Origin of the sequence: Streptomyces sp. NBC_00872 (assembly GCF_045161915.1) — a bacterium.
GTDB lineage: Bacteria > Actinomycetota > Actinomycetes > Streptomycetales > Streptomycetaceae > Streptomyces.
On record NZ_CP108807.1, the window covers coordinates 1 to 54,923 of the forward strand.

Below are 54,923 nucleotides of genomic sequence, written 5' to 3' on the forward strand. Positions count from 1 at the left end.
GACGGCGACGGCCGCCAGGCCGACGTCGACAACAGCGGCGACCCGGGCCCGGATCGCGGCGGCCGCGGCGCGGGCGCGCTCGAGGAGGGAGTCGATGAGGTCGGCGCCGGCGGCGAGGAAAGTCTGCGCGCTGGCCCGCCAGTCCTCGCGCAGCTGCGTCAGGGAGCGGGGCCGCAGGTTCGAGGGGCGGGTCTTGCGGGCGGCGATCCTGTTGAGCTTCGCCCGGGTCCGCTCGGAGACCTCGGGCGCGAACTTGAGGTTGCCGTCGTCGTCGGTGGCGGTGACGTACTCGTGCTCCAGGTCGGTGAGGCAGGCGGCGATCTGCGCGCTGCGGCGGGAGGTCCAGCGGATCAGCTCGTGCGGGACTCCGGCGACTTCCATGACCGGTCGGCGGCCGGGCGTGACGGTGCGGGGCTCGGAGGCGAGTCCCAGCGCCTCGCACGCCTCAGCCATGACGACTTCGTTGTAGAGCGCGGACGCGGCGACGGTCGACTCCAGCAGGGCCGTGGAGTGCACCGCACCCCAGACACCATCCTCCGGGCGCAGGCCCTTGAGGGACAGAAGGACGTGATCGTGGAGCAGCGGCATGCCCGACCTGGCCTCGTAGTGGCGGAAGCGGGCTGCGACCAGGCCGTGCGCGGGGCGGGTGCGGTGGATGCCCTGCGCGCCGTACCGGATGACGGCGACGTCGTCCTCGATCCACGCGAGCACGATGGCGATGGCCTGCTCGTGCGCGGCCTCGATCGCCTTCCGTGTCTCCTCATCCCGAGCGCCCACATCAGTTGCAGGGTCGGCTGCGGCCGGAAGACGAGATCGGCTCCGGTGACCTTCACCTTGCGTCCGAGCGCCCCGGCCCGGCGCGCGGCCGCGGGCTTCTTCCCCGCCGCCAGCTGATCGGCTACGAGCCGGTCGGCGTCCGGGTGCCGGCCCTCGCCGAACAGAGAGCGCAGCTGCGCCTCGGTCATCTCCAGACCGAGCGCGAGACCGAGGGCGGGCAGACCCCGCCCCATCCATCTGCCGACCGGAACTCCGGCGTCCCGCTGCGCCTTCTTCAGCGGCTTGCGGCCCTGTCGGCGGCCGTCGCCGACGAGGACCTGGCGCAGGAAGTAGCGGTACATCTGCCCGGCCGTGATCAGCGCGATATCCATCATGGAGACCACGCCACACGGCCCTGAACTGCAATAAAAGACCGATCGGCTTCACGTCCCGCCACGCGGGAGCAGCGGCCGAACTTTCTTCCCCGGCGCTCGCCAGCCGGGACGCCGCTCCGGCCGGCGAGCCAGTGTCATCGCTCTCCGGCAGCCCCGACAACCACCCGAACAACACCAGCAAGCACCACGCACTGCCCTACAGGGACGACCACCCATCAGCCCCTGGCAGCCGCCGGGGGCTTCGTCGTGCTGCCCGGAGGACACCGTGCCCACGTACGAGACACTCCCCCGCTTCACCACCGACCTCCAGCACCTCACCCCCGCCCAGCGTCGGCGCTTCCGCCGCGTCGTCACGCGGGCCTTCGTTCCTGACCTTCGCACCGGCCAGTTCCGCCCCGGCCTACGCATCAAACGCGTGCGTATCGCCCCCGGCGTCTACGAACTCACCTGGGCACCGGACGGACGCGCGACGTGGTCGTACGGCAGGGAGAAGCGCTGCGGAGCCCACATCGTGTGGCGCCGCATCGGCACCCACACCATCCTCACCGGCCCCTGACCCACCACATAACGAACTGCGGTCACCATGGCGACCCGGGGCAGCAAACCAGCTGGGTCCCCAGGGGCGACAGCTCACCAACCGGCCAGGCCGGGTCCCCGACGCCGCAGGACACCAGCACCCGATCGGTCATCGATCATGACGGTGTGACAGTCAACAGGCGGAAGATCGCCGTCCCCGCAACACCCCCACCGACGGCCGACAGCCCGGCCGTGCGCCTGCCGGACCGGGCCCCGCCCGGATTCGAGTCCCTCGCCGCCGACATCGCGGACGCCTCCTGTGCGCTTGCCGATACCGCCGGCCCCGGCTCGTGGAGTCTCACTGCTGCCGAAGACGCGGTCGACGCCATCGGCGCGCTCGTGACCGCGCTGTCCGTGATCGACCCGAACGCGGCGCGGATCCTCGCCGCGATCCCTGCCGCCACCACCGCCCTCCTACGCCACATCGGCGACCAGGCCCCGGACGACGAACCCGCCACCGGACCAGATACCGCCCCGCTGCCCATCCCCTGGGCGACACGGACCCGGCGCCGCGGGCTCGGACATGGATACCAAGGCATCCACATCCCCGAATAGCCGCTCGACCAACGGGGCCATCAGCCCGCCGACAGGGTCTCCCCGCTCTCCCACCAAAATCGAACAGACGTACCATCTGAAGGTGACCGCCGATGCCTTCCCCCAGGACCTCTACGACGCCCAGACAGAGCTGCACCGCATCCGCGCCGCGTATGAGGCGCTGTGCCGTGGCCTGCCCTGGTCCGTGGACCCGGCCTCCGGCTGGAGCGGGGAGAAGGCCCTGCACAGCGAGTACCGTCGGGACGTCCCGGACAGTCCCGGCTACACGCCGGAGCAGACAGCACAGGAGAGCCGGCTGCGGGCCCGTCTGCTGGAGCTGTCCATCGTGGTGTCGGAGCATCCGTACTGGGCAACGCTCGAACGCGGCGCCGTGGTGGACGCACGTATGGAGCTGAAGCGGGTCACCCGCGGTGGGCATAGGGCATGAGCGCTTCCGGCCCCGAGCGGCCGGAGGCACAGGATGGGCCACGACGAGGCCGGGCCGTCGGCCACAGAACCAAGCGCTCACCGGCTTGGTGCGTCCCGGCTCTCACTGCGGCTCGGCTGGCTCTGTGTCCTCGGCTTCGCTGTACTGCAGAAGCAGCGCGATCAACCGCCTCCGGCTGCGGCGGTCCATTTGCCGGTTGATGACTGCTGCCAACCGTTCGGGGTCCAGGTAGGGAAGCTGTTGGCCGTCGGTCACAGGCTTCGGCGGCTGTTCATTTCGGCGGTTCGGTGAGACGCCGTCCCGGTTGCCTTCTTCGGAGGTCGGAGGGTCCGTCGGCTGAGTGGTCCGGGGGGTGGTCGGCTCGGTGTCCACTCTCCCCTTTTCGGCTTTGCCGGGCTTCAGCCGTCGTTGTGCTGCCCGTTCTGCGGCGCGTGCTTTCCTGTCCTCGTCCTCCTGCGCTTTCTGCTCCTTGAGGCGTTGAAGGTGTGCTTCCTGTTCCTCGGGCTCCTTGTTTCCCACACGCCGGAGAAGTTCGGCCGACTCCTCGCCGGATTCGAGACGCTGCTGCAGTTCGGGAGTCAGGCCAAGCAGTGCAAGTCGCTGGGACACCCATCCCTGGGACCGGTGCAACCGGGCGGCGAGAGCTTCCTGGGTGCCATGCACCTTCAGCAACTGGTCGAGAGCTCGCGCCTCGTCCAGGTGGTCGAGGTCCTGGCGGTGAATGTTGGCGACAAGCGCGGATTCCAGTATTTCGTCCGGATTGCTGCCCAGTTCGTCGTCGAGCATTACCTTGACGGTGGTGAGACCGGCTTCGCGGGCCGCGGCGAGACGGGAGTTGCCGTCGATGGCGACATAGCGGCTCTCGGGTTCGAGTTTGTCTTCGTTCCCGGGGTTGGCCTCCAGGTAGGCGAATCTGCCCATGATGCTGATGGCTGTCTTCTGGCCGTGGTCGCGCATGCTGCCCACGAGGTCGGTCAAGTCCCCCAGTGATGAGCGGGGGTTGTCCGGGTTGAGGCTGATTGCCGTGACCGGCAGTTCAACGGGGGGCAGGGCGCCCTCGGTGGGCGCCTTGGTCGCCGCGTTGATGGCGGCTCGCCGCGAGCTGATGCGCTGGGTCTGCTGGAATGAGGACCCGGTCCCCAGAGAGGCTGCCTTGCTCATGAGATCTCCCGGGCCAGCGCGCGCATACCGACCGACTGGTCACACTTGGGCGCGTATGCCAGCAGGGGCTGTTTCATGCGAACGGCCTCTTTCTGTTCCTTCAGGTCACCGATGACGCCGACCACTCGTGGATCCTTTATGTCCATCCAGTTCTTGAGGGACGAGGTGGCGATGAAGCCGCGGCGGGCGTCGTAGTGGTTGACCACGATGCCGAGGTAGTCGAGTTCGAGGCCCATGTCGCTGCGGAGGTCTTCGATCTGGGAGGTGAGGAGTCCGTACGCGTCGGCGGAACTGTCCTCCGCCTGGACGACGATGAGTACGCCCGAGTTCCCGGGGGCTTCGCCGTCGCGTCGTCGGCCGTAGTGGGCGGCTGCGTCCATGCTGAGGCCGAGGCTGGGCGGGCAGTCCACAAGGATCGCGTCGTAGTCGTCTTCGATGGAGGCCAGGGCGCGTTCCAGTGCGGCTTCTCGGGCGCGCACTCCGGAGAGCTTGACGTCCAGGAGGAAGGCGTCGGTGCATGCGGGCAGCAGGTGCAGTCTGCCACCGAATCGTTCGTCTTCCACCGTGACGATGAGATCGCGGAGTTCGCCTTGGGCTTCGCCCGCCATGTGCTTGGTCAGGCTGTCGCCCTCTATGGGGAGGGGTTCCTGGCCGAGTTGCTTGGTCAGGTGGTGCTGGGGGTCGAAGTCGACGAGGAGGACTCTGAGTCCGAGGCCGGGCAGATCTTCGTAGTCGAGAGGGGAGTCGTCCTCGCCCTCGGTGAGGGCGGCGGCGAAGTGCTTGGAAATTCGGACGGGGTGGAGCTGGTCGGGGTCTTCGGCGAGTGCTTCGCCGGCGCCTGCGGTGATGGCTGTCTTGCCGACGCCGCCCTTCTGGTTGCAGACGATGATGCGCTTGACGTTGACCGGCCGCTGGACGCCGGGGGACGGGTTTTTCTCCAGCCACAGCTGAACGGACTGTGAGAGACCTTGGACGATGGGCACACCGCGGGCGGCGCAGTCGGCGCGGAAGCCCTCCCACTGGCCCGGAGGCAGCCAGGTGGAGAAGGACTTGGCGCCCGAAGTGTCGATGGTGGCCAGGTTGGCACCGAGTCCGCGCCAGGCGGTGATGCCCGCTTCGACAGCGCGCTGGATGTCGATGCCGTGCTGGGCCGTGCGGATCCTCAGGACCTGTTGCAGCGCGGGGGAGATCTTGGAGACGACCTTTTCCCGGTCGCCGGAAGTGGGCGAAGTCATGGAGACACCTTACTAACGTCCAAGATCGATGGAAGCCCCGACACGTTAGCTCTTGCCCGCCAAGCGGTCCGAGAGACCCAACTCCCTGAGGTATTACGCCGTAATACCGCCTGAGAGCCACCGGCCGTGCCCCGCCCGAACAAGATCGACTATTACGCCGCAATGAAGAGACAGCCTCTCCACCGCTGCACAGCGCGAGAGTGACTGAGTATTACGGCGTAATACCGTCCCGGGCATGCCTCAGCCTCAACCGGATCGAGCGGGTCCAGACTGTGAACTCACGGCCTGTCCTCTGCACGCTGACACGGAGCACACGGGTGGGCAGCGACGACTTCGGACCGGAACGCAAAGAGGCCCTGCTCCCGGTGCATCGCACCGGGAGCAGGGCCTCTTTGCGTGGAGGGAGCGGTCAGTGGGCGGCGAGGTAGGCGGCGGCTGTGTCGATGAATGTGTCGTAGGCGCGTACGGCCGTCTCGCGGGCCTGGGTGAGGGTGTCGAGGCTGGTGTGTGCCTGCCTCATGGCATACGTCGCGCTGACCATTGCGTCAGCCGCCGACCGGACCGCAGGGTCGGTTACAAGGACACGGAGCACGTTCAGCGGGCGGTCGATCGCGCTGCGGGTGACACGGCTTTGAGCCTTCAGTTCCTGAATGCGGGTGTCGGGCTCGCGTTTGGCGACGGCCTCGCCTCTGTTCCACATGGCGCGGCGGTGCTCCGATACGGCGGCGGCGAGCGTGGTCACGGCGTCCAGACGGGTGTCCCACAGGGTCTGCTGGCGGGCGGCCCGAGCGGTGCGGCCAGCGCTGAGGTACTGAATCGCCCCGGTGACAACGGCACCGAGCAGGGTGCCAGCGACGGCAAGGATCGTGGCAAGCATGGATGCCTCCGGGAACGGACGAAGCGCCCCCGCACGGCGGGGGCGCTTCGTTACGTGGTTGCTGGGTCGGGACCAGTGGGTGGCGGTCAGGTTGTGTTGCGGGGGTCAGGCCCAGACGGCGGCGCCAGCCTCCTCCATCCGGTGACCGACGGCGTCGGCGATGGCGGGTGCGCTTTTCCGGAGTAAGCGATCTTGGCTGTCGCCAGGTCTGGTTACCTCTGGTGCGTGGGGCCTTGATCAGCGACTCTGTGCGCATGATGCTTCCGCCCGTTCACGAGAAGGCCGAGTTGATCGAGGTCGTCCGGATCACCGACCCGATGAGGCATCTCAGCGCGCCGAACCTGGTGGGCGACGATGTTGCGATCTGGGAGGCGACTCAGGTCAGGGACGCCCTGACGTTGATCAGCTCTGCGCCGGACAGTGAGCTGTACCGCTGTTTCACCCCGGGCTGGGGTATCCGTGCTCATAGCGCCACCGACCTGCTCTTCCAGATCGCCTTCTGCTTCCAGTGCCATGGGGCCCGCCTGTGGGGGCCGGGCGTGCGCGCCGAGTTGAATGGGATCCACGGCTTTGATCCGGACAGTCCTCCGGCCCTTGAACTGCTTCAACGATTCCGTGGCTCCAGGCCGGGCCAGCTCAAAAGGGTCTTCCGACGCAGTTGAGGGGCGTCATGCCTTCCCGGGCGAAGTACCGAATCATGAGGCGGCCGTCTGTAACGCCCGGGGAGGTGCACGCGGAGGTGCTCGACCTCATCGTCGCGGCCCCGGTCGATGTGAGGTCACCCGCTGCCGGGACTGCGAAGCGGGCCTGGCGATCTCGGCAGAGAATGCAGTTGTCGTCCCCGTGGTTTCCATGAACGATCCGGGTGTGACCACGTTGTTTCTGGCAGTCGGCCCTGCCGGGGGCCGGAAAGACCACAAGGGCTCGGCAGCTGGCCAAGGAGCACAACGCGCTTCAGTTGACGCCTGATGAGTGGATGATTCCGCTATTCGGTGAGCCGGAGGCGGACGGGAAACGCGGTGTCCTGGAAGGACGGCTGCTCGCGCTTGCCCTGGAGGCGCTGAAGCTTGGAACCAACGTGGTCCTGGATTTCGGATGTTGGTCTCGTACGAGAGGTCCGCGATCCGCTGGTCGGTGGAGTCTGTAGGCGCGTCCTGCCACCTCGTGTACGTGCCGGTGGACCTGGAGACCCGACGCGCTCGGATCGCCCATCGCCAAGCGACGACTCCAGATCAGACCTTCCCGATGAGCGAGGCGGACCTCTTGCACTGGCGAGTACGCCGCCGACCTCAGTCGCAGGTAGGCACTCGTTCCGCAGCCCACCAGCCGTTGGGAAGACAGAGAGCCGCTTCGGGCAGGATGGGGTCACATGACGGGTGGGAAAGACAAGCTCATAGAGCTGTTGCAGCGTGCGGGGCTGGAAGTCGTGGGGGACTGGCGGATCGAGGAGGTACTGCCGCCCCGAGCAGCTTGGCGACCGGTCGTCTCGGGCGGCGCCAAGCCGACCGTGGCCGTGCGGGATGACCTGCCCGACCTGATCGCCGAGCTCAACGCACAGTGGCACCGGCTCGCGGCCGACAACGGGATCATTGGCGAGGACGGCGTATTCCTCATCGATGTCGCTGGCCACTGGACGGGCTGGGCGCCCAGGCGCTGGACGCGGGTGCGGCTCACTGGCCGGTGGGACCTCGCCGGAGTCCTCGGCGAGCGGCCCGGGCAGCCGGAGTTCGTCACCTTCGCGACAGACGGCAGCACGCTGGTCGGGGTAACCACCGAGGAGGACGAGGTCTGGTTCACCCTGCTGGACCACATCGCAGAGCGGCAAGAGGCAGCCGCGCGGGCTGCGGCCCAGGAAACCCCTCGGGAGCGGGAAGCTGCTTGGGCGGCACTGCTTCAGGGACCGGGGCCTTCGACGAGAGTGCGCGAGATGTGGGCGCACGGGCTGGCCCTCAACCCGGCCACACCCGATGACCTCCGAGCCCGCCTCCTGGGCCTGTCGCACTTCCTCCTGTGGCACCCCCTGCCGACGGCGGTCGTTGAGGCGGCCATGGTTCACCCGGACTGGAAGCTGCGGCAGTTGCTGGCCGAGGCCCAGCCGGACATCACCGCTGAACAGTGGGCCCGCCTGATCCTGGGCGAAAAGGAATCCCGGCACCGGTGGATCCTCACCATGCTCGCGACGGACCGGCGTGCCGAACTCACCGACGCCGCGTACGAGCAGCTCGCTGCGGACCCGTCCGCACGGGTCCGCGAAGAGGCCGCTCGCCTTCCCGGCCTGCCCGTACGGATACTCGCCGCCCTGGCCGTCGACGTCGACCCGTCCGTACGGGCCTCGGCCTGCCGGCGAGCCTGGCCTCATCTGGACACTCCGACCCGGCGCGCGTTGCTGGGCGATCCCTATGGCAAGGTCCGCATCGAGGCACTGCTCCAGTACCACCAGGAGCACCCGATGCCCCGGTCGGTCTTTGACACCGCGGAACTCACAGACCGCGCGGTGGGCACGTGCCGTCTGGAGCGCGGCCTCGCCGAACACCTGGCTCACCACGGCAGCCCTGCCCAGCGTTGCTCCCTCGCGGGCAACCCGCACCTGGACCCGGACCTGGTGATCCTCCTTGCCCAGGATTCCGACGAGAGCGTCCGCTCCGTGGTGGCCATACGCTCCGACATCACCGAGGGACAGCGGGCGGACATCCCCATCGACTTCGACCCGCGTGGCCATCACTACCCGCTCGACTGGGTCATGGCGCTGCACCCGGATCCCGGCGCCATGCGCCGCTTGGCCGTCTCCACCCACCCCCTCGTACGCAGAAGCGTGGCCCGGGCCCGGCGCCTTCCGCCGGACGTCGTCGAACGCCTCGCCCGCGACGAAGACCGTGTCGTCCAGCTCTTTCTCGCGGAATCCTGCGACGACGCACCAGCGGACATGCTGCTGAGGGTGTGGCAGTGGTGGACCGGCAGCCTCAGCACCCCTGATCGCCCCCATGGTCATCCGAACTTCCCCCGTTGCGACCTGCTCCGTTACGCCGACGACCCGAACCCACGAATGCGCCAACTGGCCTTGGATGACCCGGAGTCGACGGCCGAGCTGGTCGAGCGGTTCAGCCGGGACAGCGACGAGGAAGTCCGGCACCGGGCCACGACCGATCCCCGGCTGACACCTGCGTCGGCCGTGCGGCTGCTTGACGACCCGCACGAACGCGTGCGCCACGCGGCTGCCCGGCACCCCGCCCTGCCCGCGCGGGTGCTGATCCGGCTGCTGAGGGACACCGATACCGCGCAAGTCGCGGCCCGGCACCCGGCGCTGCCCGTCTCCGTCATGGAACAGATGGTCCAGCGGATCCAGCCTCCGGCCGGCGCCACACCGGGGCCATGAGCTGGTAGACCGACGGGTATTCCGCAGCTTCTGATTGCCCCGGTTACCAATATCCCGTACGTCTTCGGGGTGTGGTTGAGGTGGGCGGTGGTGAGGCCGACCACGGGGCCGGTAGCGGCCGCCCGGGTGCGTCAGGCCGCAGTGGCCTGTGCACTCGCAGCGGCCGCCTGCCCGCTCGAACCGGATCCGCGCGCTGATCTGGGGCCAGTCGCGCGGGTAGCGGTGGAGGTTCTCGGGACGGATAGGCACGGCGGCTCCGCTACTCGCCGCCGGCGGCATGCCGCTGCTCGAACGCTTCGAGCAGGGCGTCCAGGTCGGTCGGCTCGGGTGCGGTGCCGACCCAGTCGCCAGTCTCGGTGAACACTTCCACTTCGGTGGTGTCGGCGTCGACCCAGCAGACGTACGGCCCGGACCGCTCGATGCCCGCAGTGGTGGCGGCGGCCGGGTCGGACATCAGCGGCGCGGTCTCCAGCACCGTCAGCGCGGTGACGGCCAGCCACATCGGTTCGTCCGGTGTTCCGGGGATCCGGAGGTAGCCGGTGACGCGCAGCTGGTCGCCGAGGGTCAGCTCGTGCAGTACGTGGTGCGCCATCACCGGGTCGGTGACGCTGCACGGCAGGATCATCTCGTCCGCGCGCTCGTCCGTCGGGGAGATGGTGAGCCGGAACCGCGCCGACGCCCCGTGCTGGTCGCCGGGCACGGTCTCTTCGTCCAGGAAGCCGTCAAGGACTATCGCATCGTCGGCGGCCATGGGTCAGCCGGCCTTCCGGACCGGCGCCTGGTGGGCGGCGTCGTACGCCTCGAGCACCGACTTGCGCACAACGCCCACTTTGGCGACGTGATAGCCAGTCTCGCGCGCCCACGTCCTGATGGCGGCGAGTTCCTCCCGGGTGCGGCCGCTGCCCAGGCCCGTACGGATCGGGGTGGGCGCGGCAGCGGCCGTGGTGGTGGGGTGGGTGCCGGCCTTCACGGCGCGCAGCTCCTCCTGCGCCCGCTCCAGGTCGGCCTTGGCCTTGGCGACCTTCTCTTCGGCCTCGCGCTGCGCGGCCTCCGTCTCATGGCGCTCGGACAGGGCGGACAGGGCGGCGGTGATGCGGGCGGCACGGCTGCGGACCGAGGCGGCCGGGTGCGCGGCCGCCCAGTCGAGCAGCTTCTGAACCTCGGTGGAGACGGGGAGCGGGATGACCGGGACGTCGATGGCCGCCGGGGAGCCGTCGGCCGCGCGAGGGAGCCCGAGGACCTGGCTGGCGATGAGGTCGCTGAGCTCGGTCGCGCTCAGGCCGGTGGCCGTGAGGATGGCCTGTTCGCTGTCGCCGTTGTTGTGCATCGAGATCGCCATGGCCTCGTGTGCGGACAGGGCCGGGGCGGCAGGGGAGTTCGTCATGGTGGGGGCGTCTCCGGTTTCCGGGAGGAGGGGGAGCAGGGCGGTGAGGGTGTCGGTGGGCAGTCCGAGGGCGTCCAGGAGCAGCCCGAGGTCGTCCTTGTCGCGGGCGTGTCGCGCGGCCACCACGGACGCGGCCCCGCTCTGGTCGTCATCGAGCGGGCTGAGGTCGAGGAGGGTCTCTCTCAACTCGGTGAACACGAGCGGCCCCCCTTCTGCCTGGTGGTGGCGCGGGGCTTGCGCAAGCCCCGCACCAGGAGCTCGCAGTTGCGCTTCTTCTGGGCGTCGGTGAGCGGCCGGGGCTTCCGGTGCCAGAGCGGGGACGCGGGCGGCTCGGGGTAGGCCAGGAAGTGGTCGGTGTCGTGCAATGAGGTGCTCATGGGGCCTCCAGGCGGAGGAGTTCAGGCGTGGTCGTCATCGCGCCGGCCCTTGGGCCGGACGTCGGAGGCGAACCGGCCGAGGCGTGCCTCGGTCGGATTCGCGGTGATCCAGGACTCGGCGCAGGCCTCGTGGACGGGCTCGCCGTAGTGGGAGCGCATCGGCGTGGGCCGCTCGCACAGCACGCAGGGGCGGTCCTGCCAGCGGTCGAAATGCCGGGCGTCGCGCCAGTCCAGGAGGCCGCCGGGGGCCGGGATCAGGCCCGGCTCCCACAGCGGCGTCTTGCTGCGGCTGCGGGTCACGGCCGCAGGTCGGGCAACTGGAGGAGGACCTGGTCCAGGACGTTCCGCGGCGGCCGCCAGGGTCCGAGGGCACCGATGCAGGGCAGGGCCATGGGCAGCGCCTGAACCTCGCTCAAAACGAGGTGGTGGACTTCGCGCTGCGCCCATGGACTGCACGGTCCGTCGGCGCTGTCGTGGCAGTCGGGGTGGCAGTCGGTCAGCCGGGCGACGGCGATGACCGCGCCGGTCTCCAGGTCGTGTCCGCGGATCGCGGTGGCGACCAGCGGATCACGCAGCGCGGGCCGGTCGAGCTGCTTGGCCGTGTGGATCAGCAGGAGGCCGCGCTTATCTAGAGCTGCCGAGCGTTTGCGCAGGCCGTGGCGTTTCAGGGGGTGAGGGACGTTGGGCACGTTCCCGTTGAGAGAGGTGGGAACGGAGGCTGCCCCTGCGCGCGTCGGAGTGCAAGCGCAGGGGCGGCCAGTTCCAGGAGATCAGTGCGTTCTAGTGCCGCATCAGGCAACGTTTGCCCTGTTTACGACCTCGCGTAGGCGTTCGTCGGTGGCGTGCTTGTTCCGCCGGATGATGTATCGGCGGATCATGCTGCCCTGCTCCCTGTGGCTGGCATGGTCGGTGCCGTCGAGGGTGAAGTAGCGCAGGGCGGTGAACTGGGCTTCGATGCGGTTGAGCCAAGAGGAGTTCGTCGGGGTGTAGGCGATCTCGACGTTGTTCGCGTCAGCCCAGGTGGCAACCCGCTGGCAGCGTTTCGTGGTCAGGTGCGGGGAGTAGTTGTCGCAGACGATGGCGATCCTTACCGTCGCGGGATGGAGGCTGCGCAGGTAGCGGCAGAATTCCAGGAACTTGGAACGGTTCTTGGTCTTCTTGATGTGGCCGTAGAGCTGGTCTTTGCCCAGGTCGTAGGCCGCGAACAGGTGGCGGACGCCGTGCGGGCGGGTGTAGGTGGCCCGCCGTCTGGGCCTGGGGTCCCGGTCGGGGTCCTTGTGCCGGCCGCTGCGTTCGGCCCACTGGCGTCCGGGGTGCGGCTGGAGGTTGAGCGGGCCGAACTCGTCCATGCAGTAGATGACCTCGGGCTCGCCCGGCTCGGGTACGACCTCACGGTCGGCGATGGCGTAGAGGTGCTCGACGCGGGCCTTCTTCGCGGTGTAGTCGGGGTCGTTGGAGGTTTTCCAGGTCTTCACGCTTTGAAAGGTGACGCCTTCCTCGCGGAGCAGGATGCGCAGGCCCTCGTGGCTGATGTCGTCGACCACCCCCTCGGCGACCAGGAAGTCGGCCAGCTTGACCAGGCTCCAGGTCGAAAACGGCAGGCTGTGCTCGGTCGGCCTGGACTTGGCGATCTTCTTGATCTCCCTGCGCTCGGGCAGGGTGAAAGTCTTCGGCCGTCCGCCCTTGTACTTCGGGTAGAGCGATGCGAAGCCGTCGGTGTTGAAGTTGTGGATGACATCCCGGACTCGGTCCGCACTGGTGAACGTGACCTCGGCGATCTTCGCCACGGCCATGCCCTGCGCGGACAGCAGCACCATCTGGGCCCGGCGCCAGGTCACAACCGACCCGGTGCCGCGGCGGATGATCCGCAGCAACCGCCGGCCCTCGTCATCATCAATCTCACGAATTCGTACCCGCTCGGCCATGCGCACAGCCTGCCAGCGTCCTGGACCCTGGCTGCTGGTATCCCGGCCGTGTCACACCATTCGGCGTTTCCTCAGCCCAGCGAGCCAACCCCGTACTTGCTCGTCGTCGTGCAGGTAGCCGCCGCCCTCATCCGCGGGCAGGTCAATTCCACACAGGAGGTTCAGCGCCCACCACGAGAGGTCGTCCCAAGCAAGCCGGTCGTCGGCCACCCACCGCGCAGCCCAGCGGTCAGCCTCATCCCTCGTCAGCCGACCCTCGATGAGCGACGCGAAGCAATCCTCAACCTCATCAAGCGTCGGCTGGTGCCCTGCATCCATGTCCTGACCGTACAGGCAGGGCAAACGTTGCCTGATGCGGCACTAGTTGCGGTTGATCAGGGCCCGGGTCACGGTGCGGGTCATCTCGCAGTGCCCGAGGACGTCTGTGCTGTCGATGAATTGATCGGCCGCGCCAATGACCGGCAGGGCCCTGATCGCCGGTCGGTGATGTGGGCGGTCAGCGCGGCGGTGAAGCGCTCGGCGTGCAGGACCTGGAATGGCCGACTGATCACCGGCGGCCGCACCCGTCTCCGACCCCACCCCAGACCTCCCCCGACCTCGCCTACGGCTCCGACATCGCCAGCATCGGCCTGACCATCCCGGCGGTGGCCATCGCAGCGATCTGGCACGAGGGTCGGCTCTTGCTGGGCCTCGGCCCGACCCACCAGGTATCGCTCTTCATCTCGGTCGTGGTGGGCACTCTGACGGTCATCACCGACCGCGCGACGCTCTGGCAGGCTGCCTCCATCTGGTGCTGTTCGCGGCGGACTTGGTGCTGGCGGTCACCCCCTAGCAGCACCGGCTCCCGCCCCGGGGGATCTGCCGCCCAGCCCCGGGACCAGCACCGCCGCCACCGCCAGGTGCATCAGAGCGAGGGAGACCCGGGTGCCGCCGTCCATGCCGTCGCCGATGAAGGGCAGGAAGGAAACGGCCAGTACGGCGCCGACCACCCCGGTCCAGATGGCGCGGGCGCGCCGCGCCCCGAACCGCTCCAGGGCGGCCAGCAGTCCCCAGCCGGAGAGCGACGCGAGCAGTGCGACGACCGCCACGGGCACGGCGCCGATGTCGAGCGTCTGCTCGCCGTCGGCGATCCGCAGCCGGTGCCCCAGCAGTGGGTCCGCGACCAGCCACACCAGGACGGGGGCCAGGACGGCCAGGGCCGTAACCCCCAGGCGCCTTCTCCGCGCGCTCACTTGGCGCCCCCCGAGAGCGCCCCGTGCAGGAAGACCTCCACCAGCTCCTGCGGGGTCAGGTCGGGCTCGTCCTCCGTACGCGGCTGGGTGAAGAGCAGCCCGAAGAAGAGGGCCGCGACCTGCTCCGGCGGCCGGCGCAGGGCGGCCTTGTCGGGCTCCAGCAGCTCCGCGAGGGCCGCGCGGATACGGGTCGTCGACTCGTCACGGCCCGCGCCGCGCACCGTGCCGGGGTGCTTGCCGCCGCGATGCCCCAGCGAGCCGACGATCGCGCCCATCCTGGACATGTGCGCTTGCAGCGCCTCGGCCGCCTCCGCGAGCCGGTCGGGCAGCGGCTGGGATACGTCGATCGCGTCGAGCTCGCGGACCGCGTGCTCGGGGGAGAGCGCCTCGGCAATGCAGGCCTGCAACAGCTCGTCCTTGTCGGCGAAGACCCGGAAGATCGTGCCCTCGCCGATGCCTGCGGCGCGGGCGATCTTCGCGGTCGTCACCGCCGCGCCGTACTCGGCGATCAGCGGGATCGCGGTCTGGATGATCATCGCGCGCCGCTCCTCCGGTGACATGCCGGGGGCACGGCGGCGTGTGGTCTGGTTCTCCTTAGGTGCTGTCATGGCCGCGAGACTACGGAGTGAGGACTCACTCCGTCAATGAGTGAGTCCTCACTCCGCCCACTTTTCCCGTACTCGGCTGCTTGTCGATGGCAGCCCACCAAGATCCACAACTACGGCTGGAGTACGAGGAGGTGGGCGAGACGTGTGTTCGTCGCCAGCGAAGACGGTCGTGGGCCGCGACTGCTCCTGCCAGGGTGTGCTCATGAATACGACACCGGATGGACGGCCTGTCCCGCCCGCGCATGCCGACGAGCGCGCCATGCTGGAGGCATGGCTGGACTTTCACCGTGCGACTCTGGTCTTGAAGTGTTCGGACCTCAAAAATGATCAATTACGGCTCGCTGCGGCGTCGCCCTCGTCGATGACGCTTCTCGGTCTCGTTCAACACATGGCTGAGGTGGAGCGCAACTGGTTCCAGCGTGTATTCGCAGGTCAGGATGTGCCGCCGGTCTTCGAGGAGAGTAACCTCGATGGCTTTGCTCTTCAGTCGGAACGAGGACTCGACGAGGCGACGGCTGCCTGGCAAGCGGAGGTCGCCCGAGGCCGTGAGCTGATCGCTGACGCCTCGCTGGACGACTCCGGCCGCCTGTCCGAACAGGAAGCGGGTCACGTAGGCGATCAGGGAGTCTCCCTGCGCTGGATCATGGTGCACATGATCGAGGAGTACGCACGTCACAACGGTCATGCCGACCTCATCCGCGAGCAGATCGACGGAGTTACCGGCGCATGAGACGTGCTTGCGCGGTCGCAAGGACCGCGCAAGCATCCGGCTCCCGCTCTCAGCCGGCGGCGGCCTCCTGCGGACCAGAGGGCCGGTGACGGCTGCCGGGTAGTCATGTGGACGACGCGACTCCTTTGCTCTGGTTTTTGATCATCTGACGGAGGCTGGTGCGGGCGGCGGTGAGCTCGTCTTCGAGATCGGTCACGCGGCGTGCGAGGCCGTCGGCCTCGGCGTTCTTGGCGCCGAGGAGTGCTTCCAACTCGGCTTTGGACTGGTTGAGTTCATGGACCCGGGTGGTGAGATCGGCGGCGCCGATCTGGTCGAGCTGCTGGCCGAGGTGGAGGCGCGCGTTGCGCTGGAGCTGGTCGCGTTCGGCGCGGAGTTTGCGGATCTCGTCGCGGGCCAGTTCGAGATCGACGCGGAGGCTGGTCGTGCTGGCCTGGCTGTCTCGCTTGGAGGGTCGAGGTGCGACCTGTCCGCTGATGGCGGCCTCAACGTGTTCGCGTACGCCGTCGGCATAGGTGAGCCACGAAGAGACGCCGGCGGTGCGAGCGACGGCAGCGTGTGTGATCTTCTCGCCGCTCTGCTGAAGCGACCGGATCGCTTCAAGGGCGCGGGCTCGCTTGGCCCGGCTGTCCCGGCGCCGGGCTTCCGTCAGGACCTGCGCGGGAGTCCGGCTCTGCGCCCTGGTGTTCGTCGCCGGTGACTGGGTCACGAGGACCTCCGGTTGATCACCGTCAACGGGAGGGTGGTGCGTCCGCGGCTGGCTCGCGCCTTTCGCAGCACGGCGCTGGCCTCTTCGACCTCCTGGCGTTCCTCGGAGCCCATCGCGTCCAACTGCTTGCGCATCGCGGTCAGGACCTGCTGGAACGCGTCGATCTGGTCGCTGAGATTGCGGGTGACGAAGGGGTCGGCGTCCATCACCTCGGCGGTGAACCGGTCGGCCCGCAGCGAGTTGATGTGCTCTTCGATGGCCGGGAGGTAGGAAGGGTCGGGCCGGTAGAAACCGCAGCCTGCGCACTGGAAGCGGATGGGACACGAGCTTCCGCCGGCTTTGACGTTGGATGGTTCGCGGCAGTTACCGAACGGGACCGCGACGGAGCGTGCCTCGTAGGCGGTGTTCGATGCGATCGGCGCAGGCTTGCCCGATCGGTCGACGACGTGCATCCGCAGCGTGGTGACGGCCTCGCGTTTCCGCTTCAGCGAGACCTTGTAGTAGCCCATGGTGGTTTTGAAGTTCCGGTGATCCATCAGATCGCGCAGGACATCGGGGGCGACGCCGGCGTCCGCGTGCCGCTGGGCGTAGGAGTGGCGGAAGGCGTAGGGGTAGATCAGTGAGCGGTCGAAGGGCAGCGGCGAGCCGTCTGGGCCGGGGACGTCCGTGGTGAGGCGGGGGATGCTGTCGACCCACTGCCGCAGGGTCTTGGAGAAGTTGCTGGTGCTCATGTGCGGCTGAGCGTGGTCGGCGGTGACGGCCGGGAATAGGTAGCGGGCGCTCTCTGCCGGAACGTCCAGCGTGGCTCGGACTGGGAGCCACGCCCGGATGGCGGTGGCGGTCTCCTCCGTGATCGGGAGCCGACGGCGATGACGCTTGCTCTTGTGGTTGTCCCAGACCAGGTCCGGACCGTCGGTGCCGTCCTTGATGCAGGTCCGGTGGAGGCTGCAGACCTCGCCGGGCCGGCGGCCGGTGTCGCGGAGCACGACGTAGGCGGTGCGGAACATCTGCCTGATCTGTGCCGCGGTGAGCCGCCCGTAGGTGGTCGCATCGCCGAGGGAGTTGAGGTGCTTGTCGAGCTGCGCGATGACCGGCTCGGGGACCGCCTTGCCCTCGTTGTCCTCGTCGTCATCGTGGCCGATGTCGTGCCAGCGCTGACGGCTGAAGGCGGTCGGGACATCGTTCATGAGGCCGATGCGACGGCCGAAGTCCAGCAGGTTGAACCAGTTGTGGGCCATGTTGCGCTGGCTGCCGCGCGCCATGACCTCGCCGTCCCCGCGTCGCATGGCCCGGACGCCGTCCACGACGGTGTCCATGTCCGCGCCTCCGAGCCGGCTGGGGTCGGTTCCTGCGCCAGGTCGTTCCGCGAGGCGGCCGGAGGCCATGGCCGCGACCCTGACGGTGTCCCGCAGACATGTCGCGGTGGGATCGGTGTCTCTGGCCCAGGTCAGGGCCAGTTCACGAAGCCAAGGCTGGCTGATCGCGGTGAAGTCGATCGTGCCGCGGGTGGCCCGCCGGCGCCCCGACTTCGACTGGATGGAGGGAAGGCTGATCCTGGTCAGGTCCCAGATGTGCTTGTCCCTGGGCTTGATGCCGCACATCTCCTCGTGCCCGATGTGCAGCGTGCGGTGGATCTCCTTCACGTGGGCGTCGGTGTTGCTGGAGGTGCCCTTCGCCGTGAGCGCCAGGAGGTCGCCAAGGTCCGTGCCCAGCAGGTGCGGCAGGTGAGCGAGGGTCTTGGTGATGAGCCGGACGCTGGTCGGGTCTGCCTTGGCACCGCGAGCGTCGCGCTGCTGGAGTCCGTAGAGGACCTCCAGTCGCATCACCGGCGAGAACGGGACCAGCGAGAACTGGTTGGCGTAGAGGAACGGCATCTGCCGGGTGATCCACTCCTCGACAGGCTCGGCGGGCGCCTCACGCTTGTACTTGTTGTGGTGGTAGCAGCAGAGCGTGTTGAGCCCCCACCGTTCCTGTTCGCACCGCATCACCACGCAGGGCGGGGCGACGTGTGTGCAGGGCTCCGGTCCCGTGCGGGCCCAGACGTCCACCGCGATGCCGGATTCGCGTACGGCCTTCTTGCTCCAGGCCCGGTAGTGCGTGACGCACAGCCGTTGGCAGTACCTCGGCTGAGCGCATCGCTGCCCGTCGAGTTCGACGATGCAGCGGACCTGGAAGCGGCCCGGGGAGCCCTTGCGACGGTCGGGGGCGTGTTCTGCGATGAACGTCACCTTGTCCAGGCCGCTGGCCTGCCACTCGCGGATGCAGGGGGAGCACATCCCGCGGCTGTTGCTGATCGAGGCGCAGGCCACCGTCACGCATCTCTGGGCGACGGTGCGGTCGTTATCGGTGTCGCCGTCGAAGAAGAGCGTCGCGGCGTCCCATTCGCCTGGCCGCCAGACGGGATCGACACGGTCTTTCAGCCAGGCCGTCCATGCCTCCAGGTCGAGGTCCGGCGGCGCGGCCAGCAGTGTCGCGGCACTGTTCGCGGTGCTCATCGGGCCTCCCGACGCCGGGCGGCCGTGGACTCGACGGCTTCGCGCTTGTCGCGGTCGGTGGCGTGGAGATACGGCTGCATCGAGGATGGCGACGCGTGACCGAGCAGGTGCTGGGCGACGTCGGGCTGGACGCCGGAGCGGATCCAGGACGTGGCCGCAGAGTGCCGCAGCATGTGTGGGCGGGCCGGGAATCCGGCCCGGCGGGCCAGCCGGTCGAACATGTCCTTGGTGTTGGGGTAGGTCATCGGGCGTCCCAGCGGCGCCCGGAACAGGTTCACGAAGACCATGTCCGTCTCCGCTGCCTCGGGGACGCGGGCCCGCTCGTGCTGGTAGTCGGCGTAGAGATCGACGACCTGCTCCGTGACCGGGATCCAGCGCGAGAACAGGGACTTCGCCAGCGCTCCGTTGGGGTTGAGCCGTCGGCGGACGTGAACGTGGGGTCCGACGACCTGGCAGTTGGCCGTGGTGGACCGAGCGAGGAAGTGCATGTCCTCGCGGCGCAGGCCCAGCCCTTCGCCGATCCGCATGCCGGTGCAGCGCAGCAGTGCCACCAAGAACCGGTCGCGTGCCCGCGCCAGGAGTTCAAGCAACTGCTCGATCTGGGCGTCCTGCAGCCACTCGATGCCCTCGTCGCCCACCGTGAACTTGATGATCCGGGCCTGAACGGTGCGGAACTCGTCCCGCTCACCCGCCTCATAGCCGGGCGGGAGGAAAGACAGGTACTTCGGCTCGGAGAGCTGGGCGACCACCTCCTGCGGCACCCAACCGTGCACAGATCCGAACCGTAGGAACTCGGACACCGTGGTCAGCACGGCGTTCGCGGTCTTCTTCGACCGGAACCGCACTGCGGTCGACCGGTCGCGCTTCGGTGGCAGCGGCTCGGTGATCAGCCACTGGGCAAACCGCCCCAGCTCGAAGAAGCCGGGGCGGTTCCAGACCATGCCGCTCTGTACGCAGTACGACAGGTACAGCGCGACCCTGCCCGCGTACACCCGCTCGGTGTTCGGCGACCGATCCGCCTGGCGCAGGCCGGTCAGGTAGGCGCAGCCCTCGGTGTGGATGGTGTAGCTCTCGTCGGCGATCACCCAGCGGACGCTTCCGTCCACGGGCGAGATCGCTCTCTCTGCTCTGAAGGTCACACATACACAACGTGACGACGAGCTATCGGATATCAGTGAGGCACACGAGAGGTCTACGGCCCAAACACACATGTCAGACATCGAGTTGGACCTCTAGATAACCCCGCCAGGTCCAGGCCTTGCGGCGGTTTTCCACACGCTTGGTGCCGTGAGCGATCGCTGCGGCCCAGGGCTGACGGATGGTGATGGCCCGTACGGTCTCGGGGGTCAGGCTCACGCGGCGCTCCTGGCGGCGCGGGTGCCGGTCTCGGGACGTCCGGCGCGGCGGCCGTGGACGCTCGGGGCGACGGGATCGCCGGGGCGGGCCTGGACCGGGACGCCTCCGTGCTTGCCCGCGTACATCGCGGTGTTTCTTCCGCCAGCTCGAGTTGCTACTGTCCTTCGTCGGGCGGGGCTGACCTGCTGACATGTCTGGCATCGAGACAACAGCACTGTTGCAGGCGCATCACCCCGTTGCGCTGATTCCGCTGCGAGGATGTGCTTCATGGTCAGCGTCGAAGAGTGGATCCAGGCCCGGAGAGGCTTGCGATTGGGACAGAGGCTTTCGGGGACGGTAACCGCAGTCCCGAATCCGGGTGCGACGGGGATCTTCATTGACATCGGCCTTCCGGTTGGAGGGTTCGTCGACGTGCTGCTGCTTCCGGCCGCCGCGGAGCGCTGGCCGACGGTAGGGACCGTGGCGGAGTTCGAGGTCTGGTGGGCCGATGCGCGGCCGCAGGTGCGACTCAAGCCCGTAGAGCGCCAGTTCCTGCGCGAGGACTTCGACGAGTGGCTGGCCCAGTGGCGGCCGGGCTGGCCTGAGAACGTGCCCGTGGACCACGCGTGGGTTGAAGCGGATGTGGCGACTCAGCGGGATGCCGGCGAGGTCGAGGAAACGCTGCGTGCGGCCGGATGGAAGCCGGGGCGACGCGTCCCGATTCAGCAGTGGCGCGAGATGCTGGAGGCAACTGGGCTGGTCCGGATGCATGAGGCCGCCGAACGATTCTTGACTGAGTTCGGAGGCTTGGACGTACAGATCAGCGGGCCAGGCATCACCTGCGCCAGGACGCCCTTCACCTTTGATCCCGAACTCGCGGTGGGAGAGGAGGATCGATTCGCAGACTGGAGCTCGACGGTTGGGCGGGACATCTTCCCCATCGGTGAGCTCGACAAGGGCCGGTTTTCCCTCGGCATCGACGAGACCAGCGAGATCTACCTGATCGAGACCTGGGTAGCGACGTTCGGCCCGGTCCGGGAAGCGCTGGAGAAGCTCGTCCTGGGCGTATCCCCACGGCGCATCGGTTGAGGTAAGTCACCGTCGCATGTCGCGCAACAGCAGTGTTGCTCTGAACCAGGGTCTTCCGGTGCTTGTCAGGGCATGTGCTGCGGCTGCCGCGGCATGACTCGGACCTTGGCCGCGTCAGCGTCTCGGTCTGAGAGGGCAGCGTTCTCCAGGGACAGCAGGTTCAAGGTGGTCGCGTAGAGCTGAAGACGCGCTTCCAGGATCCTGCAGTGGGCCTGCAGCTCCTTGTGCTTCTTCTTCAGCTCCTCGAAGGCGTCCGAGGAATGGACGTTCGAAGTCCTCTTCGTCTCTAGCTCGGTGGCCTTGGTCTGAAAGAGCTGTCGGAGATCGGCATGCTGGTGAGTCAGATGCCAGCGCTTGACGTTTGCTTCAATAGCCAACTGAGAGACGTTGAGCCGTCCGTTCGACCGCTGAGGGGTGCCGGCGAAGAGCCGGTTCATCGCGCTGATAATTGCCCGACGGGTTGGGTCCTGCTCGTTGTCGAACGGAATGCTGTTCACGTGCTCGCCACCCCTCGCTCATGGTTGCTGATGATCGACATGAGGCGGTCGAGTTCACGCCGCTCGCGTTCGTGGCGGATGGGTGGCGCCAGTGGGTCAGCGACGATGTCAGCAAGCTCAGCGGCCCGCTGTCTGACGTGGGCAATGTCGCGATCGGTGCGGGCGATGTTCGGGCATTGGGGCCGGCAGTCGTCGGTGTCGGGGGTGACCTGGGGGTCATCGGCGGCTCCGCGGAGCTGGCATGCTGCCGTGGCGGGGTTGAGCACGCAGGTCATTCCCTCGCCGTGGTGAATCTGCAGCAACGGGTTGCCGAGCAGGTCGCGGGCATGGCGCTCTTTGGTGAGCACGCGGCCGGCGAACTCGCGCTAGGCGGCGGTGATGCGGTGGCGGTAGGTGTCGGCGGCGGGGCCACTGACGTGTTCACCGCTGGTGAGGGCTTGTTCGTCGTCGCTCAGACACTCGATGCGGTAGAGCCAGTCCTCGAAGGCGTATTCATCGGGAAAGCCCGATTCGTAGCTGCCCGCGTAGCCCTGGAGCATTTGAGTATGGGCATGGCCGTACTGAATCGACGCGGCGACCAGCCCTCGGGGGCGGCGCCGGATGAACCACGCGAGGGTTCTGCGGAATCGGCTGGCTTTCAGCCGGCCGCGGCCGTCCTCGGGGATCCGGTCACTGCGGCTGAGCTGGTGGCACTGGTGGTTTACCCAGATCACGAAGGCCGTCAGGTCGGCGTTGATCGACTGGTCTCGTCGCGCGTTGCCCAGACGCTTCTCACCTTGGGAGCGTCGCAGGTGCGGTTCGATCCTGGTCGGGAAGAGCAGGGAGTGCGGGTGGAGCCGTTCGAGGACGGAGACTGCGCGGGCGACGATTTCAACGACGACCCAGGGATCGCCCGCTGCTGGCCCTCGGGAATCTTGTTGCCGTCCTCGTCCTCGGCTCCTTTGAAGTAGAGACCTTCCATCAGCCACAGGTTGGCGTCCTTGTCGTGCTTGATGCAGCCGCGGCGGAGGTTGAGGACTTCCCCGACCCGGGCGCCGGACAGGTAGGCGATGACGATGAAGGAGGCTGTGCTCAGCAGCCGGGCGAGGCCGGGGCCTTCTTCGAAGCGGATGCGCTCTTCGCGCCAGGGCTGTCCGTCGAGGAGGCCGGTGATCTCACCTGCGAGGTAGGTGTGCTCGCTGATCGGCAGGCCGGATTCCGTCACCAGGCGGGCGGTGGAGGTCTGTTTGAAGGTCTCCGCGCAGTTCAGGATGGCTGCCAGGTGCCGCCAGTTGACCGTGAGCTGGCCGTCCTGGAGGCGCTTGCCGGGAAGGGACCCGCCTCGTGCCCGCACGTCGTCCAGATAGGAGACGATCTTGGGCCGGAGTTCTCCTGCCCGGTATCGCGGTTGCCTCGGCAGGCCGGCGGATCGCCGTCTGCCCATGGTGGTCTTCGTATGGAGGTCCACGCCTGCCGCGTGGGCGGTCAGGATGTCGTCGGCGAAGTCCTCTACGAACCGGATCGCCCAGCGCAGGAGCATCTGCATGGTGGGCTCCGCGATGCGGCGCGTGCGATTGTCCCGGCTTCTGCGGCGGGGTCCGGCCAGGAGGTCCTGGGTGTCTTCGCCGGCCCAGGGTGGCGCGTCAGGCAGCCTCATGACGGCGGGGAGTGTGTCGCGGTAGGCCCACAGTCTGCGCACTTCGGTCAGCCGGCGGTAGCGGCTGTCCAGGGGGACCTCCTCGTCTTCGAGCGCGTCGAGATAGTCGTCCAGCATGGCGTTGGTGACCTGGCTGAACTCCCTCACCCCCTGCTCGTCGAGCCAGTCGAGGACGAGCCGCAAGCCGCTGACGAACGCGAAGTGGATGGTGGTGACCGCCGTGCGGCGTCCTGTCCTGCCGCGTGCGTCGCGGGAATCGCTGTGGTTCAGCAGCTGCCACAGGTAGAACTTCGTGGTGAGACGCAGCGGGTGCGGGACCAGGGCGAAGTTCAGCGTGATCGAGCGGTAGTGATCTTCGAAGATCGCCGGGTTGAGGTCCCAGCGCTCGTCCTGGAACCGGGACAGCGTCGAGAGGTTCGTTCCCGGCCTCAGATCGCGGTTCGCCAGGACCAGCGTGTCAGGCTCGGGCCACCGCGTACCGGCCGGAACCTCGCCCCAGGCCGACGGCGCTTCGGGAATGGTCATCGCAGGTCGAGCTCCCGGCTGAGGAATCGCTCCACGACAGCGCGATCGGCTGCCGTGATGTTTCGACGGGCATCGGCAACGGCCTCGGTGTCGTGCTGGTCGAGGAGATCGGCAAGCTGAGCATGGGGCGCCGCGAAGCGGTGAGCCCACCTCAGCGCTTCCACCTGATCGCGTCCTGCCTGGAGCCGGTCGTGGACCAGTACCTGGACGGGAAGGTGCCGGGGCAGCGCTCGCGCGCATTCACATCCAAGACAGAGCATGAACGAGGCCGGACAGGGCTGGCCGGCTGGAGCGTGAGGGCTGTTGTTGTTATCGGCGCAGGCGGCGAGCACGGTGTCGAGTTCCCCTGCGATCATGCGCTTGAGGGTCCCCGGATCCAGACCCTGCTCGGCTGCGACGGTCTCAGGTTCGGTGCGGGCTCGCTCCACCTCCTGGGAGGTCATTACGGCCACCGATCCGCGGGCGCGGGCTTTGTCGACCTCCGAGGCCAGCGCCTGCGCGACCACTTTCCTGTACTCGGTGACGTTGCCCCGGTTGCGGGCCATGTAGGTCGTCGCCGCGGTCCGCTCGGTGTGGGCAACGGGCCTCTGGTTCAGCTCGATGTAGGTCAGTCGCAGCAGGTCCAGCCGGACTGCCAGCGGCACCGGATTACCTTGCTGATCCAGAGCGTCCGAGGGCAGGCCCCAGCGCTGGCCGAGCCGAAGGACGCACTCACTGTTGGTCATCGGCCTCAGGCCCCGGCCGCGCTGGGCGGCCCCGGTATTGGCATAGCCGATCAACAGCCGATTCCCGCCCACGTGGGCTCGTGAGGCTGCCGTGAGCTCGTGGAGAAGGACGTAGAGGCCGAAAGGGGTGTGCAGTTCATCGCGCGTCGAGATCTCTTCCGGCGTGCCCGGGATACTGATCCACTCAGGGACGTCGGTGAGGGCGAGAGTCATGTAGGCGCGGCGCCCCCGCCGGAGCTTGCGCAGGTCCACGATGGCCGTGCCCCCGTCCGCGCTGTAGCCGTCCGCCCGGTGGTGGGCCGACGGGGTCTTGCGGATCACGTCCGGGTTCTCGCCCGTCATGGCAGCCAGCAGGATCGCCCCGGCCACTGCCTCGTCCACGGTCAGATGAAGCCAGGACACGATCTCCTTGACCGTGCCGACCTTCTTCACCCAGGGCAGAGACTCGCTCTTGCCGGCGGTGAGACCGACCGTCCTGACGTGTCGGGGAACGTCGACGAACCGCTCCACTGAGTCCAGCAGTTCCAGACGGCGGACCAGATCCAGGTCGTCACCGGGCACTACCCGCCCCTGCCGGAACTCTCCAAGAAGGTCACGGTTCTTCCGGATCCGCAGGGCTGCCGCCCGTAGGTCCGTGCGTGCGGCTTCCGCGATGCGCTTGAACTCGTCCCGGCTGTAGCTCTGGCGGCTGTCACCACGCCTCACCCGCGGCAGGGCCGCGGCGATCCGCCCGGCGAGCGCGTCGCTGACACCCTCCGTCCTCGCCAGCAGCCGCTTCAGTTCACCCATCTCGTCGGCCGCCTGTGCGAGGTGCTTGCGGCTGTCGTAGAAGCCGTCGACGTGTTCCGCGGTCAGCTGCGGCACTGTCTGGGGTGGCCATCGCAAGGTCGCCAGGTACCGGTCGAACTGCAGCAGGGCCCGATGCACGTGGTTCACCGAGTGCAACGACGTCATCCCGGCTCCGGGAGCCGTGCGCTTGACGAAAGCGGCGCCGAACGCATCCTTCAGTTCTATGGGCATGCTCAGCTGCGTCAAGTCGAAGTCCCGGTGCTCCTCACCGTCCTGGCTGAAGCACCGCACCACCCACTGGCTGCCCTGCCCGTCCAGCCGGCCGCGTTCGGTCCTGGGACCGGCGCCTGGCAGTGACGCTCGTCTGCCTCTGCCGCTCACGAGCCCGCCGCCAGCGGGTCGGTGCGGACACGCGGATGGCCGGTGAAGACGTTCGCCATGAACACATCCACAGGGAAGCCGTCCGCGTGAGCCAGCAGAATCTCGATGTCCAGACTCCGGAACGGCTCCAGGTAGACCTCCTTCGTCGTCTCGACGCGCCGGTGCCCGAGCATCGTCTGCACCAGATGCCAGGTGTCGCCGAACTGCTCCCGGAAGTCGGCCCGCTCGTCCTCGCTGAGATGTCCCAGCCGGGCGGCGTGCACCAGCTTCCCGATCGCGTACCACTTCAGAGCGAGAGAGTGCCGCAGCATGTGGGCGGTGCACGAGAAGTACTCCAGGCCCAGCGCCGCGATGCGTTCATTGGCAGCGGTGAACGTGTGCTCCCAACCTCGCCCGTCCCGGGGCAGACCGTCCTCGTTCAGCCAGAGAGCCAGCGGCTCCGGCCCCTGCTCCGTCCGGCGGAACAGCAGAAGCCGGGTGCGGGGACCTACCTCGTTCCACAACCTCTTCTCCACCCCGCTGCGGGCCCCCTCCAGCGTCACCGCGTCGGTTCCGTGGGCGGCAAAGACCATCCGCATTCCCTTCACCCGCTCGTAGCGGCCCGCAGCGCGGGCTCGCCGCACCGCCGCCGCCCGGGGGCCCTCGATGTAGGAGAGCACCCCCTTCATCGCCGAACGGGGCGTCCAGTACGGGTGCCCGTATCCGCCCTTGGCACAGGCGTCCGCGAGCTGGCAGGTGAAGTAGCCGCGCCGGCGGTCATACGCCGGCAGCTCGGGCAGGACAACGCTCGCCCACTCCGAGACGCGCAGACCATTGCCGAAGAGGCCCTCGCAGAACGCCGCGTCCCGCTGTTCGTTCCGGCCCCGCCACCACGCATCGGGACGTCCGGACAGATCCATGCCGCGGACACCCAGGTCGAGCCACCGCTTGAAGCCGCCGGGATCGAGCCACTTCACGTCCTCCCGGCGTGTTGCCCTGGGTGCGTCGAAGTCTTCGAAGGGGTTGGCAGTTCCGAAGTTCTTGCGTGTCCATCTGTAGAACTTCTGCAGGGCCGCGAGATCTCGCGAGAACGAGTTGCTCTGCACCCGGTCCGAGTTCTCGGGATCGGTCACGCGCCAGAAGAAGAACTCCTCCGCGTCGCTCTCCTGCGCGTCCCACCAGTTCACACCGAGCGCGAGCAGGAAGTTCAACCACACCCCGACCGAGTAGGTGTAGTCCCGCTGCGAGCGCTCTTTGAGGTTGCGCCACTTCGCCGACCCAAGACATGCGTTCACCCGCAGATCCGGGCGACCATCCGGGCCAATCAGAAACCGCTGACCGTCCCGAACACCCCGGGCCCTCGCCCAGGAAGCCAGGTCCGGGGCGATGCCAGTCACCAGATCAGCGAGCTCGCCGTAAGACCTGCCGAGGCTGAAGCGGTGCACCTGCCAGCACTGAGCATCGCTGTCGGCATCCATCACAAAGGCTTCAACGACCCTATGCAACAACAGTCACCGGCGCTGAAAAGCTGCTCGATCACCCACCACAAGGCGTAGCGCCAATGCGATCTCGTCTGCCGAGCGGAGCTTCAGGCGTAGCGGTCGAAAAGGGCCTGGAGGTATCCCTCCAGCCGCCTGGTCAGCACGGTGGGGGTCAGATCGGCACGGCCCACATCGCGCCAGGGGACGGCGACCTTCTCGGCGTCCGGAGCGAAGGCCAGCGCGTCCAGCAGCCGCCAGTAGAGATGAGCGGCGCAGTCTTCCGCCAGCGTCCCTCCCGCCGCAAGGTAGCGGTCGGCGAAGTGCATGCCCGCGGGAACCCCGTGCAGCAGGGCCAGGGCCGTCGAGCAGTGGGCCACGTCCAGGTCGGCCGGCCCCCAGGAGGTCTCCACCCAGTCGACGACGCCGCTGATCCGCAGACCGTCGCCGTCGCCGGTAAAGAGGACATTGCCGGGATGAAAGTCCCGGTGCAGGAAGCAGGCTCGGTAGTCCGGGGGCTCGCGGCGGATCGCGTCCACGGCCCGTTGCCACAGCTCAGGCCGCTCGGTGTCTTCGGGTGGGCTCACCCGCTCTGGAGAGGTCCACGCCTGATAGGTGCGAGGCCGTGCCTCTGTGGTCACCGGCAGCTGGTGGAGACGCAGCAATTGACGGGCCAGCAGTTCGGCACGCTGATCGGCCCCTTCATCGCCCAGGCGCACGGTCCCGGGCAGCAGGGACATCAGCAAGGAGGGATGGTCGCAGTACTGCGCCGTTGCGTCCACGGCCACAAGTCTGGCTGCGGGCACGTCCGTGCCGCCGAACAGGCGCAGAACAGCTGCTTCGCGGGTCAGCAGGCTCTCCGCGTGCCGAACGAAGAAGGGCTTGACAAAGGACCGCAGGACCAGTGAACGTCGACCGCCCGGCCCGCGGATGCCCAGACGGCGCATCTCCGACGTCCAGCCGCCACGCAGCCGCACGACTTCTTCGATGCGCTCTGCCTCGGACAGCCCCTTCTCCACCCAGGCACGCGTCGCACCCCAGCCCTGACCCTCAAGATCGGTACCGATGTGCTCGGCCCCCTCGCCCGTAACCATGAAGGCAGGCTATCCACCTCACCGACGGACGCATCCCTTGGCCACCCTGCCCACAACTCTTGACAATTTCTCCGCCGAGCGCGGTGGCGGCAGCAGCCAGCACGAGGCTCGACGGTGTTGCGCATCCTGCACCGCACTTCATCGACCGTCCGCCGCGTGAGGCCCGCGCCGACGAGCGGGCTCGAACCTGGTCGTACGTCGTGCCAATCGGCCGAGCAGCCGCTTCATGCGAGACGGGCAGTTCCTTGTCGACCGCCCCGGCGTCGAATGCACCAACAGGCAAAATCTTCTCAGCAACAACAGCCACTGGATACAGAATGCCCCCGGCAGCGCGCAGGAGTGCCGGGAGGTCCGCGGTGCCGGTCGCGTGGGCGGTGGCGGCGCCGACGGAGACGCCACCGGGCAGCTGTACGCCCTCGATGGCGACGGGCCGGGCGAGGAGGTGTCCGAGCTGCTCGATCCGCAGGTCCCGGTGGCGGGGGCTGATCCGGGTGGCGACGGCGAACTCATCGCCGCCCAGGCGGCCGACGACGCCGCGCGGGCCTGCCCAGTCGATGAGCCGGGCCGTCACCGCGGCGAGGGCGGTGTCACCCGCCGCGTGCCCGCGGCTGTCGTTCAACTCCTTGAAATGATCGACATCCGCAATGAGCACGACGGTGTCGTCGTGGCGGTCGACCAGGCGCTGCGCGCGGGCGGTGAATCCGTCGCGGCGCAGGGCACCGGTGAGCGGATCACGGCCCGCCGCTGCGAGGCGGCGGTGCATCACCACGGTGTGGGCGGTGCGGCCGGCCAGCGGCAGGACCGCCGTGGTGACGAAAAGAGAGCGTTGCCCGGGGCGGGTGTGTACACGTACGGGGGAGGTCATACTGGGGATTCCCTTCGTTGGGAGCCCGGCACCACCAACCAGCCCGGTAAGCGACTGGTGGTGTCGGGCATTTCTGTGTGTGCGGGGCCGTGTACTGGCGGCCGAGGGCTGTCCGTTCGCTGCTGGTCGTGGCGGAACACCGCGACCGCCCCGGCCTCGCGGGTGTGCGGGGCCGGGGCGGCACGGAGGAACGCCGCGTCCTCACCGGATGGTGATTTCGGTGCGCGGGTCGCCCGCGCTGGTGTGGACGGTGCTGCGGTGCGCGGCGAGGCCGACGGCTCCGACTGGTGAAGAGGCGGTGTCCCAACCCTGTGCTATTCGGGTTGAAACAGCGCCGTACCTCGTCTGCCTCAGGCGAGACCTTGAGGATCGCTGGCCGCCGGGTTAGCGTTCGAGGACCTGCCAGCGCACCTTCAGGAAGTCAACATGCCTCGCCGGACGCCGGGCGAGATCAGGTCTCAGCTGCCGCTTCGGGACAGAAGCCACGCCAAACGGACCGTCATACCGGCTGCGCGACAAGGCCTGTGAGGATCAGGGGCGGGATCCGGAGCCGACCGCGGCGATCATCGACTCGCAGTCGGTGAAGGGGGCCGCGTCGGTGCCCGCCGGCTCGCGTGGCTATGACGGCGGGAAAAAGATCAATGGGAGGCGTCGGCACGTCATCACGGACAGCGTCGGTCTGCTGCTGATGGTGCTGGTGACGGCCGCGAACGTGACCGACCGGCAGGCTGCCCCACCTGCGGGCCCGGTTCCGCAAGATCGTTCTGGTGTGGGGCGACGGCGGTTACACCGGCCGTCTGGTCGACTGGGCGAAGGAGAAACTCCAGCTCACTCTGCAGATCGTGAAACGCTCGGACGACATGTCAGGGTTCGTGGTGCTGCCGAGACGGTGGTGCGTGGAGCGGACATTGGGGTGGCTGATGCGTTCGCGGCGTCTGGTGCGGGACTTCGAGACTCTGCCCGCTTCCAGCGAGACGTTCGTCTACTTCTCGATGGCCATGCTCATGAGCCGCCGCCTCGCCCGGACGGCATCGCGGACGAAGCGTGAGCAGTCGAGGTGGGCTCGCGCGGCGTGAACCGGCCCGTCGGCGACGCTGCCAGCCAGCCCCGCTCGGCCAGCCGCCTCGCCTTCGAGCGCACCCCCTCGATCTTCCCGGGAACCAGCTCCAGCCGAAGCCCGGCGGCGAGCTGTTTCGCCGAGACCCCCTCGCCGTCACCCGCCCCGGATTCCACCAGCTCGACGATCCGCCGGTAGTCCACCGCGAGCGCGTCCACCGCCGCCGCCTCGTGCCAGCGCGGCACGACGGACCCCGCAGCCGGGGCCGGGGTCTTCGCTCACGGCCGGCGCCTCCCGCGCACCGGCAGGAGGCGCCTGCGTCTCTTCGCCCCCACCAGCCAGGGCCTCGGCGAGTTCCGTCCGGGCGATCACCCGCCGTTCCAACACCGCCTCCGCGTCCGCGAGTTCCGCAGCGATCCGCTCCATCTCGACGCGAAGCTCCTCCGCCCGTACCCGGGCAGCCGCCTCCCGCTCCTCCAGCAACCCCATCACCGACGGCATCGGTCATCTCCACATCACCGAGAACGGACTGATCGCCCGAACTCTCCCGCAGCGACACCGAAACCATGCCTGAACAGCGGAAACTCAACGCTCACATCCGGAAAGACAACGGCTTCTCACACCAGCGTGATCAACAGGGCGGAGACCAGCAGTGCGGTCTCTCCACGTCGTAGGCCGAAGGTCGGAAAGCGGACTTAGCGTCGCTCAGGGCTGCCAGCGGGGGGCCTCGTCGTCCGGGGTGTCCGGGCTGGTGAAGTGGAAGGGGACCGAGAGGTGGGCAGCCAGGGCGCTGCCGGCCCGCTCGGCGGCTAGCGCTGCCGGGTGGCGCGAGTCGTAGTCCTCGTCCTCGCCGAGGTACCGCTTAGCCGTTGACCGGTAGACGGTGGCCATCTGAGCCTCTCCCGCGGGGTCGGCAGTGATGGCCAGCAGCCCCACGAACCAGTCGTGGACGGTGTCACCGTCCCAGATCGCCTCAATCGCCACGACGCGACCGGCGCACCCAGCCGCCCGATAGGCCAGCGATTCCAGATCGAGGGGGCTCTCCGGCTCGCGGGCAATCCGGTCCCCGTAATGGAGGTAGCGGTCATTGGCGATCAGCTGAGCGGTGCCGACCCCTATGTCGTGGGGAACAAGGCCGACGGCAACGATGACACGCACCGCCCCGAGAAGGGAGTCCTGAAGGATGTATCCGTCGATCTCGTCGCGGATCTCGGCCGGAAGACTCTCCCACCACTCGGTCCTGGCCGTCTTGTTCATGCCCATCGAGACCCCCCGTCCACTGGGAGGCCCCAGAACGGAGCCTCGCGCCACCCTACGTCGTCGTCAGAGCAGCACCGTCTACGACAGCTGTCGCGCAGCGATCCGTCCGGTCACACAGGTTCTGATCAGGGACGACACCGCATGGTGTCAGCCCGCAGCTGGGCTGGGGACGGCCCACACCGAGCCGAACGTCGCCAAGGTAGCGATCTGGTCGATGGAGGTCATCAGCGGTCACCCGCCAGAGCGAATCGCGAGGCCGGACCGTGAGGCCGCACAACCGCTACAGCGGCGGTCTGCAGCGGGACCCCCCGGTCGCGAGCCGCGGGACCGAGACACTCGACATGGTGGACACGATCTCTGCCGCGTCAAGCGCGTGGTCACATGCCGGGTGAAGCTCGCCGAAGGTGGCCAACAGGGTGCCGAACAGGGCCAGGCTCTCGGTGGGGCGGTTCAGACGGGGCATGCTGAAGTTCTCCTGATCTCGAAAAGGTGAAGGGATGGGGCGGCCGACCGCTCTTGGCCGATGCTGCGGCCGCCCGGCGGCCCCGCCCCGGCCTGCGTGCTGTGTGGCTGGGGCGGGGCTGTTCAGTACGAGGGGCGGTCTGCCGTTCCTTCCGGCGTAGGGCGGGTCCGCCCCGGCCAGGGCGGACCGGGCAGTCCGTCAGGCCGTGTGCAGGGCCTCGTCTTTCGCCCCGGCAGCGCGGACGGCGAGCTCGGCGGCGCGGACGGCGAACTCGTGGCGGATCTGGTCGATGCTGGTGACGGTCACCGGCTCGCCATCACTGGAGAGCAGGGTGAACTCGCGCCGGGGTCCGTACTGCCCCTGTACGGGGCGGTGGTGGAGCACCACGCCGGGCGCGAGGTAGAAGGTCGCCGCGCGCCGTCCTCGCAGCCGCGGGCGACGGGCTCCTGGCCGCCGGGGCGCAAAGCGCGCAGGTTCGCGGATTCCGGGAGCCATGAGCTGACGAACCCGTGTGTCTGCCTCCGTTAAAGGCTGCCTTGTAGACGGGTTCGACCTGGATTAACCGCTAGGTCGCTCCAATGAAGATCCGTATCTTGGCCCCATGGCGACTGAGGGAGAACCGAAGCTCTTTGTGAACCGGTGGGGCGACACATCGGACCCGGCGTCGGTGGGGGGCCAGTCCTATCGGGATGAGTGCAGGTGCTTCGACCAGGCCAGGCCGCATTCGCGGGCGCGCGCCGGCTTCCACGCCGAGTCTCAGGACACTTCGGCCCCTGGGTGGCAGCGACTCCTGGAGCTGGTTGACGAGGCCGCGGCCGACGGACGGGAGGAGTTCCGTCCTTTGATTGGGCTCAGCCCAGTGGAACGGCGGCAGATCGTGACCTTGCCACCGAGCATCGCCAAGCTGACTGCGGTCAAGCGTTTCGTGCTCTACGGCAGCAACCTGGTCCGGATCCCGCCCGAGATCGGGGCGATGACCAGCCTCGAGGAGTTCACCCCTTACACCTCATACCGGCTGCACTGGTTCCCCTACGAGATCACCAGGTGCCCCAAGCTGGCCCGAAGCACAGTGAGCACACGCGCGCTGTTCGGAAACTACAAGCTCCGTCCCCCCTTCCCCCGTCTCCAGGCGCCTCAGGACCCCGTCACCGAGCTCGACCTGTCAGCGCTTGATCCCCGCGAGTGGGGGGCAATGGCCATCCGCAGTTGCAGTGTCTGCGACCAGCCGACCAAGCAGGGTGACCTCCACCAAGTGTGGATCTCCCTGAGAGTGGCCACGGACATCCTGCCTCTTCTGGTCAACGCCTGCTCAGCAACGTGCGTTGACGCTCTTCCCCGAGGAGCTGAGGACTACCTGCAGGTCCCGCACACAGGCGGCAACGTCGACCAGCCGGCGTCCGACTGGGACTGATCACCTGACGGCGGCAACGCCGGATCCTTGCTCAGCGCAACTGCTTCCCGGTGCGCTCGGGGTGGGCGGCATGGACGTACCTGACTGCGGTGACCTCGCTGATCCCGAACAGCAGGAGGTCATGCGATGTCTCCTCCGGTCAGTGCGGTGGGTGCAGGCCGGTCGGTCTGTCCGGCCCTCGCCCACCCCGCATCGGAGCGGCTGGGCGAGGACCAGGCGGAGCGACCGGAGGTCAGTCCTGGAAGGGGCGGATGGACTCTGTGCGGTTGTGGTCGCCGGGGGCGGCCGGGACCAGGACCAGAACGTGGATCTCGGGCCGGACGGTGACTGTGGCGGGGCGCGCGGGGTAGGCCACGCGTCGGCGCAGGTTCAGGCCGCGCAGCGCGAACGCGCTCAGCAGGGTCCAGGCGAGGACGGTGAGTCCGACCGCGACGGTGCGCCCGGGGTGTGGTGTGGCCGTCCAGACCATCCACACGGTGCCCGCGCCCCACACGGTCCAGGTGAGGCGCACGCCCTGGTTCCGGGTCAGCCATCCCAGGGCCAGGGCCAGGGCCGTGATGCCTGTGAGCTGCCACAGCGTGTAGAGGGTGGAGGCACTGACGGCGAGTCCGGCGGAGTGCTGCGCGATGTAGCTCCGGACCGGCTGGTCGACCACGGCCCAGATGCCGGTGGAGGTGCCGGTGCCGGCCTGCACGCTCGGGGCGGCGGTCGCCAGCCGGTACAGCGCCTGGGAGAGGACGCCGGCCGCGCCGTTCAGCAGGATGATCAGGGTGCAGAGCCCGGCGAGACCGAGCGCCGCCTTCACCCAGGCCGCCATGCCGTGCCAGCCGTCCCGCGGGGCCCGGCGCAGTTCCTCCCACCGGGCGTGCAGCACTCCGCCCTCCGCCCAGGCGGTGTTCCACCAGGCGCGCAGCACGGCAGTGCGGGAGTGTTTCCCGGTCCCGGGGACGGGCGGGATCTGCGGTAAGCCGCGCTGCTGCTTCGCGGGCTGCTCGGGGTCGCGGGTGTGATTGTCGGACTGCATGGGCGGATCTCCCTTGTGGTCGGTGTGCTGTGCGCGGTTGTTCGCGGGCCGGGCGGCCTGTCCCGAACCCGACCCCGGGGGGCGGGTTCGGGCCCGGGGCAGGTGGTCCGGGCGGCGGGTGTTACAGGCCGCGGGCGTCAGCCACGTCGGCGGCCCGCTCGAGCGTGCGCATCGGGATGCGCCCGGTGCCCCAGCTGTCGTTGAAGGCGGGCACGGAGTCGACGCGATCGCCGTATGTGCGGCGGATCGTGTCCAGGAGGACCGCCAGGGCGGCGCTTTCGAGGCCGTGGTCGCCGTCGGCTTCGGCGTGGATGGCTCCGTACAGGCAGAGGGCGCCGTCGTCATCGTGCAGGGCGCCGCCGCACCAGCCGCCGGTGACCAGCCGGTGGTGAGCACGCTGCAGCAGCGCGGCCACCGGGGTCGGGTACGGGTCCGGCTGGAGCTGAGGTGTGGGGGCGGGGACGGGTGGTGGGACGGTGACGAGGTCGGCCAGGTCGACGGGGAGGGTGGGGATGTGCGCGGTGTGGACTTCGTAGGCGACGGCGGCTTCGTCCAGCCGGATGGTCATCGCTGCTTCAACGGCGGCCAGGCGGGCCTCCAGCGACAGTTCGGCGGGCGGTGTTGTGGTCGTGGTGGCGGTCGGCAGGGGCGGGGCGGGGGTGGGGTGTCGCATTCGGGGGCTCCTCGGGAACACCGAAGGGTCCAGGCTGGATGGGCCCGGCCGCGTTCGCGGCCGGGCCCATCAGCGGTGTGCGGTGGGGTGGTTCAGGTGCCGGTGAGGCTCTTGATGGCTTCCAGCGCCTGGCGGGGTGAGGTGACCTGTTCGGCACGGCGGCTGCCGGATTTCGATCCGCGCTTCCCGCCGCCACCCCCGCCGCCGCGCTGGCGGGAACGGCCGTCGCCGTCGTCGTCCTCATCGGGCTCGGGCCAGAACTCGCCGGGGTCGGGGTCGCGGTTCCAGTCGCCCCACAGGCCACGCTTGGTCAGCTCGCTGATCTCGTAGTCGGTGAGCCGGTTGACCTCTTCGGGGAACAGGTCGGCGAGGTCGGTGTCGAAGTCCGCGTACAAGGACCGCATGAGCACGGCGCGGCCGTTGTCGAGGACGATGACGGCGACGCCGCCCGTGGACACGCCGTTCTCCGGGTCGGCCTCCCCCTTGATGGCCCGCTCGATCGCGGAGCCTTCCTGGCGGGAGTAGCGGGCCGGGATGGTCGGCACGTCGTAGGCGTTCTCCATGGTGCCTTCCGCGGCTTTGCGGGTGGCGGCGGGCGAGCCCATGTTGAAGATGACGGGCCTGCTGTTCTGCCGGAGGTTGTCCTTCATCTCGGTGGAGAACCCGTTGTGCGCGAACGGGGACTGGCCGGCGGGCTTGAAGCCGATGCCGTACTTCAGGCCCGTCACGGTGAGGTCATCGCCGTTTGTCTGGATGTCCTCGCCGAACAGAGCGTCCTGGGCCGCGGTCATGAACTCATCCGTGTACACGTTCAGCTGCCGGTACGGGCAGCGTGGGTCGCCCGGCTTGTAGCCGTGTGGCTTGCCGTCGTGCGGCCAGGGCATCTCCGCCCTGATCTCACACAAGGCTTTGGCCGCGCGCAGTCGCCGGGCCATCCACAGCGCGTTCGAGCCCTGCCGGTCGATGTACTGCCCCAGCGTGGTCGTCTTCTCGTCCTTGCGGACGGTGGAGAGCCACACCACCTGACCGGCCAGGGATTCAGCAGCCATGTTGATGGCGAAGTACTGAGTCTTGCCCGACCGGCTGACACCGAGGACCAGGCCGTGGGAGGCGGCATTCTTGTCGTGCTGGAACACCATGTTCTTCACCGGCTGGCCGCTGATGGTGAACCCGCACACGAACATGCCCTTGGCGTCGGGGGTGAGGAGCTCGCGGGTGGCGGGGAAGACCGCGGACAGCGGCGGGGTGTCGAACGCGCTGATCAGGAACTCGTTGCCGTCGATGAGGACGAACACGCAGGAGTCGTCCTCCTTGAGGTTCAGGCCGCGGCAGACCTCGGCCAGGTCGATGCGCGGGGTCTCGGTGGAGTCGGCCATCTTCGCCCGGTAGAACGTCACCCCGCGTTCGTCGTCGCGGGTCCGGCGGACCAGGACGGAGCCGGGGGCGCCGCCCTTCGGGCTGCCGACCCGGCCCGTCCAGCGCTCCTGGTGGGTGGGAGCCTCTCTGCGCCGCTGGTTCGCGTCGGGGGTGATGCTGGCCTCCTTCCAGCCGGGCCCGCCCTGCCTGCCGGGCTGGACCGCGACGTCCATGAGGGCGACGTCGTCGGCGTGGACGCCGAACGCGGCGGCGACGTCATCCTCCGACAGGCCGGTGATGGGCCGTCCGGTCTCCGAGGCGCGCAGCAGGATGGTGAGGTCGTTGCGCGTCGCGGGGTGGCGGGTGGCGCTCACGATATGGGTGCGGGCGGGCATCCCGGCGCGCTCCCACAGCATCCGGGCCTCGCGGGTGAGCTGGTCAGCGCCATCCGGCTGTGCCGGGGACGGTTCCGGCTCCGGGGCCTCGGCGGGTACGGGCTGGATCTGCGGGGCCGGGGCGGCCAGGGCGGGGCGGTGGTGGCGGCGGGTGTGCCGGGAGAACGGCAGCACCGTGTAGCCGGCCGCCGCCCATCCGGCGGCGAGCAGCCCGTCCAGCCACCACGGGCCCCAGCCGGGCGTGTGCATGGCGGCGACGTCGACCGCGGCGGCCAGGACCAGCGGGGACCAGCGCAGGATCTTGCGTCCGGCGCTGGTCACCTCGCTCTTGGCGGCCAGGACCCAGCCGCCGATCCCGGCGGCGCCGGCCAACTGGACGACGGTGTTGACGGGACTGTCGGGATACACGTTCGGGGCCACGGCCAGCACAGGCGCGGCGAGGGTGTAGGCGAGGCGTTCGAGCGCAACACTGCGCGGCGTGGACACCGGTATCTCCTTCAGGAAGCGGGACGGGCGGCTCCGCGGTGTGCGGAGCCGCCCGTGACGGGGGTAGGTGGGGAAAGGAGGGGTCAGCGGTTGAAGAACCCGGCCCGGGGGGTCTTCTCCCGCCGGTTGGAACAGATGTCGTCCAGCGCCCCGTACAGCTTGGAGTGGGTGCGGCGGGTCTGGTGGGTGAGGCCGGCGGTCTCCCGCGCGGTGTCATGCAACTGGCGGACCTCGATCGCGGCGCCGCCCAGGGCGACAGCCACCAGGGTGGTCATCTGAATGAACTTGGGGTCCAGTTCGGCGTGCTCGATGTCGCTGGCGACGTCCTCGGTGCTGGAGGCGTTGGCATGCATACTGCGCCGCAGCCCCTCCAGGTCGAGACCGGCGTCATCCATGGCCTTGCCGAGTTTGGCCAGCTTGGCCTGGACGGCCTTGTAGCGGTTGTCGCTGTCGGCCGGTACGGGCGCCGCGCCGCTGGCACGGGGCGTGAGATCACTGCTCATCAGCGGATGTCCCTTTTCCTGTCTGGCTTCTAGTCGTGGTGGGCTGCGGCCGACGCGAACTTCAGGCCCGCGTCTTCCTTGGCGGCCATGTCCTCGCCGTAGACACGGGCGACCATCTCGGCCGCGAGCTTGGCGGACTCCCGGGCCAGGCCGCACTTCTCAGCACACCGGCGGGCCTGCTTCGGGCCCGTAGCCGTATGTACGGCACAGATCGGCAAGGGCATCGCTGATGGCGGATTGGCGATCGACCAGCGTCCCGTCCAGGTCAAAGAGGGCCAAGCGCTGCATGCCAGCGCCCCTACCCCCGCCTGCGCTCTCGCAGACCTGAGGCCGAGTCAGAGGTCAAGCGCCCACAGCCACGCTGCGGTGACGACACGTACCCCCTCCGGCCACTCGCGGTGTCGCCGTGACGGTAGGGTGACCCCAGACGTTGATCAAAAGAAAAGTGGCCCCGTCTATCGACCTTGGACAAGTCGAGAGGGGCCACCGTGGCCGAAGGACCTTGTAGGAGGGGACCAGCGGCCTGCCGAGCACCCTTTTTGCGAAAGGAAGGTGCCGACGTGATCAGGGTACCCGTACCCGACACCCGACACACCGCACCCCGCCGTGGGGTCAGCAGCCGCATGCGCTGCTGGTCCTTCGACGGGGCGTTCGCGTTGTCCGCGCGCACCCCGGTTCGCCTCTCTGGTGTTGAGGGGGCCGGGATGATCACGTAGGTCTTCGGGGGCGGCGCCCTTTCGGGTCTTCGTGCCGCCCCGGGCCACTCAGTCACCAGGTGATTGGCGTCACCTGGACTCAGTGCCCATCTCGTCTCCGGTCCGGCCTGCCAGGGCCCTCCCGGAGGGATTGTTCGACCGGTTGCCACCGAATCGAACAGTTCAACTTCACGTTCCCCAGAACGCAGAGCCCCCACGCGGGAGGCTCCCAGTGTGCTTCCCGCCAGGCGGGAAGGACAGTTTCATTTTGCATGACACCTGGGCGGGGCGCCAGCTTTGGCGTGCCCGTACACCCTGGTTCCGACCCTACGAACGGCTGTTCTGCCGCTCAGGCGTGACCGACGTCACATCCGCGCGTTACGTAGTTCGGCCGCGTCAGGGGGTCCGCACCGTCCTGTGGGACGGGACGGTTTCCTTGATTGTTTCCCGTCCCGCAGGACGCTCCGTGAGGGATGCCCGCCGTGCGGGACTGCGATCTCTGTCCACAGCCCGCACCGCCAATGCTGCCGGGATGCACAAGTCGCATTCACACCAGCCGCGCGGACCGCGGGCTCTCCGGCCGACCACCGCGTGCGTTCTCAGGGGGACTTGCGGGGCTAACCCCCCGGCGGCCGAAAGTGCGGCCATGATCTTCCCTCCCTCCTTCATCACCGGGTCCGGCAGGCCCTGTCCCGGCCCTGCGCTTCCGTCCTTCTGCGCGGGTGCCCAGTGAGCACCGTGGCGGCAGTGGCCGCTGACAGGGTGTGGATTCCAGGGCCTGGCCGGGCTCGGACGCGCCTTGGACCTGTTCCCGTTCGGGGTGGGCTGAAGCTGGAGCGTAAGGCGGGGCACCCGCTGGCGCTTGGCCGTGAAACTCGTGCCCGGCTGCGTGGCGCGGTGCGCGCGCTCCTGGACGTGGCCGACCTGAGCGGTGCGTCGGACGCGGTTCGGCTGGCTGTGGTGGTGCTGGCGTCGCGGACGCCGTCGGAGACCGGTGTGGTGGTGATCCGCACGGTTGAGCTGGGCCGGTGGTTGGGGCTGTCGGCGTCCTATGTCGCCTCCGAGGTACTGCCGGTGCTGCGCCGGTCCGGCGTGGTCACCATCGAGACTGCGGACGGCGAGTTCGGTCAGGACGACGGGCTCCGGTGCAAGGTGTTGCCGCTGTGGGCAGCGCAGGACATCGTGGGGCATCCGCTGGCCCTGGAGAAGAAGGAGTTGGCGGTGCTGCTGCGGCTGTTGGAGGCCGTGATGGCGCCGGGCTGGACGCACCGGGACGGCCGAGTGACTCCGGCCGGGCTGCTCGGGGACCGTACGGGCCGCGGTGCGGCGACGGACCGTCTGGCGCTGCTGCTGCTGGTGCTGGAGGCGCGGGAGACGGGCCGGGTGCGGCAGTGCGGCGGCACGGTGGACACCAATCGCGGCCGTGCGGCGGCAACGGTGGCCCGGCTGCTGGGCTGCAAGGTCTCGCGCGGTGAGCGGGTGCTGGAGCGTCTGGAGGACCGGGGCCTGGTGCGCCGGGTGCGTCTGCGAACGGGGTCCGGGCTCGCGAACCGTACGCGGCTGATGGTGCTGGCGGTCGCCTTCGCGCACGGTCATACCGGTGTCGGCGACGTGCGGGAGGACCGTGCGGAGGCCCCAGAGCTCATGTTTTCAGAGCCCGATGTTGCGGCAGGGGCTAGTGAGCCTCCGGAACTGGAGGGAGAGCTGCAGGTCAGCGGTGTGCCGGTGGCGGTTGAGGCTGATGTGGCAGAGCCCGACGTTGCGGCAGCCCTTCACACTGGTCACTCTCCTGTGGGTACTTCCGGTGGTTCTCTCTCGCTCTCTGGTCGCTTTTCCGGCGAAGGCCGTGGGGGTGAAGGCCGTCGGCCGGAGCGCGTGTGCGTGCGCGAGGATCAGGCCGCCGACCGTGAGGACGCCGTTGCCGAGTCCACGTCGCCGGTGGCGGAGGTCGGCCCGCTGCGCGGGGAAAAGCCGAAGGAGTCACCGGTCGAAGAGCACATGGGGCAGCGTGCTACCCGGGCTGGTGCCGGTGGCTGGTGGCAGGCTATGGGTGGTGGAAAAGCGCAGCGGCAGCGGAGGGCGGGGCTTCCGGATGATCTTCGTCTGCGGGTGGCTCTGGGGCCGGTCTCGTGGCTGTGGGAGCGGCTGAACGGCTGGCAGCAGGACCAGGTCGTGGCGGCCGTGAAAACGGAGTTGACCCGGCTGGCGGGCTTGCTGACGCGGCCGGAGGCAGCGCCGCAGGTGCTGGCCGACCGGTTCACCGACCGGCTGGGGGAGACCGGCGGCGAGGCCCTGGTCGACAGCCCGTTCGGCTGGATCACCCACCGGGGTCTGGTGCAGCGGCCGTCCTGTTCGGACTGGCGGTGCGACGACGGGATCCGGCTGGACACCGGCGGGGAGTGCGGGAACTGCGGCAACGTGATCCACCTCCGCCGGGCTGGCCGCGCTCGGATGGCAGCGGAGGTCGACCGGGAGCTGCCCGGTCTCGGTGACGCCGAGCGCCTCCAGGTCATCGAGGAGCGGCTGCGGGAGCAGGCCGCCGTGGCGGCGGAGGACTTCGTGTGGCGCCGTGAGCAGGCCCGGAAGGAGCAGGCCCGCCGGGACGCGGCACGCGCGGTGGCCCAGGAGCGGGCGGAGCGCGAGCGCCAGGCCGCGGCGGCCGCCGACGCGGTGCGACAGGCCCTGTCGTGTGAGGACTGCGGCCGGCACCGGTCGGCCGGGCTGTGCGAGGCGTGCGACATCAGCCGGCGGACCGAGGACCTGACGGTGGAGGCCGGCCTGATCGCGGCCACCTGGTGTGCCGACCTGGACGATCCGGACCACATCGCCGCTGTTGCCGCCGACGTCCGGGCGAGCCTCAAGGCCGACATCGCGACCGCCCGCGCCGAGTTCCTCCAACTGATGGACCCAGGAGAGCTGGAGGCGGATCCGGTGGCGGCGGCGTCCGCGCTCGCCTTCGCCGCGCTCCAGGCCGTGGAGCAGGCCCTGCCGGACTACCGGCGCAGCGCACTCGGGCGGCTGGCCCGCACCGAGGAAGCCGAGGCCGAGGCACGGCGCGCGTACGAGGTCGAGCAGAACCGCCGCTGGTTCCGGGCCAATCCGACCGGCACGGACGCCGTCACCGCCGCGACGAAGGCCGCCGGCACGGCCCGGGAACGCGCTGCTGAGTACCTGCTGACGGTACGGCTGGAGCAGCTGCGCGAGCAGACCGCGGCTCGTACCGAGACGGTCGTGCCCGCGCCGTGGACGGACCGGCTGGCCGAACTCGCCGACCGCCCGCTGGGCGGCGACGTCACCGGGGCGGTGATCGCGTGAGCACCGAGCCGAGCGGGATCGACCTCGCTCGCCAGGCCCTGGTCGCAGCCCGGGAGACGGCGAGGAAGAACGGCGCCGCCCAGCGGAAGCCGAAGCGCCGCACCGGACAGACGGTCCGGCGCGACGGCCGCGAGCCGCTCGGCCTCGGTGCCGCGATCAGCATGATGATGACCGAGCGCGGCATGGCCGCCCCGGCCGCCGGCGGAAACGTCCTCGCCCAGTGGGAGCACATCCTCGCCGCAACCGCGCCCGAACTCGCCGGCCACGTGAAGGCCGTGAGGTTCGACGCGGACACCGGCCGCCTGGACGTCGCCCCCGACGCCCCCGCGTACGGCACCAAGCTCCGCTGGATGTCGCCGAAGCTGATCGCGGCCGCCAACGAGCGGGTACCTGGTGCGAACGTCCGTGTCCTGCACGTCCTGCACGTCCTGCCGCCCGTACCCGTGAAGACCGGCCCCGCCACGGCGGCTGCCGCCCCGGCCCCGCAGCCGACCGCGCCTGCCGCACCGCTCCAACGGCGCATACCGCCGGACGGCTACCGCCGTGCCCTGCAAGCGCACCGCCAGGCAGCGCCGCCGCGCCTGGCCGACCCGGGCATCACGAAGGCGGTGGAACGGCAGACCGCCGCGATGAGGGAGCTCGGACGCCGCGCGTTCCCCGAACCTGACCCGGTCGCGGTACGTGCCGACCCGGGCCCTGACAGTGACAGCCTCAGCTCCGCCATGCAGCGGCGGTACGAGGCGGGGCGGCGACGGGCCGGGCTCTCGACTGACGCGACGGAGGTGGAGTGATGGGCCTGTTCAGCCGCAAGATCGACCGGGTGAGCACGGAGGAGGAGCGCTACCGCGCCGCTCAGGCCGCCGCCGCCAGCACGCAGGCAGTGGCGGACCGGCAGGCCGAACTCAAGGAGGCCAAGCGGGCAGCGATCGAGTCGGCGCAGGCGCGCCGGGAGGCCAAGACCGCAAAGCGCGCGAGGATCAAGACGGTCGGCCAGATCAAAAAGGTTGGCAGGGGCTACGTCACCACCGGGTGGGAGATCGACGTTCCCGACGGCAGCGGGCGGGGGCGTGTGACGGAAACCGAGGTGACCCACACCGGCACTTTGGCCGGGTTCACTCCGGCCGAGCTGTGCCGCATTGCCCACGGCCCCCGCTGCCGCCGCTGCTGAGTGGCTGTTGGCGATCGGGCTGGTTGCCCCCGTTGGGTCCAATGGGGGCAACTGGTGGTGATCAGGCCAGTTTCCCGAGCCAGGTCAGTCGGTGGCGGGCATCTGCTGGACTTCGGGCAGGCCCTGGACCGTGCGCATGTGCGGGCACAGGGCCGGCTTGCTGCCGTCCCCGAACTGCACGCCGGTGCTCCGGCTCATCCTGCGGAAGAACTTCTTGCCCTTGGGCTTCTGGACGGTCGTGGTCCACGTGTAGTCCTCGCGGCCGCGTAGGGCGTAGCGCAGCATCTGCCCCGCGTAGCCGCAGCGCTGGTACTTGTCGGTGACACGGACCGCGATGACCAGACCGGTGCGGCACTCCTCGCAGATCTGCCAGTCGAGCCGGGCGAAGGCGTACCCGTCGGCGCGTGTCACCCGCATCTGCTCCTGGCCGGCGGGCTGCGTGGGCGGGAGGTAGTGCCAGTCCTCGCCGGGCACTTCGCGTCTCTGCCGCCACCGGCGTGGCCACCTCACCCCGCCGCCCCGGCGCGGGGGAGGGCATCGAGCGCGGCCTGCCAGGGATAGGCGTCGAGGTTGCCCTGCTTGGGTGTGTGCGGGGTGAAGCCGCCCTCGCCGAGGAGCACGGTGACGCCCGCCTCGCGCAGGAAGTCGACGTGGCGTACGACGGCCGGGTGCGCCGCCTGGGCGATGTTGAAGTAGGGGAGCGCGACGATCGGGACGAGCGCGATGCCTTCGGTGATCAGCCCGAGGGCGAGGGTGTCGCTGATCGCCGTCGCCCACTTCGCGAGGGTGTTGTTGGTGAGCGGGGCGACGAGGATCGCGTCCGGTGTGGGCAGCACGTCGGGCTGGCTGGGGAGCTTGTACTGCCAGCGGACGGGGTGGCCGGTCAGTTCCTCCAGGGCCTCGATCTCGCCCTCGGCGTCCTCGGTGAGCCACCGGTGGGCGGAGGGCGTGAGGATCATGCAGACGTCCCAACCGGCCTGCTGGGCAGCGCGGATCGGGACATCGAGGCGGCGGGCCGGCGGGGCCGCGCAGGCGATCAGGTACAGAATGCGGGTCTGGGTCACCCGGGCAGTCCACAACGATCAGTGAGACCGCGCAAGCGCCCCTCGGCGCTGCCGACCCCCAGCAGCCGCAGGTCCTCGACGAGCCGCTTCGTACGGGGCCGGCACACCACCTCTTCCGGGGCGAGTTCCTCCGCCTCCAAGAGCGTGTTGACCGCGTCCTCCCGCCGCCCGGCCTGCTTCTCGCCGATGGCGCGGTCGCTGAGCAGGTGGGCCCGGCGCTCGCGCGGGAGGCCGGCGAGGGAGACGGCCGGGTGCCCGCCGCGACCGCCACGGCGTCGGCGCCCTCGCTCAACTGGACGTGGGCCGCGACCCGGTAGAGCGCAACGTTGGTCGGGCCGAAGGACGTCCACAGCAAGTTGTCGTCGCGCCCGAACTGTTCGGCGTGCTCGTCGGCCTGGTCGAGGAAGCCGGGCACCGCCCGGGCGAGCGCGTCGGGGCTCCGGTCGTCCGCCTCGGCGGCCGCGGCCTGTGCCATCGCCGCCTTGAGGAACAGTATCCCCAGCACCGAGAGCCCTTCCGGCCCGCGCTGCACCAGGTCGCCCTGGAGCCGGTTGGCCGCCGCGGTGACGAACGCGACGGCGGCCGCCGCCTGGCCGTGGGCGGTCATCGCGTCCGCGAGATGCCTGGCCGCGCTCGCCATGATGACGGGGTCCTCGGAGCGTTCGGCGGCCGCGACCGCGCGCTGGCCGGCGGTGACGGCGAGTTCGCTGGAGCCCCACTTGATGGCGGCCGCCTCGGTCAGCTCCAGCGCCAGGCTGAGCTGGCGGTACGCCTCCAGCCGGTCGTCGCCCTCGTGCCGGGCGGCGGCCCGGGTGGCGTCGACGAGCAGCTGGGGGATCAGCGCGGCGAGCTTGGCGAAGTGTCCGGCCTGGAAGCCGGTACGGGCGTACCAGAGGCTTCGCTGCAGGGCGGTGACGGACACCGGCTCGATGGAGGAGTCGTCGCAACGGCCGGTGAGGACGTCATGACGCTGCAAGACCGCGCGTACCGCGTCGATCTCCGACCCGGCGGGGCACAGCACCGCCGGGTCGTACAGCAGCCGGTCCAGGGTGATGCCCAGGCGCAGCGCAATCTCGGTGGCCACCGACAGGTTCGGGTCGGCTTGGCGGCGCCCGCCCCCAGGTCCTCGACCCAGCGCCGGGAGCGGCACATCAGGTTGGCGAACTCGGACTGGGACAGGCGGCGGCGTCCTCGCCAATGGGCGACGCGACGGCCGAACTGGATACGGTCCATGGGGCGCTCCGAGCTGGAGTCGATGACCCACGCACTTCGCGTGGGTCACCTCGTGTATACCGCCCGTACGGTCCGGATATGGCCCAGTCCGGCAAGAGCTCTACCCCCGCGTGGCACCGGCTCGCACGGCCTTCCGACCGGCTCCGTGCGCAGTGGGTGCGCGGCGACGACCGCACCCACTGGGTGGCGTGCGGACGGACCTGGGACGCGGTGGCCGTCTCCCCGATGTCGCGCGGCCTGGACACGCTGGTCGCCATGCGGGTAGGCCCGCGCCCGGGATACCCGGTGCTCGCCGACCACCTGCGCGACCAGTTGTACATCCTGGTGCCGCCGGGCACGGGGCACACGGCCGCCGGCCTTCCCGGCGTGCGCGTTCTCGGGCGCGGCGTCCAGCTCCTGATGCCGGTCTCCGAGCACGGCAACCCGGCGGCGCACTGGGTCAGCCCGCCGCGCGCGGTCCCGCCGCTGCTGATCCGTCCTGACCGGCTCACCCACCATCTGCGCGCCCCGGCCCGCGAATCCCAGGAGGCGGTCACCTCATGAGCACCCATCACATCCCGTACGACCCCGACGGGCGCCTCGCGGCGGAGCTCCCACCCGACCGGGAGACGCACGAGCAGTTGGTACGTACGGCGCTGGCGTGGTCCTCCCCGCTGGACGTTCCGGCCGACGACGTCGTCCAGGTCGGCCACCTGCTCGCCGGGGCGGCGCACGTGGTCGCCGAGGAGGTGCGCCTGCACGCGGACCGGCTTGCGGAGGACGACGGGCGCCGGCTGTTCGCCGAGCTGATCCTGCAGGAGGCCGACGGGCAGTTGTCGCAGCCGTGCACGAGCCTGCACCGGGTTCAGAGCCGGGCCCGGCTGATCCGCGCACTGTACGGACGCCTCGACCGGCTGCAGGCCGCTGTGCCCGCCGACGAGGCGGCGGGCACGGCCCCCTGAGCCGTCTCCCGGCGCCTTCCCCCGTGAGCCCGGGCGACAACGAAGCCCCATGCTGTACTCCGTGAGCTGCTGCTCGTACTGCGCGCGACGGCCACCCCGCAAACCGGGGCGGCCAAGAAGTAACCCGGCGCGGCACAGCTGGGCCTCGCCGTCGGTCTCCGCCAATCGGTCGGTGAGTCGGTCCCGCAACGGTTCAAGGGGCCGCACGTCGCGCGCAGCGGCCAGGTCAGGATGCCTGCGCCTCTGTGGGTTTGCCGTCCAGGGAGTCGAGGAGCTCCCCGAAGGTGATCTTTGCTTCGTCGTACTCGAAGGTCATGGCGGCGGCGAGCGCCGCCCATCGGTCGGTGCTGCGCCCGCAGTGCTCCAGCAGGATCTCCAGCGTGATCTCGGGCTCGTGGCGGGTGAGGACTTCGTCGGCGGGGATCTGGCGCAGGTGCTCCAGGGTGTGGTGCCGGGACTTGACCAGGGCCCGGTAGACCTCGGAGCGGGACAGGTTCTCATCGATGGCGGGGGAGTCGAGCCAGGACTGCAGGACGGCCGCGGGGTCGGGGTGCAGGGCGAGTTCGTCGTCGCTCAGCAGCCGTAGCACACCGTCGTCTTCGTCCTCGGGCGCCGGGACGGCCGCCGCCGCCTTGAGGAACCAGTCGGGGCCGTCGATCTTCTCGGCGATCCAGGCCAGCTCGGCGGGGTGCAGCACGCCCAAGACATCGGTGACGGCGGCATGCGGGGTGTGCGGGTTCGCGGCGAGGGCGGCCAGCGTTTCGGCACGGCGGTGCTCGGAGTGGCGTTCCAGGAGCCGGGCCGGGCGGTCGTGGTCGGCGGGGAGGCTGTCGTCGACGACGCGGATCTGGGTCCGGATCGGCGCGGGGGAGACGACGGCCGGCGGATCCAGAGCGGCGAGCTGAGCGCACGCGCCCGCAAGGTGGTCGGGGTTGGCGCTGAGCAGGGCCAAGTCCTCGGCGAGGCGCCGGACGCGCCCGTCGAACTCGTAGTCGTTGGCCTGCTTCTCGGACAGGCGGAGCAGCCGACCGCGCACCACGGCCGCATCTGCGGCCGCATGCAGCTGCTCGGCGGCGAGGTCGGCCAGGCGCGGGTTGTTGTCGACGCGGCGGGCGATGTGGTGCAGAGTCCTGCGGGCCGTCACCTGCGGGTTGGGCAGTTCGGCCAGCTCGGGCAGACACAACGCGGGCAGGCACGCCAGCAGCAGATCCTCGCTGAGAGCGGGGGCCGGCTGGGCTGCCGGGAGTGTGCCGGTGGGGTCTTCTTCGCCGGGCGGGTAGCCGGCGCCGTGAGTCCGGGCCTCTTCCGCAGCGTGGATCTCGGCCTGGTCCAGGAGCAGGTGCTGGACGGCAGCCCCGAGGACGGGGTGTGCGGCGAGCTCCGCCCACCGGTCGGGACACCTGGCCAGCATTGCCCAGCCACTGTGGCCACCCAGTTCCAGCGACCAGTCCTTCGAGAACGCGGACGCGGCCTCCCAGCCCTCTTCGGGCTCGGGGTGAAGAAGGTACGCGGCGAGCGGAGTGAGGCAGGCTTCCAGGACGGCGTCGAACAGTTCTGGCGGCACGGGCGGGGTCGGCGCGGCGTCCTTGGTGCGGGTGTAGCGGTCGGGGTCCCAGTCCCGGACGACCTGTTCCACCTCGTGGTCGAAGAGGCGGGGCAGGAGCGCGATCGCCGCCTCGACCTGGCCGGGGTGCCGTGCCAGCGCGGAGATCAGACCGGCCCAGGCCCGGCGGTGCCGCAGGATGGCGGGCACGTCGGCGGCGGTCACGGTGCCGTCGGCCGCCAGGGCGGCAAGCGTCTTCTCGTCGGCGTGCACCAGGAGCTGGCCGCGCAGCCGCTTGGCAGAAGTCCGGGCCAGCAGCGCGGGCAGCGCGGCCTTGAGGTCTTCCTCCCGCCACCGGTCGGCCTGGGCGTCGAAGCCGTACGGCGTCGTCGTCGGGGCGCACAAGGCCCCGATCACCGTCTTGAGTGCTTCCTTGGGGAGGTCCTCGCGCATCGCGAGATCCCGCCACAGCGGGTACGTACGGGCATTGACCATCCTCGGATCCCCTCCCACACCTGACCCGGCGTCACTGCCTGGTCGCCATCTGTGGAACGACCGTACGGCGCATCCGGGCCGGAGTGGGCGCGATCCATGAAGTCGCCTCGCCTTCATTCCGCTGATCCTGGCCACGCGAGGGCGCGGCGGGTCAAGAGCGCGGAATCTGCTCCGACATGGAGAACACGGCGGTATGCGGCCACATCACCGCGTTAGGGACCCGACTGTGACCGGCGTGGCCGTGTTCTGCGCGGTGGACCGCGTGGACGCTCAGCGCCGCCGGGCTGCGGTGACCGAGGCTGCCGCTCTGCGCCGGGCCCGTGCCGAGAAAGCGGCCAGGACGTCGGGCCATGAGACCTTGGTGACACGGAGGTCGGCGTGAGAGGCGGCGAGGGGCACCTGACCGGCCTGGTGACGCTAATCGTCGGCCGGCGTCCAGGGCGGGTCCGGGACCGAGTTGTCCTCACCGCAGTCCCAGCACTCGAACTCGTCCGGCAGCCAGTACTTGTCGGTCCACCACGACACCATGGGCTTCCCCCACAGCACACATTCAGCGCCGCACCAGCCGCACACGAACAGGAAGTTCACCGTTGCCTCCCCCGCACAAGTCCCTGCCAGGATTCCCGCAGGACACTGTGCCCGCCGCCAGAACGACAAACCGCCCCCGGGTCGCGTCCCGCGCTGCCCTGCCCGGCCCGGGCAGGCAGGGCAGCGCGGCGACGATTCTGCGAACGTCGAGACCGGTGGCGATCTGGTCGACCAGATCTACCGCGCGACCGGTGGAGACCTTCACCGAGCCCAGAGGGAGGGCGAAGGCGGTCGCCCCGAGTTCGGGTGACCGCCTTCGCCGTCAGCGGACGCGCCTGGACACGAATTCAGTTGTTCATGCGAAGGGTGAGGAGCGCGGTCCCCGCGGTGGCGACGCGGTGCTGGTAGGCGCGGAGGCCGGGAGCTCCGGAGGGTGCGGGCTTGCGGGCGTTTCGGTGCCAGTGTCCGGTGAGGGCGGCGAGGAACGCGGTGGTGGCCCGGGGGTCCGTCGCGGTGGCGGGGTGTTCGTCCAGCAGGCGGGCGATTTTCTGCGGGGTGTGTCCGGCGAGGATGAGCTGGGGGGCGAGGGAGGCGGCGTCAATGCAGGCGGGTCCGGTGGTGGCGTGGGCCCAGTCCACGAAGGTCACGCCACGGTGGTGGTCGCGGACCATGTTGTCGGCGCGCAGGTCGCCGTGGACGATCCGGTCCCCGTGGGCAAGTCCGGGCCAGGTGGCTTCGAGTTCGGCGAGTTCGTGCAGCCGGTCCCGTATGCCGGGGTCCAGGTCCCCGGGCGGAGCGGTAAGGAGTTCGGCCCATCCGTGGAGACGGGCCGCGCCGGACGGTGTGCCGGCGACCGCCGTGGTGTACGGGGGCGGGGCGGGGCTGGAGGCGAGCTTGTCCAGGAGGGCCCAGATCTGCCCGGGGTCGGCCGAGTCGGGGGACAGGTCGGGGTGCGGGCCGTCGAGGTGGGCGATCACGACGGCGGTCCACGCTGTGCCGTCCTCTTCTCACACCAAACGGGTCGGGTTGGTCCGGCTCGATTGGAGCGAAGGAGAAGTTCACCGCAGCTCGGATGGGCGGCACCGGCTCGCCGCCGGGCTGTGGTGCGGGGGCCGGCCCCCAGTCGAGGACGCCCGGTGCCCTGCCCTCGGGGCTGCGGGACACGGACTGTAGTGCCACTGCTTTCTGGTTGCTAATCTGGTGTCATGACGCAGATGACTCTTCGGATTCCCGACGCGGCTGACGCGTCGATCAGGGCCGGCGCCGAAGCCGCCGGCCTTTCCCTCAACGCCTACATCGTCCGCGCGGCATCACGACAGGCCACCCTCGACTCCGCACGGCAGCTCGCCGCGCTGGGCCTCGGCGACGACCTCGACTGCGCCGGCGACACTCTGTGAACCGTGGGGAAATCTGGACCCTCGGCGACGGGCGCAACATCCTGGTCGTGTCCCTTGACGGCATGGAAGAGGCATACGGCGCGGTCCTGACCATCGTGCTGCACCGCCCCGGGGTCTATCCGGACACGGCGATGTCCGTCGTGATCACCGACCCCCTGCCGTGCACAGCCGTGGCCGTCAACCTTCAGCAGATGAGGACTGCCCGCTTCGACGGCGCGAAACTCCAGGGCGCTGTGGCCGCGGACGTCATGGACCGCGTCAGCCAGGCGCTCCGCGCGGTTCTCGACCTGTACTGACGGGCCAGAGCTGCGGCGACGAGGCCGCGCGCCAGTATTTGACCGGCTCGGTCTCGTCTTCGGGCCATTGGGCGATCAGCCAGGTCAGAGGGATCGTGCCGTCGTCGGCGGGGTGGGGGCGCCGCCCGGCGAGACGGACCCGCAGGAGCACGAAATGCGAGCTCAGCGCGGCTTTGGAGCCCTTGCGCCAGACCAGCGCCCGTCCCTGCTGCCGTCCGGCTGCCATCACGTGTTCGCGCAAGGCGACGGGACGGGTACGGTAGCGCGGGAGCGGCCTGGGGCCGAGGCCGCCGTAGGCGGGCTGAACAGGTTCGGCCATTTCCCTGTGGGCGGTCATCCCGGCTTTCACCTGGAGTACATAGCCGAGCCCGCGGTCTTCCAGACCGTGGCGGAAGTCCGCGTTCGCGCCGTAACCCGCGTCCGCGACCAGAGCGGCGGGCCGCAGACCGATGCCGGCGAGTTCGTCGAGCATCTCCAGAGCGAGCTGCCACTTGGGACGGTGCTGCCGGCCGGCGGGGATCCGGCACGCCTCCCGACGTGCCGCCGCGTCCGGGCCGTCCCAGGACCGGGGCAGGAACAACCGCCACGGCAGCGGGCACGAGGCAGTGTCGGAAGCAGCGTGAACGCTGACACCGATCTGGCAGTTACCGACCTTGCCCAGCGTGCCGGAGTACTGCCGGGCCACCCCGGGCGAGGAAACGCCGTCCTTGGGGAAACCCGTGTCGTCCACCGCCCACACCTGCGGACGGACCGCCCGCACGGCCCGCCACGCCAACCGGGCCCGCACCTCCTCGACCCGCCAGGTCGAGGAGGTCATGAACTGCTGGAGCTGCTGGTGGTCGATCCCCAGACGCCCGGCCATCGGCTGCATCGACTTCCGCCGGCCGTCCAGCAACAGGCCCCGCAGATACAGACCGCCCCTGACCCGCTGACGCCGGCGGGGGCGAAGTGCGTCGGGTAGCCGCAGAAGGTCTTTGGCAGGCGTTCGGAAAGCAGTGCCGTGATCCTCGCGCCGTGGCGTGTGAGTGCGAGCGTAGGAAGATCTGCAGGCGGGGTCCCCATTCGTGATCGGCGGAGCGGGCGGTATCGAATCCGAGGACTTCCGAACCGTTGCCGAGACGGGCTGCGGAGTGTGTAACCCCGGGGGCAGCTTCGTCCTGCAAAGGCTGTACGGCTTCGCTCGGAGAGAGGCAAGCGTGGATCGGCAGTTCTGGTCTGGTTGTCGATGCGGTAGGTGGTGACATGTATCACTTCGCCTGCAGTGATGGTCCGGGTGCTGCAGAGTTCACTGCTGTTGAATTCGATCTGCACCTGCCTACGTAGTCATGTTCACTGTGTAGCCAGGACCCCGGAATTCATGGCGCCGAAATACCGCGAGCAGGACTGGCACCATCACTGCAAGGACGGTCCCGGCAGCCGGGGACGAGCGGCGGGGCGGGGCAGGTGATGGGGTCCGGCCCGCTGTCCATTGTCAGGCGACGCGCGCTACGAGGGCGGTGGCGTTGTCCGCGTGCGGGTCGGGTAGCGCACGGACTCGTCGGACGGCGTCTTCCACAAGGCGTCGGGCGGCCGCGCACGGCTCGCCGGCCAGATTCCCGGGGCTCCCTGTGGCCGCCCTCTGCCGTGAGCGCCGTGTCGGCGGCGGCCCGCTCGCCCGGCGAACCTCGGCCTACTGCTCGGAGATGAGCTTTCCGCCTTCCAAGAGGGTCTTGAGGGCGGACAGGATCATGGTCCAGCCGATGTGCGTGCCTTCCAGCATCTTGCTCTCCGGGCTGTCGAAACCGTCATGCGTGATGGTCAGCTTGATCCCCATCATGGGCACCTCGGCCGGTTGGATGTCGAAGGTGACCTGGGAGTGCTCCTCGCATGCCTTCTCGAACTCCTCGTCCGAGTCGAACAGCCCCCGGTGCATGGGCTGAAGGGTGTGCCAGGTGTAGGAGAGCCGCTTGCCGGGCTCCGCTTCCAGCACCCGCTGGCCGAGGTCCTCGAACTCGCCGTTCGGGTCGGACTTCCAGAGGATGGGGGCGCCCACCTCCCAGGTCGACTCCGGACCGGTGCCTCCCATATAGATCTTGATGAACTCGGGGTCGGTGAGCGCCTGGTACAGCTTCTCGGCGGTGGTCTGGATATAGGTCACATAGACGAACTCGGGCTTGCTCATCCTGCTCATGGACGGTCCTTCCAGGGCCTGTTTCAAATGGGACAGCGCAGTCATCCGGCCGCGCTCGTACTGCCCGATCCAGCGGTCGGCGATCTCCTGGATGGGCACGGGGTTGAGGTAGTGCAACTTCTCCCGGCCCCGCCGTACGGCGGTGACCAGCCGCGCGGACTCCAGCACGGCCAGATGCTTGCTCACCGCCTGTCTGCTCATGGCCAGGCCCTCGCTCAGCTCCCGCAGGGTCTGCCCGTTGCGTCCGTTGAGCCGGTCCAGCAGCAGTCTGCGGCTGGGATCGGCGAGCGCCTTGAATGCCGCGTCCATCGTCATCTCCGCACCAGAATAGGCAACCATGAGGTTGCCTGTCGAGTGGCGGGCAACCGGGCCGAGCGGCGCAGTGAAACGACGGCGCCCGGTCTCGTTTTGAATGGCGTGGTGCTCTGGACCACTCGGTACATCGACGCCGCCGTCGCCCAGCTCCGTGCCGAGGGCCACGAGATCCGCGACAGGACGTGGCCCGGCTCTCCCCGCTCAAGCACAAGGATCTGAACGTCCTGAGCCGCTACGGCTTCACCGCCTCCGCCTCCGCCCCGGCCGGCGGCGGGCTGCGGCCGTTGCGCGATCCGGACGCCGCCGGGCTCGACGAGGACGACGAGGAGTGGGCGGCGTCAGCCGACCCGGCGGCCGGGGCCGTGTCGGCCGGAGGAGACAGGAGGGTGCTACCAGTGGAGCGCTCAGTGGTGTCGGTCGTGGTCTAACCGGTACAGGTCATGTCGAGGACAACCTTTCCCCGCCGGGGCGGTCGTGCGGCTGCCTCGTGTGCCTGTGCTGCCTGATGGGCCGGGTAGGTATCCCGGACTGGAACACGGAAGCGGCCCCGGTCGGCGAGTGCCGCGGCCGACGCGAGCCCGTGGACGCCGTCGGGCTGGCCGCCGAAGCGGCCCATGGACAGCCGAACTCCGTACGTGGATGCCCCGAAGTCGGCAAGAGTGACGACGCTGTCCGCGGTGCCGACCAATTCGATCAGTTCACTCAGCGACCCGGCCCCCGCGACGTCGAGTGCCCGGTCGACCGGCGCGGCGGTCAGCGCGCGGATCCGGCCGGGCAGACCGCGCCCGTAGTCCACGGGTTCGGCCCTCAGCTCCCTGAGGAACTGGTGGCTGTCGGGGCGTGCGGTGCCGATCACGCGGGCGCCGCGTGCCACCGCGAGCTGCACGACAATACTGCCGACGCCGCCGGCCGCACCGTCGACCAGCAGTGTCGTGCCGTCCTGGATATCGAGCAGGTCGAGGGCGCGGGTCGCGGTCTCGACGCCGGTGCCCGCCGCACCGGCTTCGGCCCACGTCATGCCGTGCGGTTTGCGCGTCCAGAAGTCCAGGACCGCGTACTGCGCGCTCGCCCCGCCCAGCCGCGCCACGTCGACCGCGCCGAAGACCTCGTCGCCGACGGCGTACTCCGTTACCCCGGCGCCGATCTCGTCGATCACTCCGGCAGCATCGACGCCGGGAATGTGCGGCAGGGCGAGGTTCTTGCTCGCGGGGGACGAGCCTTCGCGCAGTGCGAGATCGACGGGTGAGACCGCCGTGGCTCTGACGGCGACGCGGACCTGGTGAGGGCCGGGACGAGGCTCGGGCGCGGCACCCAGGGTCAGGACCTCGGGCGGACCGAACCGCTCGAACTGCACAGCAAACATGATCACCTCTCCCACCCGGAGTCTCCGGGCGCTTGAATGAGATGAACATCGTTCCGAAGCATCTGTTCCACTCCAGGGGAAGATGAGAGGGGCAGGAAGAAAAGTGACTCGGAAAGCCAGGGCCGACGCGGCCGACAACCATGAACACATCATCGCGACCGTCCGCGAGGCCTTCGCCACGGAGGGCGTGGACCTTCCCATGCGCGAGATCGCGCGGCGTGCCGGTCTGGGCATCGCGACGCTGTACCGGCACTTCCCCACCCGCACGGACTTGATCAGCGCGGCCCTTGCCGGGCACGTGGCGGCCTGCCGGGCCGGCATGCGGGCCGCGCTGGCGGAGCCGGACGCCTGGACCGCGCTCAGCGGAACCATCCGCCGGTTCGCGGAACACCAGATCCGGGCCCCCGGCCTCAACGAGGCTCTGCTGGGCTCACACACGGCAGGCGACGCGTTCCGCGACGACCGGCGGGCCCACGCCGCAGCACTGGAACAACTCGTCGCCCGCGCACACCAGCAGCGGGTCCTGCGGCGGGGGACCTCCGTCACAGACGTCCGCGTCGGCCTGAT

60 protein-coding genes and 4 pseudogenes (1 of these 64 running past the window's edge) are annotated in these 54,923 nt (G+C 69.4%); 21 read left to right on the plus strand and 43 right to left on the minus strand.

Going from position 1 to position 54,923, the window contains the following annotated elements; genetic code table 11:
* Positions 1-1,014: MobF family relaxase (gene mobF, locus OG214_RS37830; RefSeq protein WP_331745839.1), on the minus strand; the 1,014-nt coding region annotated here is incomplete at its 3' end.
* Between the two features lie 402 nt (positions 1,015-1,416).
* Here mobF and OG214_RS37835 point away from each other — a divergent pair.
* From OG214_RS37835 to OG214_RS37845, 3 genes are all read left to right on the plus strand, one after another.
* Positions 1,417-1,707, plus strand: coding sequence for a hypothetical protein (locus OG214_RS37835; protein ID WP_331745842.1), 291 nt, complete (start codon positions 1,417-1,419; stop codon positions 1,705-1,707).
* A 146-nt stretch (positions 1,708-1,853) separates the two neighbouring features.
* The gene (locus OG214_RS37840) at positions 1,854-2,282 is read left to right on the plus strand and encodes a hypothetical protein (RefSeq protein ID WP_405987726.1); all 429 of its coding nucleotides are present in this window, start codon (positions 1,854-1,856) and stop codon (positions 2,280-2,282) included.
* An 82-nt stretch (positions 2,283-2,364) separates the two neighbouring features.
* Positions 2,365-2,709 (plus strand): hypothetical protein, encoded by a 345-nt coding sequence (locus tag OG214_RS37845; protein WP_405987727.1) that lies wholly within the window; start codon positions 2,365-2,367, stop codon positions 2,707-2,709.
* A 102-nt stretch (positions 2,710-2,811) separates the two neighbouring features.
* Here the strand turns inward: OG214_RS37845 and OG214_RS37850 are convergent, their stop codons facing one another.
* From OG214_RS37850 to OG214_RS37860, 3 genes are all read right to left on the minus strand, one after another.
* Positions 2,812-3,870 carry a ParB/RepB/Spo0J family partition protein gene (locus tag OG214_RS37850; protein WP_331745849.1) on the minus strand — a complete coding sequence of 353 codons (1,059 nt, stop codon included), beginning with the start codon at positions 3,868-3,870 and terminating at the stop codon, positions 2,812-2,814.
* Entirely contained in the window at positions 3,867-5,105 is a 1,239-nt protein-coding gene (locus OG214_RS37855; protein ID WP_331745851.1) for a ParA family protein, read from the minus strand. Before OG214_RS37855 ends, OG214_RS37850 begins: the two co-directional genes overlap by 4 nt.
* 409 nt (positions 5,106-5,514) lie before the next feature.
* The gene (locus tag OG214_RS37860; RefSeq protein WP_331745853.1) at positions 5,515-5,982 is read right to left on the minus strand and encodes a hypothetical protein; all 468 of its coding nucleotides are present in this window, start codon (positions 5,980-5,982) and stop codon (positions 5,515-5,517) included.
* 254 nt (positions 5,983-6,236) lie between these two features.
* Between OG214_RS37860 and OG214_RS37865 the strand changes: the two genes are divergently transcribed.
* The 3 genes and pseudogenes from OG214_RS37865 to OG214_RS37875 all read left to right on the plus strand — a co-directional run bounded on the left by OG214_RS37865 (position 6,237) and on the right by OG214_RS37875 (position 9,355).
* The gene (locus OG214_RS37865; RefSeq protein WP_331745856.1) at positions 6,237-6,644 is read left to right on the plus strand and encodes a hypothetical protein; all 408 of its coding nucleotides are present in this window, start codon (positions 6,237-6,239) and stop codon (positions 6,642-6,644) included.
* 205 nt (positions 6,645-6,849) lie between these two features.
* Positions 6,850-7,257: pseudogene (locus OG214_RS37870) on the plus strand (AAA family ATPase); the annotation flags it as partial.
* A gap of 94 nt (positions 7,258-7,351) precedes the next feature.
* Positions 7,352-9,355: a PE-PGRS family protein gene (locus OG214_RS37875; RefSeq protein WP_331745858.1), complete on the plus strand. Its 2,004-nt coding sequence runs from the start codon at positions 7,352-7,354 to the stop codon at positions 9,353-9,355.
* A gap of 259 nt (positions 9,356-9,614) precedes the next feature.
* Here OG214_RS37875 and OG214_RS37880 read toward each other — a convergent pair whose 3' ends face one another.
* The 9 genes from OG214_RS37880 to OG214_RS37920 form a co-directional block, all read right to left on the minus strand.
* Positions 9,615-10,106 carry a hypothetical protein gene (locus OG214_RS37880; protein WP_331745861.1) on the minus strand — a complete coding sequence of 164 codons (492 nt, stop codon included), beginning with the start codon at positions 10,104-10,106 and terminating at the stop codon, positions 9,615-9,617.
* Positions 10,107-10,109: 3 nt separating this feature from the next.
* Positions 10,110-10,937: a hypothetical protein gene (locus tag OG214_RS37885; RefSeq protein ID WP_331745863.1), complete on the minus strand. Its 828-nt coding sequence runs from the start codon at positions 10,935-10,937 to the stop codon at positions 10,110-10,112.
* The gene (locus OG214_RS37890) at positions 10,922-11,116 is read right to left on the minus strand and encodes a hypothetical protein (protein WP_405987728.1); all 195 of its coding nucleotides are present in this window, start codon (positions 11,114-11,116) and stop codon (positions 10,922-10,924) included. The genes OG214_RS37885 and OG214_RS37890 overlap by 16 nt, the downstream gene beginning before the upstream one ends.
* A gap of 21 nt (positions 11,117-11,137) precedes the next feature.
* A complete protein-coding gene (locus OG214_RS37895; protein ID WP_331745865.1) occupies positions 11,138-11,416 on the minus strand; it encodes a hypothetical protein in 279 nt (92 codons plus the stop codon).
* Positions 11,413-11,805, minus strand: a complete 393-nt coding sequence (locus tag OG214_RS37900) for a hypothetical protein (RefSeq protein ID WP_331745867.1) — start codon at positions 11,803-11,805, stop codon at positions 11,413-11,415. The genes OG214_RS37895 and OG214_RS37900 overlap by 4 nt, the downstream gene beginning before the upstream one ends.
* A gap of 102 nt (positions 11,806-11,907) precedes the next feature.
* Positions 11,908-13,041 (minus strand): IS630 family transposase, encoded by a 1,134-nt coding sequence (locus tag OG214_RS37905; protein WP_331745869.1) that lies wholly within the window; start codon positions 13,039-13,041, stop codon positions 11,908-11,910.
* 51 nt (positions 13,042-13,092) lie between these two features.
* A complete protein-coding gene (locus tag OG214_RS37910) occupies positions 13,093-13,359 on the minus strand; it encodes a hypothetical protein (RefSeq protein ID WP_331745870.1) in 267 nt (88 codons plus the stop codon).
* A 503-nt stretch (positions 13,360-13,862) separates the two neighbouring features.
* Entirely contained in the window at positions 13,863-14,273 is a 411-nt protein-coding gene (locus OG214_RS37915; RefSeq protein ID WP_331745874.1) for a DUF6069 family protein, read from the minus strand.
* A complete protein-coding gene (locus tag OG214_RS37920) occupies positions 14,270-14,881 on the minus strand; it encodes a TetR/AcrR family transcriptional regulator (RefSeq protein ID WP_326809783.1) in 612 nt (203 codons plus the stop codon). Before OG214_RS37920 ends, OG214_RS37915 begins: the two co-directional genes overlap by 4 nt.
* A 202-nt stretch (positions 14,882-15,083) precedes the next feature.
* Here OG214_RS37920 and OG214_RS37925 point away from each other — a divergent pair, with 202 nt between their 5' ends.
* The gene (locus OG214_RS37925; RefSeq protein WP_331745881.1) at positions 15,084-15,611 is read left to right on the plus strand and encodes a DinB family protein; all 528 of its coding nucleotides are present in this window, start codon (positions 15,084-15,086) and stop codon (positions 15,609-15,611) included.
* Positions 15,612-15,714: 103 nt separating this feature from the next.
* On the opposite strand, the gene OG214_RS37930 is transcribed toward OG214_RS37925, so the two are convergent.
* The 5 genes from OG214_RS37930 to OG214_RS37950 form a co-directional block, all read right to left on the minus strand.
* On the minus strand, positions 15,715-16,317 hold the full coding sequence (locus OG214_RS37930; RefSeq protein WP_331745883.1) for a DUF6262 family protein: 603 nt from the start codon (positions 16,315-16,317) through the stop codon (positions 15,715-15,717).
* On the minus strand, positions 16,314-18,812 hold the full coding sequence (locus tag OG214_RS37935) for a tyrosine-type recombinase/integrase (protein WP_331745887.1): 2,499 nt from the start codon (positions 18,810-18,812) through the stop codon (positions 16,314-16,316). The genes OG214_RS37930 and OG214_RS37935 overlap by 4 nt, the downstream gene beginning before the upstream one ends.
* On the minus strand, positions 18,809-19,951 hold the full coding sequence (locus tag OG214_RS37940; protein WP_405987729.1) for a tyrosine-type recombinase/integrase: 1,143 nt from the start codon (positions 19,949-19,951) through the stop codon (positions 18,809-18,811). The genes OG214_RS37935 and OG214_RS37940 overlap by 4 nt, the downstream gene beginning before the upstream one ends.
* A 73-nt stretch (positions 19,952-20,024) precedes the next feature.
* A complete protein-coding gene (locus OG214_RS37945) occupies positions 20,025-20,168 on the minus strand; it encodes a hypothetical protein (RefSeq protein WP_405987730.1) in 144 nt (47 codons plus the stop codon).
* A complete protein-coding gene (locus OG214_RS37950) occupies positions 20,165-20,293 on the minus strand; it encodes a hypothetical protein (protein WP_405987731.1) in 129 nt (42 codons plus the stop codon). The genes OG214_RS37945 and OG214_RS37950 overlap by 4 nt, the downstream gene beginning before the upstream one ends.
* A gap of 142 nt (positions 20,294-20,435) precedes the next feature.
* On the opposite strand from OG214_RS37950, the gene OG214_RS37955 reads away from it, so the two are divergent.
* On the plus strand, positions 20,436-21,236 hold the full coding sequence (locus OG214_RS37955; RefSeq protein ID WP_405987732.1) for an SUKH-3 domain-containing protein: 801 nt from the start codon (positions 20,436-20,438) through the stop codon (positions 21,234-21,236).
* 65 nt (positions 21,237-21,301) lie between these two features.
* On the opposite strand, the gene OG214_RS37960 is transcribed toward OG214_RS37955, so the two are convergent.
* The 8 genes from OG214_RS37960 to OG214_RS37995 all read right to left on the minus strand — a co-directional run bounded on the left by OG214_RS37960 (position 21,302) and on the right by OG214_RS37995 (position 29,205).
* Positions 21,302-21,733, minus strand: coding sequence for a hypothetical protein (locus OG214_RS37960; RefSeq protein ID WP_331745893.1), 432 nt, complete (start codon positions 21,731-21,733; stop codon positions 21,302-21,304).
* Positions 21,730-22,080, minus strand: coding sequence for a hypothetical protein (locus tag OG214_RS37965; protein WP_331745895.1), 351 nt, complete (start codon positions 22,078-22,080; stop codon positions 21,730-21,732). The genes OG214_RS37960 and OG214_RS37965 overlap by 4 nt, the downstream gene beginning before the upstream one ends.
* Before the next feature lie 18 nt (positions 22,081-22,098).
* The gene (locus OG214_RS37970) at positions 22,099-22,446 is read right to left on the minus strand and encodes a hypothetical protein (RefSeq protein ID WP_331745897.1); all 348 of its coding nucleotides are present in this window, start codon (positions 22,444-22,446) and stop codon (positions 22,099-22,101) included.
* A gap of 8 nt (positions 22,447-22,454) precedes the next feature.
* The gene (locus OG214_RS37975) at positions 22,455-23,894 is read right to left on the minus strand and encodes a hypothetical protein (protein ID WP_331745899.1); all 1,440 of its coding nucleotides are present in this window, start codon (positions 23,892-23,894) and stop codon (positions 22,455-22,457) included.
* Positions 23,891-25,639 (minus strand): hypothetical protein, encoded by a 1,749-nt coding sequence (locus tag OG214_RS37980; RefSeq protein WP_405987733.1) that lies wholly within the window; start codon positions 25,637-25,639, stop codon positions 23,891-23,893. Before OG214_RS37980 ends, OG214_RS37975 begins: the two co-directional genes overlap by 4 nt.
* Before the next feature lie 146 nt (positions 25,640-25,785).
* Positions 25,786-27,063, minus strand: coding sequence for a hypothetical protein (locus OG214_RS37985; RefSeq protein WP_405987734.1), 1,278 nt, complete (start codon positions 27,061-27,063; stop codon positions 25,786-25,788).
* A gap of 293 nt (positions 27,064-27,356) precedes the next feature.
* Complete coding sequence (locus OG214_RS37990; RefSeq protein WP_331745906.1) at positions 27,357-28,340, minus strand: aminoglycoside phosphotransferase family protein; 984 nt, start codon at positions 28,338-28,340, stop codon at positions 27,357-27,359.
* Entirely contained in the window at positions 28,297-29,205 is a 909-nt protein-coding gene (locus OG214_RS37995; RefSeq protein ID WP_331745908.1) for a GGDEF domain-containing protein, read from the minus strand. The genes OG214_RS37990 and OG214_RS37995 overlap by 44 nt, the downstream gene beginning before the upstream one ends.
* A gap of 598 nt (positions 29,206-29,803) precedes the next feature.
* On the opposite strand from OG214_RS37995, the pseudogene OG214_RS38000 reads away from it, so the two are divergent.
* Together OG214_RS38000 and OG214_RS38005 are read left to right on the plus strand one after the other, a co-directional pair.
* A pseudogene (locus OG214_RS38000) lies at positions 29,804-29,884 on the plus strand (hypothetical protein); the annotation flags it as partial.
* A gap of 88 nt (positions 29,885-29,972) precedes the next feature.
* A complete protein-coding gene (locus OG214_RS38005) occupies positions 29,973-30,281 on the plus strand; it encodes a transposase (RefSeq protein ID WP_331745910.1) in 309 nt (102 codons plus the stop codon).
* Here OG214_RS38005 and OG214_RS38010 read toward each other — a convergent pair.
* The 3 genes from OG214_RS38010 to OG214_RS38020 all read right to left on the minus strand — a co-directional run bounded on the left by OG214_RS38010 (position 30,208) and on the right by OG214_RS38020 (position 32,480).
* Positions 30,208-30,507, minus strand: coding sequence for a hypothetical protein (locus OG214_RS38010; protein ID WP_331746082.1), 300 nt, complete (start codon positions 30,505-30,507; stop codon positions 30,208-30,210). The two genes, OG214_RS38005 and OG214_RS38010, sit on opposite strands and share 74 nt — an antisense overlap.
* A 460-nt stretch (positions 30,508-30,967) precedes the next feature.
* On the minus strand, positions 30,968-31,525 hold the full coding sequence (locus OG214_RS38015) for a hypothetical protein (RefSeq protein ID WP_331745912.1): 558 nt from the start codon (positions 31,523-31,525) through the stop codon (positions 30,968-30,970).
* Positions 31,526-32,183: 658 nt separating this feature from the next.
* On the minus strand, positions 32,184-32,480 hold the full coding sequence (locus OG214_RS38020) for a hypothetical protein (RefSeq protein ID WP_331745915.1): 297 nt from the start codon (positions 32,478-32,480) through the stop codon (positions 32,184-32,186).
* A gap of 106 nt (positions 32,481-32,586) precedes the next feature.
* Here OG214_RS38020 and OG214_RS38025 point away from each other — a divergent pair, with 106 nt between their 5' ends.
* Positions 32,587-33,396 carry a leucine-rich repeat domain-containing protein gene (locus OG214_RS38025; RefSeq protein ID WP_331745918.1) on the plus strand — a complete coding sequence of 270 codons (810 nt, stop codon included), beginning with the start codon at positions 32,587-32,589 and terminating at the stop codon, positions 33,394-33,396.
* Between the two features lie 232 nt (positions 33,397-33,628).
* On the opposite strand, the gene OG214_RS38030 is transcribed toward OG214_RS38025, so the two are convergent.
* The 5 genes from OG214_RS38030 to OG214_RS38050 all read right to left on the minus strand — a co-directional run bounded on the left by OG214_RS38030 (position 33,629) and on the right by OG214_RS38050 (position 38,057).
* Positions 33,629-34,420, minus strand: coding sequence for a hypothetical protein (locus OG214_RS38030; protein ID WP_331745920.1), 792 nt, complete (start codon positions 34,418-34,420; stop codon positions 33,629-33,631).
* Between the two features lie 121 nt (positions 34,421-34,541).
* Positions 34,542-35,093 carry a hypothetical protein gene (locus OG214_RS38035; protein WP_331745922.1) on the minus strand — a complete coding sequence of 184 codons (552 nt, stop codon included), beginning with the start codon at positions 35,091-35,093 and terminating at the stop codon, positions 34,542-34,544.
* Between the two features lie 92 nt (positions 35,094-35,185).
* On the minus strand, positions 35,186-37,330 hold the full coding sequence (locus OG214_RS38040; protein WP_331745924.1) for a chromosome segregation protein ParM: 2,145 nt from the start codon (positions 37,328-37,330) through the stop codon (positions 35,186-35,188).
* Between the two features lie 83 nt (positions 37,331-37,413).
* A complete protein-coding gene (locus OG214_RS38045) occupies positions 37,414-37,833 on the minus strand; it encodes a conjugal transfer protein TraB (protein ID WP_331745926.1) in 420 nt (139 codons plus the stop codon).
* 29 nt (positions 37,834-37,862) lie between these two features.
* Positions 37,863-38,057, minus strand: a complete 195-nt coding sequence (locus OG214_RS38050; protein WP_405987735.1) for a hypothetical protein — start codon at positions 38,055-38,057, stop codon at positions 37,863-37,865.
* Between the two features lie 1,368 nt (positions 38,058-39,425).
* Between OG214_RS38050 and OG214_RS38055 the strand changes: the two genes are divergently transcribed.
* From OG214_RS38055 to OG214_RS38065, 3 genes are read left to right on the plus strand one after another with little or no spacing between them, the layout of a single operon-like run.
* Positions 39,426-41,843 (plus strand): hypothetical protein, encoded by a 2,418-nt coding sequence (locus OG214_RS38055; protein ID WP_331745930.1) that lies wholly within the window; start codon positions 39,426-39,428, stop codon positions 41,841-41,843.
* Positions 41,840-42,634 (plus strand): DciA family protein, encoded by a 795-nt coding sequence (locus OG214_RS38060; protein ID WP_331745932.1) that lies wholly within the window; start codon positions 41,840-41,842, stop codon positions 42,632-42,634. The genes OG214_RS38055 and OG214_RS38060 overlap by 4 nt, the downstream gene beginning before the upstream one ends.
* On the plus strand, positions 42,634-43,011 hold the full coding sequence (locus OG214_RS38065; protein ID WP_331745934.1) for a hypothetical protein: 378 nt from the start codon (positions 42,634-42,636) through the stop codon (positions 43,009-43,011). Before OG214_RS38060 ends, OG214_RS38065 begins: the two co-directional genes overlap by 1 nt.
* An 84-nt stretch (positions 43,012-43,095) precedes the next feature.
* On the opposite strand, the gene OG214_RS38070 is transcribed toward OG214_RS38065, so the two are convergent.
* Complete coding sequence (locus OG214_RS38070; RefSeq protein ID WP_331745937.1) at positions 43,096-43,485, minus strand: hypothetical protein; 390 nt, start codon at positions 43,483-43,485, stop codon at positions 43,096-43,098.
* A gap of 32 nt (positions 43,486-43,517) precedes the next feature.
* On the minus strand, positions 43,518-44,075 hold the full coding sequence (locus OG214_RS38075) for a flavoprotein (protein ID WP_331745941.1): 558 nt from the start codon (positions 44,073-44,075) through the stop codon (positions 43,518-43,520).
* 482 nt (positions 44,076-44,557) lie between these two features.
* Between OG214_RS38075 and OG214_RS38080 the strand changes: the two genes are divergently transcribed.
* The 3 genes from OG214_RS38080 (at position 44,558) to OG214_RS38090 (ending at position 46,249) form a co-directional block, all read left to right on the plus strand.
* Complete coding sequence (locus OG214_RS38080) at positions 44,558-45,043, plus strand: hypothetical protein (protein ID WP_405987736.1); 486 nt, start codon at positions 44,558-44,560, stop codon at positions 45,041-45,043.
* A 343-nt stretch (positions 45,044-45,386) separates the two neighbouring features.
* On the plus strand, positions 45,387-45,851 hold the full coding sequence (locus OG214_RS38085; RefSeq protein ID WP_331745945.1) for a hypothetical protein: 465 nt from the start codon (positions 45,387-45,389) through the stop codon (positions 45,849-45,851).
* Positions 45,848-46,249: a restriction endonuclease gene (locus OG214_RS38090; protein WP_331745948.1), complete on the plus strand. Its 402-nt coding sequence runs from the start codon at positions 45,848-45,850 to the stop codon at positions 46,247-46,249. Before OG214_RS38085 ends, OG214_RS38090 begins: the two co-directional genes overlap by 4 nt.
* Positions 46,250-46,475: 226 nt before the next feature.
* On the opposite strand, the gene OG214_RS38095 is transcribed toward OG214_RS38090, so the two are convergent.
* The 3 genes from OG214_RS38095 to OG214_RS38105 form a co-directional block, all read right to left on the minus strand.
* Positions 46,476-48,287 carry a hypothetical protein gene (locus OG214_RS38095; protein WP_331745951.1) on the minus strand — a complete coding sequence of 604 codons (1,812 nt, stop codon included), beginning with the start codon at positions 48,285-48,287 and terminating at the stop codon, positions 46,476-46,478.
* Between the two features lie 417 nt (positions 48,288-48,704).
* Entirely contained in the window at positions 48,705-48,875 is a 171-nt protein-coding gene (locus OG214_RS38100; protein ID WP_331745954.1) for a hypothetical protein, read from the minus strand.
* A gap of 287 nt (positions 48,876-49,162) precedes the next feature.
* Positions 49,163-49,792 carry a phosphotransferase gene (locus OG214_RS38105; protein WP_331745958.1) on the minus strand — a complete coding sequence of 210 codons (630 nt, stop codon included), beginning with the start codon at positions 49,790-49,792 and terminating at the stop codon, positions 49,163-49,165.
* Positions 49,793-50,020: 228 nt separating this feature from the next.
* Between OG214_RS38105 and OG214_RS38110 the strand changes: the two genes are divergently transcribed.
* Both OG214_RS38110 and OG214_RS38115 read left to right on the plus strand, forming a co-directional pair.
* Complete coding sequence (locus OG214_RS38110) at positions 50,021-50,212, plus strand: toxin-antitoxin system HicB family antitoxin (RefSeq protein ID WP_331745962.1); 192 nt, start codon at positions 50,021-50,023, stop codon at positions 50,210-50,212.
* Positions 50,209-50,508, plus strand: coding sequence for a hypothetical protein (locus tag OG214_RS38115; RefSeq protein WP_331745965.1), 300 nt, complete (start codon positions 50,209-50,211; stop codon positions 50,506-50,508). Before OG214_RS38110 ends, OG214_RS38115 begins: the two co-directional genes overlap by 4 nt.
* On the opposite strand, the gene OG214_RS38120 is transcribed toward OG214_RS38115, so the two are convergent.
* From OG214_RS38120 to OG214_RS38130, 3 genes and pseudogenes are all read right to left on the minus strand, one after another.
* On the minus strand, positions 50,471-51,403 hold the full coding sequence (locus OG214_RS38120) for an IS701 family transposase (protein ID WP_405987737.1): 933 nt from the start codon (positions 51,401-51,403) through the stop codon (positions 50,471-50,473). The two genes, OG214_RS38115 and OG214_RS38120, sit on opposite strands and share 38 nt — an antisense overlap.
* 29 nt (positions 51,404-51,432) lie before the next feature.
* Positions 51,433-51,716: pseudogene (locus tag OG214_RS38125) on the minus strand (hypothetical protein); the annotation flags it as partial.
* A 461-nt stretch (positions 51,717-52,177) separates the two neighbouring features.
* Positions 52,178-52,987 carry a metalloregulator ArsR/SmtB family transcription factor gene (locus tag OG214_RS38130; protein ID WP_331746076.1) on the minus strand — a complete coding sequence of 270 codons (810 nt, stop codon included), beginning with the start codon at positions 52,985-52,987 and terminating at the stop codon, positions 52,178-52,180.
* An 87-nt stretch (positions 52,988-53,074) separates the two neighbouring features.
* Between OG214_RS38130 and OG214_RS38135 the strand changes: the two are divergent.
* Positions 53,075-53,319, plus strand: a pseudogene (locus OG214_RS38135) (Tn3 family transposase); the annotation flags it as partial.
* Positions 53,320-53,417: 98 nt separating this feature from the next.
* Here the strand turns inward: OG214_RS38135 and OG214_RS38140 are convergent.
* Positions 53,418-54,356, minus strand: coding sequence for an NADP-dependent oxidoreductase (locus OG214_RS38140; RefSeq protein WP_331745968.1), 939 nt, complete (start codon positions 54,354-54,356; stop codon positions 53,418-53,420).
* A gap of 103 nt (positions 54,357-54,459) precedes the next feature.
* Between OG214_RS38140 and OG214_RS38145 the strand changes: the two genes are divergently transcribed.
* On the plus strand, positions 54,460-54,923 hold the 5' portion of the coding sequence (locus OG214_RS38145) for a helix-turn-helix domain-containing protein (protein WP_331745972.1). Its footprint extends 103 nt past the window's final position; only the first 464 of its 567 coding nucleotides appear in the window; the start codon lies at positions 54,460-54,462; the stop codon falls past the right edge of the window.

Excerpts from the sequence above, each read along its gene's own strand:
- OG214_RS37850 (WP_331745849.1), bottom strand. The coding sequence starts at position 3,870 with ATGAGCAAGGCAGCCTCTCTGGGGACCGGGTCCTCATTCCAGCAGACC.
- OG214_RS37855 (WP_331745851.1), bottom strand. The coding sequence starts at position 5,105 with ATGACTTCGCCCACTTCCGGCGACCGGGAAAAGGTCGTCTCCAAGATC.
- OG214_RS37860 (WP_331745853.1), bottom strand. The coding sequence starts at position 5,982 with ATGCTTGCCACGATCCTTGCCGTCGCTGGCACCCTGCTCGGTGCCGTT.
- OG214_RS37865 (WP_331745856.1), top strand. The coding sequence starts at position 6,237 with ATGATGCTTCCGCCCGTTCACGAGAAGGCCGAGTTGATCGAGGTCGTC.
- OG214_RS37875 (WP_331745858.1), top strand. The coding sequence starts at position 7,352 with ATGACGGGTGGGAAAGACAAGCTCATAGAGCTGTTGCAGCGTGCGGGG.
- OG214_RS37880 (WP_331745861.1), bottom strand. The coding sequence starts at position 10,106 with ATGGCCGCCGACGATGCGATAGTCCTTGACGGCTTCCTGGACGAAGAG.
- OG214_RS37890 (WP_405987728.1), bottom strand. The coding sequence starts at position 11,116 with ATGAGCACCTCATTGCACGACACCGACCACTTCCTGGCCTACCCCGAG.
- OG214_RS37905 (WP_331745869.1), bottom strand. The coding sequence starts at position 13,041 with ATGGCCGAGCGGGTACGAATTCGTGAGATTGATGATGACGAGGGCCGG.
- OG214_RS37910 (WP_331745870.1), bottom strand. The coding sequence starts at position 13,359 with ATGGATGCAGGGCACCAGCCGACGCTTGATGAGGTTGAGGATTGCTTC.
- OG214_RS37920 (WP_326809783.1), bottom strand. The coding sequence starts at position 14,881 with ATGACAGCACCTAAGGAGAACCAGACCACACGCCGCCGTGCCCCCGGC.
- OG214_RS37925 (WP_331745881.1), top strand. The coding sequence starts at position 15,084 with ATGAATACGACACCGGATGGACGGCCTGTCCCGCCCGCGCATGCCGAC.
- OG214_RS37935 (WP_331745887.1), bottom strand. The coding sequence starts at position 18,812 with ATGAGCACCGCGAACAGTGCCGCGACACTGCTGGCCGCGCCGCCGGAC.
- OG214_RS37950 (WP_405987731.1), bottom strand. The coding sequence starts at position 20,293 with ATGTACGCGGGCAAGCACGGAGGCGTCCCGGTCCAGGCCCGCCCCGGC.
- OG214_RS37955 (WP_405987732.1), top strand. The coding sequence starts at position 20,436 with ATGGTCAGCGTCGAAGAGTGGATCCAGGCCCGGAGAGGCTTGCGATTG.
- OG214_RS37975 (WP_331745899.1), bottom strand. The coding sequence starts at position 23,894 with ATGACCATTCCCGAAGCGCCGTCGGCCTGGGGCGAGGTTCCGGCCGGT.
- OG214_RS37980 (WP_405987733.1), bottom strand. The coding sequence starts at position 25,639 with ATGCCCATAGAACTGAAGGATGCGTTCGGCGCCGCTTTCGTCAAGCGC.
- OG214_RS37990 (WP_331745906.1), bottom strand. The coding sequence starts at position 28,340 with ATGGTTACGGGCGAGGGGGCCGAGCACATCGGTACCGATCTTGAGGGT.
- OG214_RS37995 (WP_331745908.1), bottom strand. The coding sequence starts at position 29,205 with ATGACCTCCCCCGTACGTGTACACACCCGCCCCGGGCAACGCTCTCTT.
- OG214_RS38015 (WP_331745912.1), bottom strand. The coding sequence starts at position 31,525 with ATGGGCATGAACAAGACGGCCAGGACCGAGTGGTGGGAGAGTCTTCCG.
- OG214_RS38020 (WP_331745915.1), bottom strand. The coding sequence starts at position 32,480 with ATGGCTCCCGGAATCCGCGAACCTGCGCGCTTTGCGCCCCGGCGGCCA.
- OG214_RS38025 (WP_331745918.1), top strand. The coding sequence starts at position 32,587 with ATGGCGACTGAGGGAGAACCGAAGCTCTTTGTGAACCGGTGGGGCGAC.
- OG214_RS38030 (WP_331745920.1), bottom strand. The coding sequence starts at position 34,420 with ATGCAGTCCGACAATCACACCCGCGACCCCGAGCAGCCCGCGAAGCAG.
- OG214_RS38035 (WP_331745922.1), bottom strand. The coding sequence starts at position 35,093 with ATGCGACACCCCACCCCCGCCCCGCCCCTGCCGACCGCCACCACGACC.
- OG214_RS38045 (WP_331745926.1), bottom strand. The coding sequence starts at position 37,833 with ATGAGCAGTGATCTCACGCCCCGTGCCAGCGGCGCGGCGCCCGTACCG.
- OG214_RS38050 (WP_405987735.1), bottom strand. The coding sequence starts at position 38,057 with ATGCCCTTGCCGATCTGTGCCGTACATACGGCTACGGGCCCGAAGCAG.
- OG214_RS38065 (WP_331745934.1), top strand. The coding sequence starts at position 42,634 with ATGGGCCTGTTCAGCCGCAAGATCGACCGGGTGAGCACGGAGGAGGAG.
- OG214_RS38085 (WP_331745945.1), top strand. The coding sequence starts at position 45,387 with ATGGCCCAGTCCGGCAAGAGCTCTACCCCCGCGTGGCACCGGCTCGCA.
- OG214_RS38090 (WP_331745948.1), top strand. The coding sequence starts at position 45,848 with ATGAGCACCCATCACATCCCGTACGACCCCGACGGGCGCCTCGCGGCG.
- OG214_RS38095 (WP_331745951.1), bottom strand. The coding sequence starts at position 48,287 with ATGGTCAATGCCCGTACGTACCCGCTGTGGCGGGATCTCGCGATGCGC.
- OG214_RS38110 (WP_331745962.1), top strand. The coding sequence starts at position 50,021 with ATGACGCAGATGACTCTTCGGATTCCCGACGCGGCTGACGCGTCGATC.
- OG214_RS38130 (WP_331746076.1), bottom strand. The coding sequence starts at position 52,987 with ATGGACGCGGCATTCAAGGCGCTCGCCGATCCCAGCCGCAGACTGCTG.
- OG214_RS38140 (WP_331745968.1), bottom strand. The coding sequence starts at position 54,356 with ATGTTTGCTGTGCAGTTCGAGCGGTTCGGTCCGCCCGAGGTCCTGACC.